A 42,319-nucleotide genomic window follows, 5' to 3' on the forward strand; every position below is an offset into this window, starting at 1 on the left:
AACTCTCCAGTTATAATCCTTTACTAAAACTTTTTAAGGTCTACACTCAAAGCTGTTAAGCTAAAGCGTATTGTCATTGACCCGCTCTTTTCTTCTTCACTGACCAATTTTCAAAGATCAAAATTCTTTTCAAGACATCAAAAGAACTTGACAAGAATATACAATAAAAAAATCTTTGTCAAATGTTTTTTTTATTTTAACTCTAAAAAAACACAAGCCTGAACTGCATCATCATCAAAACTTCTGCAACGTTGGGATTACCCCTTCAGCATGAAAACCGGCGGGGTAATCAAAAAGCCTACAAATCAATGCTCCGCAAACAAAGGATTGTGCTTAGAATGCTTCGTAGGTTACTTCACTTAATCCTTGACGCTGATTTGATCTTTATTTGCTTCAAAGGCTTTAGGTCCAACACCCTTTACCTTCATAATATCTTCTATATTTATAAAGGGCGTACTGTTACGAAATTCAATTATTCTGTCAGCAAGGGCATCGCCAACATATTTCAATGTTATCAACTGTTTTTTAGGCGCGGTATTAATGTTCACCTTCTTTGCGTCAGCCATTGCCGGCAGCGCACAGAGAGTCACCATCACACAAATCAGAATACAAAGATTTCTCTTTAATTTTGTTTCCATACATCCTCCATAATATATTGATATTAAAAGTCTGCATATTTAGATTGCAAACGCTGGACACATTTGAAAAAAGGAAGAGGGACGTTGAGCAAATCAAAAAATAGCTTGATCAATTCAGCAACAAAATAATAGTATACCATAATAAAAATTTAAAAAAATATCAATAACTTTTTTGTCTTTGTGATAGTTAAAACAGCAACAAACAGATTGTGGAACTTTGTTAGAGCGTGATGAAATAGACCGACAAATTCATTTTTTTGAGTCATGGTTGAAGTGATATTTAACAGTTCCATAGAGGTCTCTAATTGGGTCTATATTCCGGTATCATTTCCATCATGAGATTTCTAATAGCCTGCCCATCTCTGGCCTCTGCCATCGCCTTCAGCTGGTCAAGCTTCCCGTTCAAGACCCCCATGTTTACGCAGTTTGTATTCAGCACCATAATCTTCTTATGATCGGTGGAAACAACGTTCTCCAGATCCGTCATCAACTCTTCATAGAGCTTCTCCCCGGGCCGCAATCCGGTATACTCAATTTTGATATCCACATCCGGTTCAAACCCTGAAAAACGGATCAAATCCCTTGCCATATTATCAATTTTCACAGGCTTACCCATTTCAAGAATAAAAATTTCCCCGCCTTTCCCCATTGCACCCGCCTGGAGAATAAGCTGGCACGCCTCCGGTATCAGCATAAAGTATCGAATTATGTCAGGATGGGTTACGGTAACCGGTCCCCCATCCTCAATCTGTTTTTTAAACAGGGGAATAACACTGCCCACACTCCCAATTACATTCCCGAACCTTACGGTCATAAAAGCGGTTTCGCAATCTGCAGCACAGCTGTTCTCCTGAACCAGCAGCTCGGAAATCCGTTTGCTTGTTCCCATGACACTTGTCGGGTTCACCGCCTTGTCCGTGGATACAAAAACAAACTTATCGCATTTAAATGCCCGGGTGACTTCGATCAAATTTTTAGTACCGAAAACATTATTTTCCACAGCCTTCCACGGATGCCCCTCCAGCATAGGCACATGTTTATACGCGGCCGCATGGAAAACAATATCCGGCCGAACCAGATGAAACACTTTGTGAAGTTCTTTTCGATTCTGAATATCACCCAGCACAGGGACCACCTCTACATCCTGAAAATTTTTCTTCAACTCAAGGTCAATCTCATAAAGCGCACTTTCCGCCCTTTCAAAAAGAATGATCTTTTCGGGTGAGTACCTACAAATCTGCCGGCATAATTCGCTTCCTATGGACCCGCCTGCTCCGGTAACAAGCACCCGATTACCACCAATATATTTCCCGATCTGATCCTGGTCCAGTTTCACCGGCTCCCGTCCCAAAAGATCCCTGTATTCAACCTTTCGAATCGAAGTGACATCAATTTTCCCGTTGATCAACTCCCCCAGATTTGGAATGGTCTTAAAATTCACACCGGCTTTTTTACACAATTCCACAATGTGCCTCATCCGGTCCGCACTCAAACTTGGAATCGCAATAATAACATCTTCGGCCCCGGTTGATTTTATGGTATGCTCCACCCTTTCAATCACATTCAAAACCGGCACTCCATGAATCTTCCTACCAATTTTTGAACGGTCATCATCTAAAAACCCCAAAACACGGGATTTTACAGAAGGATTTTCATTGAACTCCCTGCATACTTTTTGCCCATAATCCCCGGCCCCGATGATCAACGCCCCTCTACCACTCCCGGCATTCTTGCGGAATATCTTGAAAAGGGCAAACTTCACATCTTGAAGCGTAATCTTTTCCGTAAATGCTTCAAAACATAAACGCACGAATAGGCGCAGGCCGGCAATAAACATTACCGTTAGACACCAGTCTATAACAAATACCGACCTGGAAATATGTTCGAATCTGGTCAAATATAGAACAAAGGCAATTATGATAAAAGTTGAAAAAATTGAAGCCTTTATAATATTGATTAAATCGCTAAGACTCGTATACCGCCACATGCCTTTATATAAATCAAACAAATAAAAAAATAAAATTTTACATCCCAAAACATAAGGAAGCAGGCGTAGAAAACTAGTATCAACCCATTGCTCTTTAATAAAATCGAACCGAATTAAATGCGCCAAATAAAAGGATGCACACAATAAAATAATATCAAGCAATAGAACGATGAATAAATTTTTTGATATCCTGAGTTTCACTAACTAATCCTATTAATCTAATTAATTACCCTATCTCCAGACCCCTTACCAGTTATTGTCTGTAGAATAAACATAAAATATTTTTTTTCGGACATTTGACAAATCATCTTTGCATCAGTTTCAGCAAGAAGCTCGAGCGTCGACATGTCAATCTCATTCACCTGAGCCAAACCGGTAATTCCAGGCCGCACGTCTAAAACGTTCCGCATTTCCCCTTTGAAAACATTCCACAATTGTGGCAACTCATCCAATTTTGTAACAGATGAAGATGGAACCAAATGGCTGGCCACTGAGGCAGTATCAAGTTTAATAGTACGAAATCAATACAGCATCAATAAGAATGATAATCACTAAATTCGTATATTTTGATAATTTCTGTTCCAGTCTTTTCCAGTCTATAGATTCTATCTTATAGGTCAAGACGAAAAACCTGCCCCCAATATGGTATGGATGACACGGTCTAAGTCTTGGGTGGTCATGGCCGTGCCTGAAGGCAGACACAGGCCTCGGGTGAACAGGTCTTCGCTGACCTCCCCCCCGACCACCCGGCAGGGATGGGTGTTCTGAAACACCGGCTGCAGGTGCATGGGCTTCCACACCGGCCGGGATTCAATATTTTCCGCTTCCAGAGCCAGGCGCACGGCTTCTCTGTCTGCGCTGAATAATTCCGGGGTGATGAGAATCACGGTGAGCCAACGATTGGATGTGCCATAGTCTGCTTCGGGCATGAATTCGATGCCCGACACATCCTCGAGGGCCTGGCGATAATACTCAAAAATCTCCCGCCGCCGTTGCACCCGGTCATCCAGCACAGCCAGCTGCCCCCGTCCGATCCCGGCCAGCACATTGCTCATGCGGTAGTTGAACCCGATCTCAGTATGCTCATAATGGGGGACCGGCTCCCTTGCCTGCTGGGACAAAAACCTGGCCCGGTCGATCAATGCCTTGTCGTCGGAAGCCAGCATGCCCCCGCCCGAGGTGGTCATGATCTTGTTGCCGTTAAAGGAAAACACGGCCGCCTTGGCCCCTTTGCCGGCATGCAACCCTGGTCTGCGCCCATACCTGGCCCCCATGGCTTCGGCCGCATCCACCACCACGGGCACGCCAAACCTTTCGCATACCGCAAAAATCCGGTCATAGTCCGCACACTGCCCATACAGATCCGTGGGCACCACAGCCTTGGGCAGCTGGCCCCTCTCCTTTGCCTGTTCCAGCTCCCGGGCCAGCAGATCCGGGTCCATGTTCCATGAGACACGGTCACAATCCACCAGCACCAAGTCCGCCCCCAGAAACACGGCCGGGCTGATGCTGCCCACAAAGGTCAGGGTGGACCCGATCACCTCGTCTCCCGGCCCCACTCCCAGCTCCTTCAATGCCAGGTGCATGGCCGCCGTCCCGCTGGACAGAGCCACACAGTGCCGGATACCGGTGTATTCGGAAAACTCTTTTTCAAATGCATCTACCTGGGGACCCACCGGTGCAATATAATTGCTGTTAAAAGCATCCCAGACAAACTGCTGTTCAAGCGCGCCCATATGCGGCGGAGATAAAAATATACGTTTATTCATAGAATAACTGTTTCCGTCTTTAAAATTGTCACAACCCAATTACGCGGTAATACAAAAACCCGTACATCTCACGCTGTCCTGCTTCCGTTTTCTTCATACATTCCGCCTGTGGCAGAAAATCCGTTACCGTCAAATTATTCCCTGCAGACACCTGAAAACCCACTGGATAAGGCACCCCTTATAAACCAGCCTGCACAAACAACATTTTTGCCCGGGTCATGTAATAAGCTGATGTCACCAGCAACACCCTTGCAGATGCCGGAAGCATCCGGACAACGGCCACAGCTTCTGCTGCAGTGTTCACCACATAGTCTGTCACCCGCAAGACCAGGATGCCAGCCAGACATAAAAATCGGCGCCGTAAGAAAATCTCTGCCAACACTAATGCCGTGGTCATTGCCAGTGGCATGGAAAAGAAAGGAAGGATTTTGGAGAAAATAATCACATCACCTGCCAATCGGCTTTGCAGGCATCCCCACCACAACCGAACCTGCAGCCACATCCTGATTGACAAAACTGAATGCCCCCACCACCGCATCTTCACCAACTGTCACACCCGGCATAATCACACTGTGGGTGCCGATTTTACAGTTTTTTCTGAGAATCACCGGACCGGATTTATCATCGATGGTTGACACCGAATAGATGGAACAGTGAGAACCAATTTGGACATAATCCTCGATGTTCACACCATATTTGGCATTGATATATGAAAACGCCCCAATATCCGTCCTATACCCCAGTATAAAATTCTCAGTATTTTGAACCACCCAGTTGTATTTTGTGGGCTGGCCATCCACAATTTCCGGGAATTGCCACTGGCTGAATCGATCCCTGCAATTGTTTTGGAAGTCATCGCCTTGACTTGCCAAGCTCTTTTGCCGGCACCCCCCCCATTTACCAGAACCTATTGATTTTGTTACACATGCACCAGCACCAACAACCGCATCATCACCAACAATCAAGGGATTTTCCCTGGTACCGTTAACAAATACCGCACCAGTTCCCACATATACTCTTTTTCCAAAATGGACATAGCCTGACACATGAACCCCCGGGGCCAGGGTAGTGTAATCCCCCATAACTACATCATGGCCAATGGTACAGTCTAAATTAATCTGTACCTGGTTGCCAATTGTGATGTTGGTGGTCAGGAGACAGCCAGCACAAATAACGGTACCCACTCCCTTTTCGATCCAAATCGACATTTGTGTATCCGGATGGATCAGGTCGTCTGATTTCAATCCTGCCCGGATCAATTTGTCACAAATTTTTTCCCGGGTTTGTGGAGAGCCAATGGCAACAACCACTGAAGCATCAGGAAATGATTTTACTGCATCTTCCAAAGACATCACCGGCACATCATTCATCCGGCTGCCATGCCATTTGGGATCGTCATCCACAAATCCCTTCACTTCACAATCTTTGCAGCACTGGGCAAGCCATACGATTTCCCGACCGAATCCGCCAGCACCATAAACCAGAAGCTGTTTCATTCCCATATCAGTCATGTTTTACCCCTTCAAGCACCATGAGCACTCCCTTTGAATTCCCCCATTGTCGCCTCCCCGGCAGCATTAATATCCTCGCGTTTCAGCACCTTCACAATAGTCATTAAAATAATCTTGATATCCAGCCACAAGGTGTGATGATCCACATACCATACATCCAGCTTGAACTTTTCTTCCCAGGTAATGGCATTGCGACCGTTGATCTGTGCCCAGCCCGTGACCCCTGGCCGGACTTCGTGCCGCCGGGCCTGCTCCGGCGTGTATCGGCCCAGGTATTGCGTCAGCAAGGGCCGTGGCCCAACAAGGCTCATATCCCCCTTGAGCACATTGAACAGCTCAGGTAGCTCATCCAGGGAGGTCGCCCGGAGGAAGCGGCCCAGGGACGTCAACCGGTCGCAATCGGGCAGCAGACAGCTGTTGTCATCACACGCATTGGTCATGGTGCGAAATTTATACATATAAAAGGGGGCACCATGGAGTCCGGGGCGTTTCTGTCTGAAAAACACCGGGGCCGCCATTTTCTGACGCACCAGAAGGAAAAGAAACAACAAAACCGGACTGATGACAATCAGTCCGGCTGCGGTTGCAATGAAATCAAATAATCGTTTCAGCATAGTGAATCCATAATAAGAGAATAAATGGCGTAAGAAGATAGCACAACATTTAACGCTTTAACTGCTCATTTTACCCCCAAAAAGGGGCTTCTAAGGCCAAAAAATAACTCATTCAAACAATTTTTATGTATTATGTCAATTTGTTGAACGAAGCCGCTCGCGCGGCGGAAAACCCCAAAGTTATGTATACTCCTAATTGTGGGATCAAACGGAAGATCCCAAATATCTATAATTAAAGGAGTATACCATGAATACATCCGAAGTAAATCGTTTTAACGAACTCTATGAGCGCCATTTAAAAACCCTTAAACTTCAGGGAAAGGCTCAAAAAACCATTGATGCTTATTCCAGGGCCATCCGACGGGTAAGAGATTACTTTGACTGCTGCCCGGACAAACTCGAACCCGAACAACTTGAAGATTACTTTTCCGATCTGGTTGACTCACATTCATGGAGTACAGTCAAAATTGATCGCCTTGGACTCCAGCATTTCTGGAAATATGTTTTGAAAAAAGAATGGAATTGGTTGAATATTGTCAAGCCGCCTAAGGTTAAAACCATTCCGGACATTTTGACTCCTGGTGAGGTGGAAAAGCTGATCGGTGCGACACGCAAACTGCGTTACCGGGTTTTCCTGCTGACAACTTATTCCATGGGCCTGCGTTTGGGAGAGGCATTGTCCCTGCAAGTGAGAGATGTTGATGCAGCACGAAAGCTTGTCCATATCCGGAGAGGAAAAGGCCATAAAGACCGGTTAATTCCCTTGCCGGACCGCACCTTGATCGGACTGCGGGAACTATGGAAAAGGCATCAGCACCCCAAGCTTCTTTTCCCCAATGCCAAAGGCTCACTGGAAACCATCCAAAAGGCAAAATCCCATATGGACCGGGGTGGTGTTCAAAATGCCATGAAGGTTGTCGTTGCCGAATGCGGCATTAAAAAAAAGTCTCCATACACTCTTTGCGACACAGTTTTGCCACCCATCTTCTTGAAAATGGCTTAAGCCTTCGTCACATCCAGGCCCTTCTCGGCCATGCTCGCCCTGAAACAACTGCACGTTACGCACACCTTACTGATGTCACGGAAAAGGACTGCAGGACGACCATCAATGATTTAATTAACACCATTCATGTAGATTTCTGGAAGGTGTAATCATGCGACTTTCTAATATCATTGACGAATATTATGATGCATTTCTGACTCGTTACGGGGATACGGTATTGCCGGAACAGATTAAAGCCTTAAACGCCATACTTAGTTGCCGCACACCAGACGCCGGGCAGATTTATACGGTCTGTCCAGACTGCAATCATACACAACAGCATCCACTATCCTGCGGAAACCGTAATTGTCCCCATTGTCAGAACCATGAGACAAGCCAATGGATCGACCGGCAGCAAAATAAACAGCTTCCCGTCCAATATTTCATGGTGACTTTTACCTTGCCCTGTCAGTTCAGGGATGTGGCATACCGGAATCAACGGGCAGTTTATTCCCTGATGTTTTCATGTGTATCCAGCACATTGAAAGACTTTGGGCTTAACCCCCGGCACCTTGGGGCTCAGATCGGTATGACCATGGTTCTTCACACTCATAGCAGAAGGCTGGATTTCCACCCGCATATCCACGTAGTTGTTCCAGGTGGCGGTGTTGATCCATCCAGGCGGCAATGGAAAAAGAAAAAAGGCAAGTATTTGTTTAACCAAAAAGCCCTGGCCAAGGTTTTTCGGGCACGTTTTCTGGACGGATTGAACAAAGAACATTTGACGATTCCCAAAGGTGCCCGTCCCAAATGGGTTGTCGATTGTGCCAGGGTCGGAACCGGCATCTCAGCCCTGAAGTACCTGTCCATATATTTATACCGGGGAGTGATCAGCGAACGCAATATCATTGCCAACCAGGACGGCCAGGTTACCTTCAGGTATATTGACGGCAAAACCAAGGAGGTGTGCAGTCGAACTCTTAAAGGTGAAGATTTTCTGCACCTGATCCTGCTTCATGTGTTGCCCCGGGGATTTCGTAGGGCAAGGGATTACGGCTTTCTTCACGGGAATGCCAAAAAACTGCTCTTCCTGGTACAGATGATTCTCCACGTCCGGATTATGGTAATAGTGCGTCGGCCAAGGCCTGTTTTTAAATGCCCCCATTGCGGGAAGCCTATGAAAATCCTCGGAATAAAACCTACTGGTGCAGGATAGAATAAACAAAAGGTAGAAACCAAATCTCAATTTAACTGGAGGAGAACAACACTATGAAATAATCCGTTTTTTTTAAAAAGCCCTGAAGAGGGCTACGCTATAGGTGCGTCTTATCACCGGTGCCCGCAAATCACACTCCTTTTAGATCCTTAATCCCCAAAAAGATATTTTCATATATATGGCAAGCCCGGCTCATTTGGGCCGGGCTTGTTCAACAATCGGATAAGATCGTGGTTCGTTCCTCACACGATCTATCCTTATTCGTTAGGCGGGTCTGACCCCGATAATCAGACCGATAATCAGATTATGGTAGGGTGTCGTGATAGAGTATGGGGAGGAGGCTGGAGGTTATTCCTTTAGAATATATTGCTTTTTCGAGAGGTTAACGAAAAGAGGATGGTTTTAGGTTTTAGGTTTTAGGTTTTAGGAGACTCGGCAAACAGCACAAACCCGTGACCGCGCAAGAAGAAAAAACTTAAAACGTAACCCTTAAAACGTAACACTGTCGTTAAGAGCGCAGCGGGCGTCTAAAACCTTTGTCCTTTCTTTTTAAAAACAATTAGACGCCCGTTCGCAAGCTCACTCGACACGCGCGGACAACAACGCAGACAACAACCGCAGACGACTTGATCTTCTTCCTAGCGGACAGTCGCCAGGAAGAAAGTGTCACCACTTCGTGGAATTAAAACACTGAACTCTCCCGATCACAGGGCTGCAGGAATCAAGATTATTAAAGGCAGTTGGTCCACGGAATACACGGAAAAGCACGGAAAAACCTTAACACCTAAATCTGTTTTACCCGTCTCCTGTCAGCTTTGCATAAGGTCTGCTAACCTCACTGCGTTCGCTAAGCATTCACTTGTCCCTTCTTTTCCCCGCCTTCCGATCTTCCGCAGTCATCCTTCGCGGAAAAAACAATTTCGCATCTCTGGTTTTTTGTTTTTTGCAGTTACCTAAAACCTAAATCTTAAAACCTAAAACCGCCCTTCCCCTCCCGTCTCCCTGCCTTCCCCATCACGTCATCAACAACATCACACGTCTTCCAAATCTCTTCATCTTTCAGCGTTGGGTACACCAGGAACATCAAACTCGTCTCCCCAAGTTCTCTGGCTACCGGCAACCTCTCCCCCGGCCCATAGCCCGTATCGCTAAACGCCTTTTCCCGATAAATCGCCGAACAGCTGCCTGAGTAGCAGGGTACTCCTTGGCTCGTTACCTCGTTCATGATCCGATCTCTGTCCCACCCGTCTTTTAGCTTCTGCGGACGGACAAAGACATAATATTTATAATAGGAATGAAAAATTTCATCTTTCGGCAGGGTCACGCGCAAAGCTGGGATTTTTTCAAAACATTCCGTAAGCCGCCCAGCATGTGCCCTACGTTTCGCAACCCAATCGTCCAATTTGCGCAACTGTACCCGGCCGATGGCGGCCTGCATTTCGGTCATGCGCCAGTTGGTGCCAAAGGATCCATGGAGCCAACGGAAACCCGGGGCATGGTCGCGTTCGTACACGGCGTCCCAGCTCTTGCCGTGATCCTTGAAGGCCCACGCCTTTTTCCATAGGGTTTCATCATCCAAGACCAGCATGCCGCCTTCGCAGCCTGTGGACAGGACCTTGTCCTGGCAAAAGGAAAAGGCCGCAAGATCGCCGAATGACCCCACAGGCTTACCCTTGTACCGGGCACCATGGGCCTGGGCACAGTCTTCAATAATATAGATTCCTTTTTTTCTGGCCAGTGCCATGATAGAATCCATGTCGCAGGGCCAGCCGGCCAGATGAACGCAGATAATTGCTTTGGTTTTGGGCGTGAGCACCGCACCAATGGTTGCAGCTGTTATAACCTGGGATACGGGATCAACATCCGCGATTACGGGAACGGCTCCGCGCATGACAGCGGAACTTGCAGAAGCAATAAAGGTCCTGGCCGTGGTGATGACTTCATCGCCCGGGCCGATGCCTAGAGCGCATAGGGCAAGCTCGATGGCCAGGCTCCCGTTTGCCAAAGCAATGGCATGGCTGCGGCCGGTGTAGGCGGCGTATTCTTTCTCGAAAGTACGCCCTTCCTGACCGGTCCAGTAGTTCACTTTGCCAGAAAAAAGCGGCCCCCATGGCCGCATCACGTTCGTCGGCCTCAAAGACGGGCCAGGGGGGAAATTTTGTGTTGAGCATTCTTAGGTCCTCAGAAAAAAACGAAATCGTTCCTATAAAATATTTTTAGCGCACCAAATGACCATCTAACAAATCAACAGATCCATCTTACAAGAAATATTAACCCTTTTTGCTAATTTTTCTCGCTGGAACACCAACAAATGTTCCTTCTGAATCAATATCTTTTACAACAGAAGCACCCGCTCCTATGGTCACATTCTTGCAAATTGTTATGCCTTGTATGATTGCTACATTCATTCCGACAAAACAACACGTTCCGATTTTTGCAAATCCGCCGATAGAACTATTCGGAGAAATAACACAGAAATCATTAATCAAAGAATCATGACCAATGGAACTATGTTTATTAATCAATGAAAAACTTCCAATTTTAGAATCAGGATCAGACACAACCTGAGGATAAATTACAGTCCCGCAGGCTACTTGTGAAAGATCAGGAATAATCGCAGTGGGATGAATTATGGCAGGAAAGTCAAAATTTCCCCAAGCATGGATTCTATCATAGACTTTTTTTCTGGTGCTTGGAATTCCAAAGATCAGTACGAGACTTACGTCCTTTTTTCCATGTAGCCAGTCCAGGGAATCATGAACCGGGAAGCCTAAAATTTTTTTCCCATGAAGCGCAATATCATCATCTAAAAAACCAACAATATCCCATTGATTGGTAATTTTATTAATATCAAGCAATATTTGCAGAATTGCTTTTCCTGCCCCGCCAGCTCCTAATAAAATAATCTTATTCATTTTTTGACCCTCTGAACGCGGGCATCGTTGCATGTCCTTCAGCATTTATCCCATCATGAATAAAAACCTGTTTCACGGTCAAAAATAATATTTTTATATCCAATAAAAAATTGTGATTATCAACATACCAAACATCAAATTTGAATTTATCCTCCCACGATACTGAATTTCTTCCATTGACTTGTGCCCAACCTGTAATGCCGGGTATTACATCATGCCTACGAGCCTGCTCGTCTGAATATAATTCAAGATATTTCATCCTTAACGGCCTCGGCCCTACCAAACTCATGTCGCCTTTTAAGACATTGAAGAGTTCAGGGAGTTCGTCCAGGGAAGTGGCGCGAAGGAATCTTCCTAAAGGGGTGAGGCGGTCGCAGTCGGGGAGGAGGCAGCCATTGCAATCGCACGCATTGGTCATGGTGCGGAATTTATACATGTAGAAAGGCTTGCCGTGGAGACCGGGGCGTTTTTGTTTGAAGAAGACAGGGGAACCCATATGCTTACGAACCAAATAGTATAAAACAAAAAACACCGGACTGATAAAAATCAATCCGGTTGCGATGGCACTTAAGTTTCGCTTGTTTGAATTTGGGTTTCAGTAGTTTTGGATACAATTATCCGATTTTTCACTTTGGCCAATTTTGACCAGGTTATGAAGTATCAAACAAATATTGGTGAGTGTAGCATTTTTCCGGCACATCCAGAATCGATAAAATATCTTTTTGTGTCTCGGTCAGCTTGGAGACAAAATATTGCCGGCTTCCATCATGAAGCAGTATTACGCCACATACGACAAATTCAAACATTGCCAACATGTTTTCTGTTTTAGGGTTACGCACATCCCTTTTATTGGGCATGAAATTATCCAAACCTTTATCCCGTTCGGCAATTTTTATTCTGGCCGTTCTTTCCATAAGGACCAAAATTTGAAGTGCTATTTTGAAAAGGAAAAGATAAGCTTCTATTCTATCAGGCGTTTGCAGATAAATCGGTTCGAGATTGTAACCTGACTTTGACCGTTTATAAAGATGCTCCACCTTGTACTGATTTTTATGAGCCAGCATCGCATCTTCTATTGAAAAACCAGAAGCCGGCTTGTTGGTGACGAGTGGATAATAGCCGATTTGATATTGCGCCTTGGTACAGGCGGACTCATTATAATTGAGTTCTATAGAGAAGTGATCTTGATAGACCGCAATTTTTTCTGCATTTTTGGCTGGTCGACCGGGCCGTGCATTTTTATACGTGACCACTGGATCGTTGTGGACAACAAAATCAAAAAACGCCTGTGTCTTATGTTTTTTTAGTATGGCCTGACAAGCCTGCTCAATGCTGTCCTTCGTCTTTAATTTATATGCATTTATTTTTTGGGCGAGTTCATCAAATGCGACTTGGGTTTTAGTGATTCGTTCCAGAAGAGATTTTTTACGGCGGTAAAACAAGCCCTGATCGAAAAGGATGATCATTCTGAAGGTATAACTTTTGTTCTCGTGCTCAAAAGTCAGAGGCACCTCAAACCCCCGATTCATTTGATCTTTGTAAGGAATCAGGGTCTCGTGATCGTGCTTATCCAGTGCTTTGAAAAGAGCTTCTTGATAGGAGGCGTACATGGGCAGAGGACTTAAAAAATATCCTCCGTGATCATTTATGTGCGCCATATTCCCGTGTGTAGCCACCTTGGAATCGCCGGCAAATAAAAAATTTTTCTTTCCCAGCAGGTCAATCAAATGGTGCCACTGTTCCACATAGGTTTCCACATCGGCGGTGTTGCCACTATATGTTTGTTGGAATAAGGGAAAGCTACTGTCAGAACTGGCTGTCATGGACCATACCAATTGTTTCAGGTCTTTGCGGTATTGTTTGCTGTATCCGTATGAGATCTTGATGCTCTGTTCGGATCTATTTTTATTATTCTCGCCGTAAACTTGCGCACAGGTCGTATCGTTATGACAGATTTCTGTCTGAATCTCAAAGGCTTCAATTATATGTCGGGTAATCAGCAGTTCCAGATTACCAATGCCGAATTTGTGAATAGCGTCTAAGGTATCACCCAGCCTATCGTCAAAATATTCATCCGGACTTATGTCAGGGAAAATAACATCCAGGACATTTGATTCCCTGGCAAACTTGCAAACCTTGTAAAGAGACATAACCTGAAAAAGAATGGCGGTGATCATTGCTATACTTGCCTGCCCATGAGTGAGCATTTTACGTCTTGCATCAAGAGGGACGTTCTGGTCAATAATATCAACGATGCAACATTTGTGAAAATAATGCTGCAAAATCGGGGCAAAACCAATCGGCTTTGTCTCGACATTATTATTGACGTCATTCGCCATAATATTGATTCCAATAACTCATTGGAATCATATAGTATATTGACAAAGAAAAATCTAGCTTTATTTTTATTTATTATAGTTATTTATGCCAGGTTAGAGGTGATTAATATGCTATAATTCCAATTTTTTAGATATTTTCATTGATTATCTCTGATTATATCTTGTTTTCTAATTATTGAAATTTTATTTTGAACAAGCGAAAGTAGAGATGGCAGTAAAATCAAATATTCGTTTAAGCACCTGCTTTCTTTCTCCCTTTTCCAATATTCATTCTTTTTCCGTCCTCCGGTCAGCTCTGCATAAGGTCTGCTAACCTCACTGCGTTCGCTAAGCATTCACTTTTCCCTTCTCCCTTCTTTTCCCCGCCTTCCGATCTTCCGCAGTCATCCTTCGCGGAAAAAACAGTTTCTCGTCTCTGATTTTTCGTTTTTCGCAGTTACCTAAAACCTAAATCTTAAAACCTAAAACCGTCCTTCCCCAGCCTGCCGGATGAAATGCCGTTACCGTTCTATTCCACCCTACATCTTCCCGCGGAATTCCCTTTCATCGACTGCTTCCCTTAAAACATTTTCCATATTTTTTGCCAAAGCATCGCGAGAAAATTGAGTTTCAGCAAGCCCGCGAGCGTTGAGACCGCAACTGGTCACTTTTTCATCGTCATTTAAAAAATTAACCAAAGATTGTGCAACTACGTCTACATCACGAGATAGACATAATCCCACGTTATGCTTGTCAATCAAATCAGCTTGCCAACCTCCATAATTAATTGCCACAGCGGTACCTGAAGCAAGGCCGTCAAAGAATTTATTTGCAGAATTGGCTTCCATTTCAGGAAGATCAATAAACAAAGAGCTCACCACCGAAGCTGCATTAAATGCATCCAGAAGTTTTTGTTTGGGCATTTGTGGATACATGAAGAAATTAGTATCCAAGACATCTAATTTGGATGCCAAACGATAAACAGCATCCCATTCCATTCCCGCCCCAATAACGACGAAACGACAATCAGGTCGGAGATTGCGAACTTTTGCAGCAAGTTCTGCCAAATAGCCAACGCCATTGATTTTTCCCAATGTTCCGGGATAAAGAACAATCGGCCCAGCTCCTAATTCAGGATGTTCCTGACGAAACCTTTTCCCTTTTTCATTGTCTGGCGTAAACAAATCCAAATCACAACTATTGGGAATCGTAGAAATCAAGTTAGCAGGGTAGCCAGTAGCTTCAACCCCTGCAGTCATGCCCGGAGATAACGCGATGATACGCTGTGCGTTACGGTAGGCAAAACGTTCTAATTTCTTTGCCACAAATTTGAACAAAGGATTGCGAAGTGCCCCGATAGCGATGGGAAGGTCCGGCCAAAGATCACGGACTTCGAAAACCATGGGAATTTTTTGACGTCGGGAAGCATAAACACCGGGAAGCGCAATAGTCAAAGGAGTGCTGGTCGCAAAAATGATATCTGCAGGAAGAGAAGCAGCTTTCCTTGCAGAAGCAAATGCAAATGCAAAAAAGGCCTTGATGCGCTGAGTATAGCTCAGTTTATTTGAATAAAAAACAGGCAGCCAATGGACATTGATGCCGTCTTCTGTTGTTTGAAACCAGTCTTGTTTTTTACATTCATCACGGAAAGAAGTAATCATATGAACTTCATGACCGGAAGTTACAAGGCGCTTGGCCATTTCATAGGAGCGGGTGCCGCCTGGCATGGCGGGGGTATTGAAATATTGGTGCAGGTATAGTATTTTCACTAAGTTCTCAAGTCCTGAATTAATACTGGATAGCGTTTAATAAAAATTTCATTGATGACGCCTTCAGCGCCTCAATCTTTTTATTTACAGAATCATAATCTATCGGTTCATTGACCTGCTCCTCGGTCATTTTGTCAGTAAATATTCTCTCTTCTAATCCCAATAGCGACAGAATTGTGAGAAGCCGTTCGTCTTTTCCTTTGTTTCCTGCAAGGATCGCCACAAATGGTTTATTCATAATGATTGAAAGCGCAACGCAATGAAATGAAGCAGATACGATCAAATACGCATCCCGTATAACACTTAAAAATTCAGAGAGTGACATGGTATATTTCACCCGTACTTTTGAATGAAGAAAATCTTTAATTGTTATATTGCGGGAAAGTTTATACGAAAAACTATTTTGCACATTATAGCCAGTCACAGAGAAAAAAGACTCCAACTGGCTAGGTTGATTAGTATAACTGAAAATATAGGTCTCTTTTTTCTTTTTTGAATCGGCCACTCGTTCCCACTGCTGTTTAGAGAGCAAAAAAACAGGATCAAGAACGAGAATAGCCTCTCTATCGGTAAGATTTTTCACAAGCTTTATTCCGTATTTCTCTCTTACGGATAAATGTTTGATTTTTGAAAGATAATTACGGTAAATACTTTTTTGCTCATCGGAAATTTCAGCAACACCAAAACTCGACGAATATGATATTTTCTTTGCATCGTCCTCCACAAAGCTCAACAAAAAAGCTTCATCTCTGCCATTATTGCTCCAATTCCATACTTGATCGCTCCCGATAATAAATTTAGTGTACTTATGATTCAATTCCCGTGCTTCTTCCGGTGAGGTATAAATACGGGAGGTTTGCTTCAGGTTTTTCCGATAAAAAGATCTAAACCGCGCTTTCCTCAAGATCATAAAAGGCGAACCCAATGCAAATCTGATTGCACTCTTTATGTCCCCCTTTTTCAGTGACGATAGCAAATGATAGGTCATGCTGTAACTAACACGCCGATGATTGTTTTGATAATTTATATATTCACAATCAAAACCTCTGTCGAGAAGCACTTTTTGAAGTGCAAAAATCTGTAATGCAGCTCCATAATTGGCGGCATTATGAAATGACAATAATCCTAACTTCATATAGATACAATCTCCTTATAAAGCTGTAAATAACGTATCGATATTTTTTCCCAGGAAAAATCTTCTTTCAAATTTAGTTGGGTAATATTCAACGAAAACTGAGCATAGTCATCTATAATGAATTCTATTTTTGCTGCAATATCATTAGAATCTGAAGGATTAACACCGTATCCAATATTTCCGTCATTATAATATCCATCAAATCCCTGCCCTGTTGCATAAATAACAGGTAATCCCTGTGTCAGGGCCTCCACATATACCAATCCAAATGTCTCTGGAATTGATGGCATTACAAAAATATCACTCTTTTCAAAAATCAGCTTAAGTTCTTCTTTGGGCTTACTCTCAAATATTCCTATCCAATCCCTGTTTGCTGCTAATTCGTATATTTTTTTTATGTAATCTTTATCCTCTTTTCTAAAGCTTAATCCTTTTCCAATAGCTGAAAAATGAATCCTTTGTCCTTTCTGAATAAGGTTGTCCAAGGCAAATATTACTTCTATAATATTTTTCCCTCTATTGAATGCACCGGCATATACAACACGAACAGGATCATGAATATTTTTTGCACAATCAATGCGATTCTCTAAATAAAACAAATCGATTCCATTGGGTATAATAATAGTTTTCGAATCGAGGTTTGCGATATCTTTCCCTTTGAGTACATTCAAAAAGGTCTGTTCGTATTGAGGAGAAATAAAAATAATATTCGTTGCTTTTTCGAGAATCGAATGAAAATAAGGTCTCTTCCACCACATTTTTTTGTAGTACGTATTCACATCCGTATTGCGAACGGCAACAATGTAAGGTATTGTATGCTTTTTTGATAGCTCAAATGCGGCTGCACCATCTGAACAAAAAAGACCGGCGTGAATCAAACTAATACTTTTAAGATCTACATGTTTTTCTATTTCTTTTTTTGTTGTGTCAATTTTATTCTTATACAGATATCGATGATACCACTTTAGTGCAGAGGAGTATATTATAATTGAACCTGGAACGGAAAACTTTATTAATTGCTTTCCCAACCTGTTTCGATTTTTCGCATTCAATGGGACAAAAACAGTTTGTCTTACTCCTAAACGATCCAGCGCACGGATCAAATTGGAATACACTTCTGTTCCCCCATAACTATTTGCTATATGCAATATGTGCAATGGAGTTTTATTCATTTTAAAAATCGGATTTCTGTTTTACACGAAAAGAAAAATAATTTATGAATACATTTTACTCTTTTTATTAACGTTAGAATATCCTTGGCCGAGGCGTTATCAATATTTGAAATCCAATTAGGTGTTTTTTTCGAAAAAATGGCACCACCACATCGCATTCCTTTTACCAGTCTCATGACAATAGGGTTCGCCTGGCAAAAAACCGATCCACAACTTGGCTTTGACGGATCCAAATACTTCCGGGATTGCGCAAGTCGTTCCTGAATTAATTGATCAGTCAAGGCCGGATCTTGTGATTGAAACTGAAAATACGCTTTCAAAACAACAAACTTACTTTCCTGAAAAATTGAATGACGATATGAAAAGGACTCTTCCGTCGGATATAAACTTTTAATTTCACCGGTACGCAGATCAAGATAATCCACTTTTGTTAAATAATCGGAAATAGATAGATTGTGTTTTTTCCCACGGCCGGCATTCATAAACACCGCGCCTCCTACACTGGCAGGAACTGAATATAAATATTCCAATCCCCCTAGTCTATTTTTTTTCAACTCATTGATTAGTGTTTGAATTCGCACCGAACATCCACAACTCACCTCACCGCCTGGACTTACTGAAACAGATTCATCTATCTTCATCAGATAGACAATCGACGTTTCCACCCGTTCGGCGAAAACGATATTACTACCTCCCGATACGATATAAAAAGGATCATTCTCCTTACTCAAATTTCCTACAACATCAATCAATTCATCAACCGATTCCGGAATAATCATTTTTCTACCAATCGAATGAAGACGCATGGTACTGTAAGGATATAAGTCGATATTTTCTAGTATTTTCATAATCTGTTCAACTGATGGTTATTTTATCCATTGTTTTTTGAAATTTTTACCAAACTAAAGCTTTGTACATGCCTAAGAAGTCAATCATGTGGACAAAATACCTTGGTACCAAAAATACGGTATTCTTCAATGGCTCTGGGTATTGTGTCACAAAAAAGCTACGCTGTTCAAAATCCACACGAATCGCAATGCTGAAGCATTTTATGCCTCGATCGAAAAATGGGCAGGCATCTTGGTCAGTGACAACTATACAGTCTACTGCAAATGGATAAATCTCCGTCAGACGTGCCTGGCCCATCTCATCCGGAGTGCCAAGAAATTATCAACAAACCCCGAACCGGAAATAGCCAAATTTGGAACATGGGCACAAAAAGAGCTGAAGCTCTTGGTGAGTATGGCACATGCTCCTCCTACAAATGGTCAATGGTGTGCTTTTTACGCTCGCTTATGTCGGCTCATTGCCCTGAATAAAGACCGTAAGGATCAAGCGGGGAGACGTACGCCCGGACGTTGGAGAAACTCCTCGGCAATCTTTGGATTTTCCTTGAAGTTGCTGGTGTGGATGCCACTAATAATCTGGCGGAAAGAATGCTTCGTGCCGCAGTCCTCTGGCGGGGCTTGATCATAACATCGGCCATGAGGCTTAACTTACCAGTTTCACTTTTCTTCTTGGCCTTGCAGGCAAAGGCATTTTTTCGACAAGCCATTCGAACATATTGATCGGGTTGTTCTCAAAAAACGTTCTGCTGCTGTTGTTCCATCAGATCTTTTTAGATGAAAATTATGAATTACCGTCAAACTTTTCAATTTTCGATCACTCAGTCTATGCATGCCGTGATGATGAAGAGATAGTTGAGCATTACGGCCTTCTACACATGAACTTGATCTTTGAAAAAGCCCTGCGCATTGCCTGGCCATTCTTGCCATGCGGTCGATTTCACTAATATCCGATCCAGAAAACGGCCCGCTTCTATTCTGCAATACAGAAAGCAACTCCTGAGATTTCTGTCGAATTTTCTCTTTTTGCTCCTGATCCTTTTCCTTCTGGGATACCTTTTGAAGATAAAAACCAGGAATCAACCGACTGATCATCAGGTCCCGCTTGTCGTCAGACAAATCCATATCGCCAACAAGAGATTCAACCATGCAAAAATAAAATGCGAGGGTGGCTATCATCTTTTTGGTTACACGCCAGGCCTTCTCGATTCGATCTTTGCACCGTTCCGGTAGGAGATCGGTTGCCTCCCGGATTTCATCAAAACTTTTTTTCAGTTGAATACCGGCATTGACGGAATCCTGCTTTATTCCGGTGAGAAGATCATAGGGGTGATAGGCTTTGCTGATTTGCTTTCTCGCATTTTTGACCGTTTCAAAGTTTTCCTTTGCCTGGTTCAGAGACGCTTTTGCCTCTTGCTTTTTTTCTGGCAACAGGCAATTCTTTTATCGAAATCAAGAGGTCTGCCCACAGGTTTATTTTCAAGGTCTTCATACTTTTTCTTGCGTTTCACTGCATCATTAACAGATTTTTCACTGTTTTCATGGTCTTTTTCAGCTTTGCGTATTTTTGCAGACAGTGGGGCTCCGGTCCCTCTGCTGATTTCGTACATCACATGAAATAAATCCGGAGAATGGTGGGCGTTCAAGCTTTTAGTCACATGATGGATCAATCCCTTGCCTTCATCACTGGTGCCTTGGATAACCTTGACGGGAAGATGTGCAAGAACACCATTCACGGCCTTGTTCCAGGTACCTCCAGAACGGTCATTGGCATATTTTTCAAGGATAATATAGTTGGAGTCCGGTTCAATGCTAACAAGGCAGACTTGAGGATGAAAAGTTTCGTCTTCGCAAAGGGTTATCAATTTCTCAGGCATTTGCAATGCAAGACGTACCTGTTCCATATCACCAAATTGGCCTATCATGGAGTCCATTTGATTCGAAATCTTTTGATGGGTGCCATAGGATGCCGCCACAAAATTTGATAACCGGGTTAAGTGTAGAAAATTACTTATATTATGGATATTGGCACAGCCGACCTTGGTAAATTCAAAATGGAGACCTATAATTAAGGTGTGTAAAAAAATTACCCCAACCGGACTCTCAAAAAAAGAAACCAGAGCCGGCCCCTCCATGCGCGTGAGCCAACTTTGGAGAGTCGTGCGGGGAACTCCGGCTTGTTTGGCAAATTCACGCTGGCTGAATGCTTTCTTACATTCCTTGAAATCTATAATCTTCGTAGATACTTCATCTCTGGACCATTTTTTTTTGGCCTTTGCATTTTGAGAATATTCAGCGTATGTAGATGTCATGCCCGGTGTCTTTATCCTTTCTGTGAATGGTTTTTGTTTGGTCACAATATCTATTCACAGACCGGGCAAATTTTATCTACAGTTTTTTAAAAAAACTTCCCAGATGGACACCTCGTGGCCGATGTTATGATCAAGCCCCGCTTTTTTTTAGTACTCCGTTTTTTTAGGGGGGGGGGGATTATTACTAACCCGAATATTTACCATTTTTATTGGTGCAAATGTGGATGTTTTTTTAAAATTAATATTGAGTATCAATCCTATAAAAATCCAAAATTTAATATCAATTAAATATGAACTGCTCACCATTAAATGAACAAAACCCAAACACAGCCACATGATTATTAAATTACATTTAGCTTCATCTTGAGTAAATAATGATTTGATGATAAGTAGTATTATACCGAGATTAAGAACAAAACCAATAACCAAACCAAAATTTTCGAAAACCTCAATAAAAAAATTATGAACATAATTTCCAACAATTCTTCTGTCAGCAAATATTCCAATTCCAAGCAGTGGGCTTTTAAGTATTTCTGTTATTACCTTTTCATAAAATATATCTCTGCCACTTAAATGAATTTCGTTTTGGCGAAACAACATAATGCTGCGACTATTGATTCCAAAATTTAACATTAAAATATATATTGATTCCAAAATTTTATTTAAAAACACCAAAAATATAGCACCAATACCCAATAGGCTAAAACGAAAAAATAATCGTCGCGATGTCATTTTTGCATTGTCTCTGAAAAATCTTAGCAAACCTCTGAAAAATCTTAGCAAACCATATATTCCAATGCATAAAACAGGACCTCTTCCACCTAATGCTAAAATAATTAAGAAAGAAATTAACGCCATAACTAGAGCTATTCCTGAAAATTTTTCCAGAAAACAATCTAAAAATACAATTGTGGACAAAAGCATATAATATGATAAAGATATACTATAGCGACCAAAAGAGACTTTCCCTGTGAATACAAATACGCTTAGAATCAGAGATATTGCAAATATAATATAGGCTGAGCTCCTAACCGTTTCTTTAAACGCTGCAAGATTTCGAATAGTCAGTGTATAAATAAATGTAGGTAAACTTATAAAGAAAAAAGGAAATAACAAATCAATAATATATTCTCTATTTTCAAAAAATATTGCATAATTAATTAAAACAATAAAAAATGCAAAAAAATAAATACAGAAAAATTTAGTTTTATTTCTTTTTAAAACGACAGGTAACGCATAAAGATAAGCCAAGCCAACTATAATTTTTGATAACAATTGAATACCAGCTGCTGCATTTGATTGTAATAAGTTAAAATAAACTAGAATAAAATACTGCGCTGTTAATAGAACAAAAGAAGACATCAAAGACGTGCTTATTTTTTTATCTTCTATATATTGAGTTATATCTTTATTATTAATCATGATGGTTCCTCGCTGTTTCAAGTGGGTAGGCTAAACTGAAGCCGTCCCCCAATGAGATAAATCATAGCAATAAGATTGCGAGGCGAACGGTAGCCGCGAGCTCTTGATTTGGCTGATTGAACCAATCTGTTTATCCCTTCTAAAATGCCGTTGCTAACAGAGGATGTGAACGGGGGTCATCCGCTAGTGTCGGGAGCCTACTTGACAAGTGATAATTGGACATTTTGGGGTCTGCATTTTAGATCTTCTTCGCTGCTATAATTTTTCTTTTTTTACAAAGGTCCAGAGCTCATCAAGTTGAGTATCAGTCAATCCCAACAGTCGAGCCGTCGCTCTTACTCCTACACTTTCTGCTGCATGATGAATGATTTGTCGAATTGTATCGGGCGAGAGATGTAGTCCAAACAACGTACTTCCTCGAGTCGAAGCAAAACGCTGGCCGCAGGTACGACAATAAAGCAAAATACGGCTTTTATTTTTGCCATATCTTCCACGAATTGAAATGTTTCCTTGATTACGCAGCCCAAATTTTTCACATTTTTAGTTGGGACAGAAATGTTGTTCAAGCTTAATCATCGATTACCCCCAAATTAGAATGGACTCTTTAGGAGTAATCACAGTGCGGCTCAAACTGCACGTCAACAGCATAGGTACATCATCGGCAATAATGAATTAGAAATATATTCACTAAATCGTGTTAACCAGACCTACTTTGAGATCCATAGTTTTTGATCTTAACAGCTTAAGAGCTCATCAGCTCATGAGCTCTTAAGCTGTTGAGCAAAAAATTCTTTGTTCAGTCCATCACAAAAACTCACGTTTTCTATCTGGGTCTGGTTTACCTGTTAACACTTTTTGCAGCGGCATCTAACTATCGAACTCTAATTCGGATAGATACGTGTATGTTCTGGAAAAAAAGGCTTTAACCTCGGCATCACAATCTGTATTCAAATGTTTTTCAATATCATTTTTTCTTAATATATTTTTTTTAATAAAATTTACTCTTTGACCACTCAAACCAATTTTCCTTCTAAAATCTGAAGTTGCCAAAGCGGAACAAGTTATGATTCGATTCATATAACAATTTTTTAAAATATATGATTTATTCACTAATTTATTTTTTACAGAAGAATTTCCATCTAGACTTAAAAAATTAAATAACCTTTTGTAAAAGGTACTTGGATCTTTTTTAAAATTTTCATATTTACCAATAAAAATATTATTTCGACCTACGAAATCAATTATATATGGAACATATCTTTCGTACGAATAAAGCAAATCATATCGAAACAAAAATTTGTTTCGACACTTTTTGGGATAACATGTTCCATTTGATCTACCTTTTAAATACTCCCAACATTCACAAAAATCTTCTGACAGTTCTCTCATACCTTCTCTTGTATATTTTAACCTTTGCTTTTGCATAGACTTAGATGCTGACAAAGGCTCTCGTAACATAAGAATAAATTTTGATTTCGGCGAGAGAAGTAATATATCCTTGATAGATTCAAGGCTATACATATTAAAAACGCTAGCATCTAAACGATACAAAATACTACTAGATTGATTTGTTGAATATAAATTAAGATAATGATCAATACTTTTAATGGGGTAATCTTCCTCGAAATCATAAAAAGTACGTGCATCAAAATATTTTGGCTCTTTCTTATAGGGCATAAAAATTCTCGAATGCTGTTGCAAACCTTCTGCTAAAGCGCTTGTTCCTGCCTTGGGAGCACCAATTAAAAACAAGTTTGGAATATTATATTTCATGTCAGCTCCAACACTTATCAAACAATGGAAAGTAACCTATTGTTCGACCATACTTTTGTTTTATATAAACCAATAAAGACGTATTCCACAGTACATAACAAAACATGGCTGTTAAGGCGGCCCCTTTAATACCTAGCCATGGGATCAAAAAAATATTTAAAGAAACATTAACTAACGCGGTTATAACCATAACATTTTTAAATACATGTTGATTCCCGGTCATATTCATAAAATATCCTGTCGAACCAGAAATCGAATTCGCAAATTGTCCTAGCGTCAAAAAAACCATAGGCCAGTATGCGACAGAAAATTCTGAACCATAAAACAAAGTAAGGGCTGGTTTGCCTATCAATATTAAGAAAAAAAGTATTGGGGATGTAACCCAAAAAATAAGTTTAGTAGATTTTTTTGCCACATAAAAAAGTTCGTCTATTTTTTGGTTATGGTACAATTCTGCAAACTTTGGCGCTGACATGGTATTAATGGCAGCAAGGAGAAAGGCGGTCAAAGAAGCTAGATGGACTGCTATTGAATAATAACCAACATCGGCCGCCGGTCTGAACATCCCCAACATAATCACACCGGTCTGGCCTATGACGAAACTCATAGTTGCAGTCATAAGCATGGGCAGGGAGATGGATAAAATTTTCTTTACAGACAGGGGAGAAACTGCATCGTCCGATTTCATTTTTTGCTTAAACATCCTGTCCATAATCCAAGCGCCTACCAAGGCAGTAACGGCTATCGCTACAAATGTCGCATAGATGGGATTGTCCTTGTGGTAGAAAAATATGGTCAGTGGAACGAGAATAACCAACGTTCCGACGGCCGGCATAATCTGCATAAAGGCAAAAACCCGAATCAAACGAAGCCCTCGAATCGCCGCAGTGTTCAACCTCATCAATGATTGAAAAATAATAAAACAGGCGGCTAGGGCAAAATAAAACCGTAAATGGGGCTTAAAAAAAATGCTGTCAGCGATAAAGCCTGAAGCAAAATACAGCCCCCCCCCGGTAATCATGGACACCCCGACTACAACAAACTGTGTTTTTCGATAGACCCTGAAGGCCGAGGTTGGTGAATATTTGGACAGGTGCTCCGGAATCAGACGCAGAATGGAGGTGTTTGTGCCTAGGACGGTGAAAATTGTTATCAAAACGAGAAAGGAATTCAAAATTGCAATAATTCCTAGGATATCAGACCCATAAATACGAGCCACTACAATACTGGTTATCAGACTGATCCCCGTCCCGACAACCCTAGCCCCCAAAGCCCAAGCAGAACCGGTCAGGATCTCGGAAAATTTCTTGTCCGAGATGAGGTTGTGAAATTTTTGTTTTATAAATGAAACCATTCGGACAACCTTTATTATCCCCTGTATTTTCATGGCCACGAGCCATGGGGTCTGAACTATCTAACCCAACTTTCAGTTTTTTTGCAAGCCGCGGGTTCAAGCCGCGGGGTCTGACCCCGCTAAACATATAATATTCCAATCTTTTCTTTTCAAAAACAGCCGTTTTTTGACCCAAGTGAAATATGAAGGCACAAATGCATTTCACCAGGCATGCTTAGAATCAACCGGGTCCAGCCCAAACGCAATCAACCATACGAAATAACAAAAAATTTACTACAATTCGGACTCATCAAAAATCTCCCATTCCAGGGAATTCTCAAAAATCTGCTCAACTGAGCCATAGGTCGCCGGGTCTTCCGTCACATTCATCTTACTAACAAAACGACCAACACCTTTCCTGATCCTCTCGACAAATCCCTCGTCTCCAACGGCAAGATTTATGGTCCAGATGTCATCTCTTGATAGGCACCCCTTCCGCAGAGCATCCTTGATCCGAGCGGAAAAACAGTTTTAGGATTTAGGTTTTAGGTAACAACTTCAAGACAGTGATTTTATTAATGCATGGAGTTGCTTAGAAATTACTTTCAATTCTTCGATCAATTCGTGTTCCAGATCCTTATCGATAACACCAATACGGTTGGCTATATACACTTGAGTTCGAAGTTCTGCGGCTGATCCTTTGGCAATGCGTAGAAACAGTTTTAGGTTTTAAGATTTAGATTGCCTGGGTCTCTGAGACGAGCAAGCACCTGATTTTACTTATTTTCACCCTTAAAAACAGCCCTTTTTCGGCGTTAGAATGCACCCACCCCGCCCAAAACGACCCTTTTTCACATCTATCTTACCGTCATCACACATAAAAACTCAAAAAATGACATCCAATTCTTCAACATCCCATTCCAACATATTTTGGAACGGTTTTAGGATTTAGGTGTTAAGTTTTAGGAAAAAAACAACAAAATATGGGGCGGTATGGATTGCTAAAACTGCTAACGGGAGAAAGAAAAGCGGAGGCTGACCCAGTTAAGTGGTTGGTATTAATGCGTTATGGGTCCAAAAACGGGGGTTTTTGCACTTAAAGCACACTTTTTGGGGTCAAAAACAGCTATTTAAGGATTTTGGGGTTGGTTCCGGTTGTTGGTGTTGCGTGCTGGTTATCGGCCTTTCGGACAGGGCTCTGGTCTTTTTTCACTGCGACTGCGCCGCCGTCAATACAAATCTGGTGTGGGGCCAGATTGGTGTGGGGTCAGATCTTCAATTTTATGCACAAAAAATTTTTCAGTCCACAGACGCAGGCCATGCTGCTCCGACGGTCTAAGAAATGGTTGCACATCGGCTGCAGCAGACTGCCATTCAATGCTGGATGCTTTTTGGATCAACTCACGCTTCAGCCATTGCAGATTTAGATCTATTTTCTGGTTCGCCCATGGTCCCCATTGGACAAGCGCTGCGCGCAAATGTGGTAGATTTACCTGGGCACCTTGCGTTACATACCAGCTGAAATCAAACCAGTCTCTGCCTTTCAAATACGGCCTGCAAAGCAGTGCATGTATTTTTAATGAAAAATTACTGCTCAAATCCTGATGGCAGACTTCAAAATCCAGAGGAAAATCCAGGTAAGTATATTCAAAATTGGAACCGGCTGGAGGATCTACATCAATTTTCAATTTAATTTTTTCTTTAATTGCATGCGCTTCTTCCACCTGATTTGCAGCATCATACTCAGCCAGTCTTTTTTGAATAAGGTCAATCAAGGGGCAACTCCCTGCGGAGAGAAGAGAGATACGATTTTACCCGCTTATGTTTGTAAATCAATTCCAGTATTTTAATCTCGTCTTCGGTAATGGTGCTTAATGAATCTCTGTCAATGCGCAACCCTTCCAAAAGCCAGCCCATTCCTTCCCAGGAAAGCTTTCTCAGACAGACCAGATCCATCAATGCTCTGCACGGTTTTGCAACCAGCATGGTCTGACCATTTGTCTGTTATCTGTTCACCAGCTCCAGGAAATATTGTCGATGAATGGCAAGTGAATGAAAGCTGAAATTCATCTTTTTGTCATATTCATATTGTCGGAATTTCCGACCTGATACTGCACTTGCCGTTGTAAACACCGCCTCGGGAATCCACCCGTGCCATGCCAATGCTGTCTCAAATGAAATGTAGCTACCGGGAGCAAAGGCCTGGGCCAGGACAAACGGGTGACAGGTATAGTCTCGGAAGCGCTCATCAAGCATATACAGACCACGCTGAAAGCGAACCAGTTCTTTCGCTTTTATTGCACGGTTAACCAGGTTGTAACGGGACTGTGGGCTTCCACTCACCAGTCGCTTCAATTGAGAGGCTCTGAAAATTGTGTTCGTAAATCCCTTTTCAATAATTTTATTCGTCAGGGTATGCATATTTTACAAAACACCACATACTTTCAAAAAATGAAAGTATGTGGTATTTATTCATAAAATCTGACTCTGTTAAGGTGTTATTAATTTGGGGGGCTTTTTTTTATTTTGGGGCTTTTTTGCGCTTAGATGTGGCAAATGAGCATTGGGTACTACTTTTCATCCAAAAAAATAATACCCTCCTGTTTTGGGTGGGCCTTGAAATTTTATTTTCTTTTGTTCGCGCAGCTCTTTTAACCAGCGTTCTAATGTTCGTTGCGGCAGATTCAGGGCGGCTTTAATCTCTTTAGATTTTTTGCCGGGGTTGGCTTTTATGAAGTCTAAAAGATTGTTTACTCCGCCACCTGATGTTTCGCCCATTGGAAACAATGTGACTTTAAAATTATCGGCAATTATTTCAAAAACAGGCGCAGGTGATCCTGCATCTGCCATCGATTGGATCACCCGTTTAATTCCGGAACCATACTTTTCAATGATGCCTGCCTCTTTGAATATCGAAGCAATCTGTTTGTTTCTGGGATTGGATGCCAGCCTTCCGGAAAGGATATCCTGCATTTTCATTCCTTTGGGAAGCGGACCCGGGTTGAAGAATTCCATTCAATGCCTTCTATCACTCACCCTTTTCCATTTGCTTTACCTTCCCAACGATCTCAAGTAAAAATGCCAAAAATACAGCTACCATAAAACTGGCAACAAAGGTCAAGACAACGATCAGTTTTTTATTTGGCTTAATATGTTTTTCCGGGATGGTCGGTTCTTTGATGATGACGGTACTTTTGATATTTTCAAGTTCAAGGCGAAGATTTTCAAGTGTCAGGCTCGTTTTCTGATACCTTTGCTCCAATTCAGCCACTTTGTCATTCAAATTATTCAAATAGACTTGTCCGTTCCGGATCTCGTTGGTATACAGAAAAACTGTCAACGCATCCCTATTGCGGGTATTCAGCGCCTCAAGCTTCTTTTTTTCCAGATCATCTATTTTGGCTTTGCTCTCCGCAGCCTGTTTTTTTGTTTGAATGACGTTTTCTTTTAACATATTGCGGTCAAGCATGACTTTTTTTATCTGAATTTTAGTCTTTTGAACCAAAATCGCCTGTTTCTCTTGAATCACAGCAGAAATTTTATTCAGCAACTCACTTATGATTTTTTTGGCCAATTGCGGATCGGAAGATTCCAATGAAATATTCACCATATCGGTTAATTTGGGAATAGACGCGTTCACCTTAGGCATTTGGTCACCCGGAATAGCAAGTGCTTTGAGAATATTTCTGTCATAGGCCCCACTATTAATTATCTCGGCAATCTCTTGCGGAGGTGTAACCAGATTACCATCAGCATTCCTGCCTGACTCTATAATGGCATTGACGTAATAAATTTTCGGCAGCATAAAGCTGATGATAACAACAGCCACAGTTGTAACAATGGTGATAGCAAATATTATCCATTTACGCTTCCATAGAACTAAAAACAGGTCAGCAAGTTCAATTTCATCATTGTCACACTGGCGCTGGTCAAAGTCGATTTGGTTTTGCATGTGAGCCCTCTTCATGGGTATAGTATTTTGGGCGCGCAATCTGGTGGTCACGCCGACATTAATTATTTGCAGACCGAATACATCAAAGTATACAGCCGACCGGGTACCGCCCTCCTGCTATATAATTAGCCCCTTACGTAATGAAACCGCCTTTAAATTTTTGTATAGCTCCGCTCTGTCGGTTACTTTTCATAAGTACCAACTAAATAAACGCGGATAATGATAAATCAGTTGCTGATTTAAAGAATATTCCTCAGTTGAATCAACAACGTTGGATCTTCACACAACTGGACGTCCAAGTTCTGTACCTGCTGGTATAAATTTTTAATCTGCGCTTTTATCTGGTCATACTCATCTATTTTAATTTTAAGAAACTTTAAGGATAGACTTGTAAACGCTTTAAGTCCAGATGGCGTGATATGGTAAAAATATGCTGTTTTATTAGAATTATTTTTAAACCGTTCCACGCGGATCTGGCCTTTCTCAACAAGGGCAGATACACAATAATTAACCTTTCCCAGGCTGACACCTGTTTGCTGCATCATTTCTCTTTGGGTGAGGCTGGAATCGTCTTTCAAAATGGACAGAATTTTATATCTGATTTCTTCATCCATTGATGCGTTCATGACGTGAACACTTATGGCAAATCAGCAGGAAGGTCAAGCTTTTTTTACGAAATTGGGGGGGGGCTTTTGCATTCGCGAAGTAGTCGTTAGGCATCAATTAGCTGACAATAAGAATAATATTATAATCCATTACAGGACATTAAAAAAACCTGTAATGGATTATCTGTTTTATAATTTAACCACTAAACACAACCATGAGTTGTGCACGGCGCTGGAAGATTTTCTTTGATGACTGTATTTTGGCTGCAAACCGGTACTCTCCTGTTGAACCGATTTTAAAAATATCCGGCTTCAGGCCGTTTTTCACCATTTCATGAACAACGTTGGCGGCCCGGGATGCGCCTAACTCCAGATTGGATGGATATTTTGGGGTATGGATGGGATCCGAATCTGCATATCCGTTGACATAAACTTTAACATCATAGGGTTTAAGGAATAGCGCCAGTTTCTTTAAAAAGGATTGGTATTCTTTGGCCAGGGCAGCGCTGCCGGAAGAAAAGAGGATTGGCAGGGTATTGTTAATTTTTGCGCACCTGCCGTCTGCCGCCATAATCTCTATCCAGTCTTCAAGGCCGGCCTTTTTAACAGCCTGTTCAATATCCGGAAATTTTGCCGGCACATTTAATTTACCAGATCCTTTTACACTATTCTTCCTATCCGTATCCGGTGTGGGCGAAACCCGAATCTGTGTTGTCTTATTTTCCGGGGTTTTTTTTATGTCATAAATGTTCTGGTATTTTGCAACTGCACCGGCAAGACGTTTTTTTTGCGCCTCGAGCTGATAAATTTTTTTCTCTTTCACTTCAACAGAGTCATGAAGTAACTTTGGAATGTTTCTTCCGGAATCAGATATACGGTTTATTTTGAGTATAAGCCAGTCAAGGTCTTTCTGAGTATCATGGATTTGTTCATTCAAAACGCCCACCTGGGTCCGGTAGTCTCCAAGGATTCCCTCAAGTTCTATAATTGAATAGGTTTCCGGATCAAGTTGAAGTGTTTGGTAGGCGCTATTTGTAATATTGACACAATAAAAAAGTATTATGTACAAAGATATCAGGACAAACACCACCCTGCCCGGGAATGTTGATGTCAAAGGATAAGATCCCATGTGTCCCCCTGTTAGGATTCTGTTAATTTAAATAAACGTTTTGTTTCAGATATATAACACCTGGAACGTGCTTAGGAATGAGTTCGAAATAACTTAACCTGGCAGCGCGGGCGTCTCGCCCGCATCTTTACAATACCTGCGAACATGCGGGCGAGACGCCCGCGCTCCCGGATATAACAAAATGGGCTAATTATTTAAGACCCGTTCCTTAGCATCATCCATTACCTGCAATACCTACAGGCCACCAGACCATACCTTTTTTCGAAAAATTAATTCTCAATCTTAACCGGGCCAAGGTGATGCCATATTCTCCCTGGGTAATATCCATCACTTCCGTTCCCCTTAACCAGGATTGCGTATGCACCTGGACTTCATCCTGGTTTACCGAACCCCGGCCCGCTTTCATGTAAGCATCCACATAAACGCCACGAACTGTTTCGACCAGTTGCCGATATCCATCGGCAACAGCAGCACGCTCCGCCATGAGTATTGCTTCCCCTTTTGTTAATGCATTTTCAGGCTCAAGCCCTTTGCCAGTCACCTGAAACGTGACAACTTTTTGATTGGCAGCATTGCCTGCAGAAGAATCCAGAACGCCTCCCGGCCCTCCCCTGCTACAGCCCCATAAGGATAAAGCAATTAAACATGCAGACAAAGCCAATAGTTTCTTCATAGCACCTCTCTCCCTTCCGCAGTTGGCAATTTCAAAATCAAATGCGTCGGTCATTGATTCATATATCGTATTCATGTTAAAGACGAATCGTCAGTTAGGGCTTTGAACTTTAGAAACATTGATTTTTCAATATTTACAGTTAAAATAAAGCCGACACCCCACGGTTAAAACGGACAACGAAATGCAATCCAGTTTGAACTATTATAACAACCATACAAAATTTGTACCTTATTTCATAAAAAAAACTGGCCGGGTGTTTACCACAGGTATACTTTTGGTTTTAATATGTTTAAAACCTTTGGCTGCCGGGCATCTTAAAGAAATTGCCACCTATTACATTCGATTTGATCTTAAAAGTTCAAGCCAGCGGATCACCGACGGAAAACTGACAATGCTGCCGGCACATGAGGAGTTCAGGGCGGCAAATTTTTCTTATTTTCCGATATCCGGCATTATCCCGGCCCTGCCCCAGGAAATGGCCCAGACCATTGAGGCCAAAGCAAAACAGAATGCATTTATTCAATTGCTGGAACAAAAGGGACTAAAATCAGTAACAACCCGCAATTATGATACCGTTATCAGCTATGAAGGCTGTGTCCAGATGCCTGTTGCCCTATTTATTTCGTCGTATGACGATACAAATAAAGGATTTCCTTATACTGCCCGGGTTCTTTTCAGCCCGTTAAGCTTTCCGGATGAGTGGGAATCATTGCATCGCCAGTTTAAAATTAAAGAACTTCTTGACAATTTTCTCCTTTTATTCCAATAGCCTTTTTAAATAAACCATGAAAAATAAAATTCAATTATATGTTTTCCTGACTATTTTGGGTCTTTTTCTGACCATTTTCACATCTTTGCATGTTTGGGCCCAAACATCTGGCATTATTTTGTCCGATGATCAGGGCAAAACAATTTATGCAAAAAATCAGAATCAACCTTTAATTCCTGCATCAACCTTGAAAATACTGACCAGCCTTGCGGTAATCAGAACGTTAGGTCCGAATTTCCATTTCCAGACATGGGCCTATTACGACAAAACAACATGTGACCTCTACCTGAAAGGATTTGGAGATCCTTTATTTGTCTCCGAGGAAATAACCAAATTTGCGCATCAAATATCAGGCCATATTTTTAAACAGGTATCTGAAGGCCAAATCTCATCTGCGGTTATCCGAAATATTATTGTGGACCAGACCTATTTTACGCCCCAGATTACAATTCCCGGCGCCGGATCCTCCACCAATCCCTATGACGCCACAAACGGATCGCTGTGTGCCAATTTTAACACAATTTTTTTAAAATGGGACAGTCGGAGCAGGCAATATATTTCTGCTGAAAAGCAAACCCCCTTTCCAGACATTCTGGCACAGCAGATTGCTCCCGGATCAAAAGGAACAGACAGAATTCTTCTATCCTATGATCTTCGGCAAAATTATCCGGGCATACTGATGCACTATTTTTTAAAGACGTCGGGGGTAAACATAACAGGCACTGTCCAGAAAGGCATTTTTGCAGGATCTAATAAAAACTGCATTGTACACACATCCTCCTTTAGTCTGGCAGACATTGTTCAAAAGTTGCTGCAATTTTCAAACAACTTTATTGCAAATCAGCTCATGCTGACCATGGGAGCCCGCACATCCGGTCCGCCGGCTACCCTTGAAAAAGGAACTGCTGTCCTGGATAAATTTGCAGAAGAAACGCTGGGTTTAAGGGGCGTCTCAATTATTGAGGGCTCCGGCTTGTCCCGGCGCAACCGAATAACGCCTGCTCAAATGAGGGATATACTTATTGCATTTATGCCCTGGTATGAATTTTTAAGAAGAGATGGAAATGAATTTTATAAAACCGGTACGCTGTCGGATGTCAGAAGCCGTGCAGGCTTTATTCGTGGGAAAGATAACCGGCTTTACCCTTTTGTGATCATGCTGAATCAAACCAGCACCGGATATGACGCCATCAGGCGTATGCTTAAAGAAAAGGTTGATCTCCAATAATCTTTATTGTTTAATCCACCATGAAGGACATGAAGAATGGCTTTATTCATGTCCTTCATGCTAAAACATCAAGCCCAGTACAGTTTATACTTTAATTAAATTTTAAATTGCTGCTTCTTTGGTTGTGAGGATTGCAAAATTTTCTGAAACCCCGCAGATGGGTGGCGTTTCATTCAAACACCAACCTAATCCCTTGAATGTTCTATATAGGCATAGGCGCTGTGATTGTGAATAGATTCAAAATTCTCTGCGCTCACGGAAAACCAGGTGATGTTGGAATCTTCGATAAGTACCTTGGCCACATCCCTTACAATATCTTCGACAAATTTTGGGTTATTGTACGCTTTTTCCGTGACATATTTTTCATCTGCACGTTTCAGCACGGAATAAATATCACAGGATGCAGCCTGTTCAACCAGATTGACAATCTCTTCAATCCAGATAAATTTATGAAACCGGGCCGCAACAAGCACCTCTCCCCTCTGATTATGGGCGCCATAGTCCGAAATTTCCTTAGAGCAGGGACATACTGAGGTGACAGGCACCGCAACCTTTAACACGATGTCTGCTTTTTTCCGACCATTGGAAGAACCAATGATCGTGCAATTATAGTCCATCAGCCCCTTGGATTGGGTGCAAGGAGATGTTTTTTCGATGAAATAAGGAAAGGATATATCAATATGTGCAGACTTTGCCCCAAGAGAGGCCTTCATATCTTCGAGAATGCTGGTCAGAGAATCAAGTGACACTGGCGTATTAACGGTATGAAGCAATTCAACAAAGCGACTCATATGAGTCCCTTTGCACTGATGGGGTAAATCCACATACATATTGACTTCAGCAACTGTAGACTGGGAGCCGTTTGCTTTATCCCGGACAATCACCGGGTGCTTAAGCCCCTTAATGCCGACTTTATCAATGGGGATATTCCGAAAATCCGGCTGATTCTGTATATCAATCATCATGACATCTCTAAAAGATAATCAGCGGCGATGTTACCCATTGCCCTGAATATATTCCCTTTTATATGTTTATTTTGCTGGTACATCCTTTCAAGCATATCTGCAACATCCTGCCTTTTCGTGTAACCAGCACTTGGGCATGTATTAACAAATTCCGGCAGATCACAAACGTTTGCAAAACTGTCAATCTCATGTTTCTCAACATAGGACAAAGGCCTGATGATATCAAAGCGTCCATCGAAAAATGACTGATTAGGCTTCATTGTTCCTATTTTACCGGCGTAAAAAATATTAATGAACAATGTCTCAATCAAATCATCTTTGTTGTGCCCTAATGCAAGTTTTTTACACCCATGCTCCCGGGCAAGTTCAAACAGGCGGTTACGCCGCAGCTTGCTGCATAAAAAACAGGGATTTTTCTTGTTTTTATCAGAATGAGCAACTCTGCCGTAATTGGTTTTCTCCACCACCATCCCCGGATGAAACTCCTTATATCTTTCATTTATATAAGAATCCAATTTTTTAACAAAAGAATTGTCAAACCCCGGATCTAAATAAACAGGAATCAATTCAAATGCTACAGGGGCTTTTCTTTTTAAAGAAACAAGAAGATGAAAAAGGACCAAACTGTCTTTTCCGCCGGATATCCCCACCAGTATCCGGTCGTTATTTTCGATCATCCGCCAATCGTAAACCGCCTTGCCAAGCAGATGCATCAAACGCTTTGTCAGCCCTTTAGCCAAAACAGATTATTTGGCATCAGACCCAGAATCTTTTTTAACAACGATCCGGCCCGCGGCAATTTCACGCAGGACAGTTACAACATCCTCGTTTCTATAGGATGGTACAAGGAAATCAGCTCCTTCTCTAACCTGGCGGATTCGTTTGGCTGCCAGATGTACAAGCGTGAAGCGATTATCTACATTTTTTAAACAATCTTCTATAGTTACACGTGCCACAGCACTTTCCTTTCTATAATTTTATTGTAATCTCAAGGGACTTGCAAAAAAATCAAATTGAAAAACAATAAATCAAAGGATATTAACAACCTCATAAACCCGTTTTCCGCCCGGTGCCTGAACAACAGCCTCGTCGCCCAATTCTTTTCCGATCAAGGCCGAACCAAGGGGGGAAGAGACAGAAATTTTACCTTTTTTAATATCAGCCTCATCCTCACCGACAATCATGTATTCCTGTTCTTCTTCGGTATCCAGGTTCTCCACAAGAACGCGGCTGGCAAACCGGATCACGTCCTTACCCACAGAGGCAGGATCGATTACTTTGGCGCTTCCGATCTTATAGGAAAGCTCACCGATCCTGCCTTCAATAAAAGACTGGCGTTCTTTTGCAGCATGGTATTCGGCATTTTCAGACAGGTCTCCATGTGCCCTGGCCACTTCAATGGCTTTGATTATCTCAGGACGATCCACGGTTTTTAATTTTTCCAGTTCTTTTTTCAAGGCTGCAAAACCTTGTTTTGTTACAGGTATCTGGTCCAAAATTTAAAATTTACTCCATAGTTATTTAATTGACAACACAGCGCATCGGCGCCTTGTCGTTTTTAATCAGCACATCCTGCCAATAATAGTACTTCCGGCACTTGTTTTATCACCGGGGCTAACACGTATGTCAAAGCCCATGGGTAGATAAAGATCCAAACGGGATCCGAACTGAATCATACCGTACCGGTCGCCTTTGTGAACTTGCTCGCGGATTTTCACGCAGTTAACAATACGCCGGGCAATCAGCCCTGCGATCTGAACACATACATAACGACGGCCATCGTCCGTTCTTATTACCAGCGCATTGCGCTCATTGTGAACACTTGCTTTATCAAAAGATGCATTTACAAACTTACCCGGATGATATTGAACCTTTTCAATCATTCCGCTAAACGGGATACGATTGACATGAACATTGAATACATTCATGAAAATACTGACCTTCCAGCAGGGTTCATCCATGTATTCACACCGGGCAATGCGTTCTACAACAATTACCCTCCCGTCTGCCGGTGAGACCAGAAGATCTTTGCCTTCCGGCACCCGACGTTCAGGGTCCCTGAAAAACCAAGTAATAAATAACGTAATCAGCAGTGCAAGCCCACCTGTTTTCAGGTATCCAAAATAAAAAAACATCCCCGTAACAAGGATGGCTGCAACAACGTATTTGACGCCTGGCATGGCAATGGGAAGCACTGCCTTTGCCGGCCATTTAGATTTGTCCATATCCCCTTACCTAATAGTTCCCGTCTACAAATAGCCAGAACCCAATAGTTATATCAAGTATATCAATATATTGTCAAGCACCTGTTTTTTCTTCAAAATGGATCTGCGCATCGGATTTTCTAAGATAAACCGGGTTCAGGGGGTGATTTTTAAAATCGAACACACCTTCATCAGACAACGCAGAAAGCACAAGAGCACAGGCACTTACCCCGTCCATGGACGGGGTAGAGAGCACGCCCTTGTCATGGGTCCGGCTGTAAATTGTTTCCCGGTATACCTTTGACCCTGAGCCGACAAACAGAGCCTCGGAACCGGCCTGGTCAATGGCGGTCTCCGGGGAACATACCATTTCCGGACCTTTTTGAAGAAGCCTGCCACGGTGGAACTGATATATGGCAGAATACACCTCTTTGCGCTTGGCATCCATCATCACGCACACAGGCTTTTGTGAATAACAAAATCTAAACGCAATACCGTCAAGACTGGAAACCCCGGCACATGGTTTTGATACAGCCCTGGCCAGCCCCTTAACCATGCTGATGCCGATGCGAAGCCCGGTAAAGCTACCCGGCCCCCTGGCTGCAATGAATCCGTCTATCCGGTCGACCGTCATCCCTTCCCTGCTTTCAACGGCTTGCTCAATCATGGGCAAAAGCCCCTTTGAATGAGTCTGCCGGCTAAACAGCCTGGACTCAAAAACAAGGGTGTTCTCTTCAAACAGAGCCATGCTTGCGCCCTGCTCTGCCGTGCTCAGGGCAAAAAGATACATTATTCCTTTTCCAGGGCGATATCCAGAACCTCCCTGACATCCTTCACACAGATGAACGTCAGCTTGGATTTCACAGATTTTGGGATATCATGAAGGTCTTTTTTATTTTTCTCCGGAATGATCACTGTCTTAATGCCGGCCCTTAAAGCCCCTAATGACTTCTCCTTTAGGCCGCCTATGGGCAGCACCCGACCCCGCAAAGAAATCTCACCGGTCATGCCTACCTTGTTGTTCACCTTTTTGCCGGTAAAAGCCGACACAAGGGCCGTAGCAATGGCAATCCCGGCCGAAGGCCCATCCTTGGGAATGGCGCCGGCGGGAACATGGATATGGATGTCGTTGGAATCAAAGGCGTCCTTGTCTATACCCAGAACTTCCTGATTGGCTTTGGTGTAAGTTAATGCGGCCCTCGCAGATTCCTGCATAACCTCACCGATCTGTCCGGTGAGTTGCAACTCTCCTTTACCCGGAAATAACGACGTTTCAATATACAAATGCTCACCACCCACTTCGGTCCATGCAAGTCCTGTGGCCAAGCCGACCTGGCTGTCTTCCTGATCCATTTCATTAATATAGTGAGGCGGGCCAAGATACTTGGTTAAATTCTGACAGGTAACGGCAAACTGCCCCTTTTGACCTTCCGCTATTTGACGGGCAATTTTTCTGCACACCGAGTCCAGTTTTCGCTCAAGCCCCCTGAGACCTGCTTCCAGGGTATATTCTGAAACAATGGACTCTATGGCGTTGGGACTGAAATGAATGGCACGACGGATCAAGCCATTATCTTTGAGCTTTCTTGGCAAAAGATGCTGTTTTGCAATGACCACCTTTTCCTGGCGGGTATATCCGGTAAGATGGATCAACTCCATCCTGTCAAGCAGGGCCGAAGGAATGGTGTCGGCCATATTCGCTGTTAGAACAAACAATACATCTGACAGATCAAAGGGCATATTCAGGTAATGGTCGGAGAACTCGCTATTTTGTTCAGGATCCAATGCCTCCAGAAGTGCAGATGACGGATCCCCTCTGAAATCATTTCCTAATTTGTCAATTTCATCCAGCATAAAAACCGGATTTCTAGTACCGCATTGGCGAAGCCCCTGTAAAATTCTTCCAGGCATGGCACCAATGTATGTTCTGCGGTGCCCCCTGATCTCGGCCTCATCACGAATACCGCCCAAAGAGACCCGATGAAACTTGCGCTTCATGGCCTTGGCAATGGCCCGACCAAGAGAGGTTTTACCCACCCCCGGAGGACCAACAAAGCAAATAATCTGCCCCTTTTTCTTTGGATTGAGTTTACGCACGCTCAAGTATTCAAGAATTCGTTCCTTGGCCTTGTCCAGTCCATAATGATTCTGGTCTAAAACCTCCTGGGCCTTTTTTATGTCTAAAAAATCCTTGGTGGTTTTGCTCCAGGGCAATTCAACAATACAATCCAAATAAGTTCTGACTACAGAGGCTTCGGAAGAATCAAAATGCATCTGTTCTAGACGAGTCAACTGTTTTAAAGCCTCTTTTTCACACGCTTCCGGCAGCTTGCATTTTTTTATTTTCTGTTTGAATTCAACGATCTCGGCAATCTTATCATCGTTTTCCCCGAGTTCTCTATGGATGGCCTTAACCTGTTCACGAAGGTAATAATCCCTCTGGTTTTTTGAGATTTCGTCTTTAACATGAGTCTGAATTTTAGCCTGAACTGTTGACAAATCCAGCTCCCTGGCTAAAAGATCATTAACACGGGTTAAGCGCTCAACAGCATCCGTGGTTTCCAGAAGGGCCTGGGCATCTTCCACCTTAAGGTTGAGGTTAGAGGCAACCAGGTCTGCAAGTTTACCCGGGGAGTCAATATGAGATAAAAGATCGCCCACATCACCTGAGAACTCGCCCTTAAGAGCTAACAGCTTTTCGCTGTTCTCCTTTACGTTGCGCATCAGGGCTTCAATCTCTATATCAAGAGAATCAGGTTCGACATCAGAAACCGTCTCCACTCGGACTTTAAAAAAAGATCGCTTTTGAACGAATTCAATAATTTTTGCTTTAGAAATCCCCTGAACCAAAGCTTTGATCCTGCCGTCAGGCATTTTAATCATCTTCTGGACCCGGGCAATAGTCCCGACATCATAGACATCTGATGGCCCCGGCTTTTCCATATCTGAATCTTTTTGGACCGACAAAAAAACATACCGGTCAAATTCCACAGACTCTTCAATGGCTTTAATGGACTTTTCCCGTCCCACAAACAAGGGAAGCAGCATATCTGTAAAGACCACCACATCCCTGACCGGCATCATGGGAATCACCTTTGGGATTTCTTCGATATTACCTTCTTTTTCAATTATTTCAATCAGATCATCTATATCTGCTTCTGCCATTTATGCTCCTTGATTACATACCGGCCATGGGCCGCGCCTGCATTTTACTACCGGGTGTATCCCCGGCACATGGTGAAAGAATATCAGACCCTTTCATAAAAAAACAGGACCAGACCGAAATCCACTTAACTTCATGTAATTTTTCGGGTTGGCCCTCACATACGGGCTTTGGTGTACCTACGCTTTAAGTTATATTTACAATATATCAGAAAAATATTTTTACAATATCCTTGAAAAAATATTTTTATCATTGGATAGTTCATTTAACTATATCAGAAAACCGTCAAACATCCCAGGTGCTTTAAAATTATATTGATCATTATCCAAGGAGTGTCATGTTCCCGCTATCCGTTTTCATTGCTGTTATGTTCTTTATTTTTGGTGCCTGTATCGGCAGTTTCCTCAACGTGGTAATTTGCCGGATGCCGGAAGGCAAATCCATTGTATCACCGCCGTCTCACTGCCCGACCTGCAACCATACGATTCCATTTTATTTCAATCTCCCGATACTAAGCTTTCTTCTACTCAAAGGGAAATGCGGCTTCTGCAACGCCCCCATTTCCATACGTTATCCTTTGGTGGAGTTTATCACCGGCTTATTGGCCCTGGGGCTTTTTCTAAAATTCGGGATGACGCCGGCTGCAATTTTTTATTTTATATTCAGCGCTGTGCTTATTGCCGTTTCTTTTATTGACCTGGATCACCAAATCATTCCGGACAAATTGTCCCTTCCCGGAATTCTCATTTTTTCCACATCCTGTCTTTTTGTGCCTCAAATGCGCTTTGTTTCAGTGATTTGGGGCATTCTGGCAGGCGGCGGCATTTTATATCTTGTGGCCCTTTGCTACTATCACATCCGCAGGCACCAGGGTATGGGGGGCGGAGACATCAAACTATTAGCCATGATTGGTGCAGCCACAGGCATAAAAGGTGTCTTTTTCACATTGTTTACAGGCTCAGTCTTCGGTACCTTTGGCGGAATGATTGCCATGGCAAGGGCAGGAAAATCCCAAAAAAGACAGACAAAAATCCCCTTCGGACCCTTTCTTTCCCTTGGCGCCATTCTCTACATTTTCTGGGGGGAGTCCATAATTCGGTGGTATATCAATTTCCTTAAATAATGTTTAAACAGCTCAACAAAGGTGCACACGTCCACAAAGTCGCCCATCTGCACCTTGCATCTGGGCGACTTTTTATTCAGACACGGTTTTTATATTCAGACACTGACAAATATTTTTACAGGCTGATAACCGTCGCATCACAGGACAAGTTGATAAATTCGGCAGCCGAGGCCATACGCGCACCCTCAATAAGATCATCATCTTTAATCTGCCGGGCCTTGGCGCAGGGCGTGCAGACTAAAATCGGCACATCATGCGCCTGAAGATATGCCAGAAGATCATCTGCCACATCACCGGTGGCCGCCCGGACATGGGTAATGATACCCTCTTTAGCCAAATACACCCCTTCATCCAGCAGGAAAAGGTTGGTATTTTTTTCTTCCTTGTGCGCTATGGTTGCAAGATGAATCGCCCGGGTGGCCCGGTTGGTGTCATTGGTGCCGCAGGATAACGCAATTACCACGTTGTTTGTCATGATTTCCTCCTAAATTGAAAAATTTTTGAAAATTTTAATAGTCTATGGAAAATGGTTGAAATACCCATGTCACACTAATATTTTTAAATTCCTTTTGAATGTCGACATACGAATTAAGCAAAAACCTCGCCCAAGGAAACCCAAATATGACAGAAAACATTAAATTCATGGATATATGCCCGCCGGCGCCTTAAATATAAAACTTAATATTCATGACAAGATAGAAGGTGACACACAAATGCTTTGTTAGGTGTCTCAAAACATTTGTGTATAGATACACATTTGCTTCGAAATCATGTAGTTAAGAATCACGGCAATCATA

44 protein-coding genes, 1 rRNA gene and 2 pseudogenes (1 of these 47 cut by a window edge) are annotated in these 42,319 nt (G+C 42.4%); 7 read left to right on the forward strand and 40 right to left on the reverse strand.

Annotated features, from left to right (window positions below; genetic code table 11):
* The 8 genes and pseudogenes from EYB58_RS22515 to EYB58_RS22550 form a co-directional block, all read right to left on the reverse strand.
* A 16S ribosomal RNA gene (locus EYB58_RS22515) occupies positions 1 to 13 on the reverse strand; it reaches 1,547 nt to the left of the window's first position.
* Positions 14 to 359: 346 nt separating this feature from the next.
* Positions 360 to 638: a ComEA family DNA-binding protein gene (locus tag EYB58_RS22520; RefSeq protein ID WP_111960719.1), complete on the reverse strand. Its 279-nt coding sequence runs from the start codon at positions 636 to 638 to the stop codon at positions 360 to 362.
* A 301-nt stretch (positions 639 to 939) separates the two neighbouring features.
* Positions 940 to 2,826 carry a polysaccharide biosynthesis protein gene (locus EYB58_RS22525; protein WP_111960721.1) on the reverse strand — a complete coding sequence of 629 codons (1,887 nt, stop codon included), beginning with the start codon at positions 2,824 to 2,826 and terminating at the stop codon, positions 940 to 942.
* A gap of 155 nt (positions 2,827 to 2,981) precedes the next feature.
* Positions 2,982 to 3,077, reverse strand: a pseudogene (locus EYB58_RS25050) (lipid carrier--UDP-N-acetylgalactosaminyltransferase); the annotation flags it as partial.
* 165 nt (positions 3,078 to 3,242) lie between these two features.
* A complete protein-coding gene (locus EYB58_RS22535) occupies positions 3,243 to 4,394 on the reverse strand; it encodes a DegT/DnrJ/EryC1/StrS family aminotransferase (RefSeq protein WP_111960725.1) in 1,152 nt (383 codons plus the stop codon).
* A gap of 178 nt (positions 4,395 to 4,572) precedes the next feature.
* Positions 4,573 to 4,839 (reverse strand): ElyC/SanA/YdcF family protein, encoded by a 267-nt coding sequence (locus EYB58_RS22540; RefSeq protein ID WP_163354672.1) that lies wholly within the window; start codon positions 4,837 to 4,839, stop codon positions 4,573 to 4,575.
* Between the two features lies 1 nt (position 4,840).
* Complete coding sequence (locus tag EYB58_RS22545; RefSeq protein ID WP_111960729.1) at positions 4,841 to 5,905, reverse strand: NeuD/PglB/VioB family sugar acetyltransferase; 1,065 nt, start codon at positions 5,903 to 5,905, stop codon at positions 4,841 to 4,843.
* Between the two features lie 11 nt (positions 5,906 to 5,916).
* Positions 5,917 to 6,519, reverse strand: coding sequence for a sugar transferase (locus EYB58_RS22550; RefSeq protein ID WP_111960731.1), 603 nt, complete (start codon positions 6,517 to 6,519; stop codon positions 5,917 to 5,919).
* Between the two features lie 247 nt (positions 6,520 to 6,766).
* Between EYB58_RS22550 and EYB58_RS22555 the strand changes: the two genes are divergently transcribed.
* The 3 genes from EYB58_RS22555 to EYB58_RS22560 are packed head-to-tail and all read left to right on the forward strand — an operon-like array spanning position 6,767 to position 8,717.
* Positions 6,767 to 7,522 carry a tyrosine-type recombinase/integrase gene (locus tag EYB58_RS22555; protein ID WP_207309108.1) on the forward strand — a complete coding sequence of 252 codons (756 nt, stop codon included), beginning with the start codon at positions 6,767 to 6,769 and terminating at the stop codon, positions 7,520 to 7,522.
* Positions 7,480 to 7,671: a tyrosine-type recombinase/integrase gene (locus tag EYB58_RS24980; protein ID WP_207309109.1), complete on the forward strand. Its 192-nt coding sequence runs from the start codon at positions 7,480 to 7,482 to the stop codon at positions 7,669 to 7,671. Before EYB58_RS22555 ends, EYB58_RS24980 begins: the two co-directional genes overlap by 43 nt.
* A gap of 2 nt (positions 7,672 to 7,673) precedes the next feature.
* Positions 7,674 to 8,717, forward strand: a complete 1,044-nt coding sequence (locus tag EYB58_RS22560) for an IS91 family transposase (RefSeq protein WP_131072137.1) — start codon at positions 7,674 to 7,676, stop codon at positions 8,715 to 8,717.
* Between the two features lie 967 nt (positions 8,718 to 9,684).
* Here the strand turns inward: EYB58_RS22560 and EYB58_RS22565 are convergent.
* From EYB58_RS22565 to murB, 9 genes are all read right to left on the reverse strand, one after another.
* The gene (locus EYB58_RS22565; protein ID WP_242637675.1) at positions 9,685 to 10,836 is read right to left on the reverse strand and encodes a DegT/DnrJ/EryC1/StrS family aminotransferase; all 1,152 of its coding nucleotides are present in this window, start codon (positions 10,834 to 10,836) and stop codon (positions 9,685 to 9,687) included.
* Between the two features lie 151 nt (positions 10,837 to 10,987).
* The gene (locus EYB58_RS22570) at positions 10,988 to 11,632 is read right to left on the reverse strand and encodes an acetyltransferase (protein WP_163354680.1); all 645 of its coding nucleotides are present in this window, start codon (positions 11,630 to 11,632) and stop codon (positions 10,988 to 10,990) included.
* A complete protein-coding gene (locus EYB58_RS22575) occupies positions 11,625 to 12,182 on the reverse strand; it encodes a sugar transferase (protein ID WP_170299862.1) in 558 nt (185 codons plus the stop codon). The genes EYB58_RS22570 and EYB58_RS22575 overlap by 8 nt, the downstream gene beginning before the upstream one ends.
* Before the next feature lie 100 nt (positions 12,183 to 12,282).
* Positions 12,283 to 13,971 carry an IS1634 family transposase gene (locus EYB58_RS22580; protein ID WP_131072138.1) on the reverse strand — a complete coding sequence of 563 codons (1,689 nt, stop codon included), beginning with the start codon at positions 13,969 to 13,971 and terminating at the stop codon, positions 12,283 to 12,285.
* Between the two features lie 137 nt (positions 13,972 to 14,108).
* The gene (locus tag EYB58_RS22585; protein ID WP_111956501.1) at positions 14,109 to 14,306 is read right to left on the reverse strand and encodes a hypothetical protein; all 198 of its coding nucleotides are present in this window, start codon (positions 14,304 to 14,306) and stop codon (positions 14,109 to 14,111) included.
* Positions 14,307 to 14,489: 183 nt separating this feature from the next.
* Positions 14,490 to 15,719: a glycosyltransferase family 4 protein gene (locus tag EYB58_RS22590; RefSeq protein WP_111956503.1), complete on the reverse strand. Its 1,230-nt coding sequence runs from the start codon at positions 15,717 to 15,719 to the stop codon at positions 14,490 to 14,492.
* Between the two features lie 19 nt (positions 15,720 to 15,738).
* Positions 15,739 to 16,854: a polysaccharide pyruvyl transferase family protein gene (locus EYB58_RS22595; RefSeq protein WP_111956505.1), complete on the reverse strand. Its 1,116-nt coding sequence runs from the start codon at positions 16,852 to 16,854 to the stop codon at positions 15,739 to 15,741.
* The gene (locus tag EYB58_RS22600; protein ID WP_111956507.1) at positions 16,851 to 18,026 is read right to left on the reverse strand and encodes a glycosyltransferase; all 1,176 of its coding nucleotides are present in this window, start codon (positions 18,024 to 18,026) and stop codon (positions 16,851 to 16,853) included. Before EYB58_RS22600 ends, EYB58_RS22595 begins: the two co-directional genes overlap by 4 nt.
* The gene (gene murB, locus EYB58_RS22605) at positions 18,023 to 18,874 is read right to left on the reverse strand and encodes a UDP-N-acetylmuramate dehydrogenase (RefSeq protein WP_111956509.1); all 852 of its coding nucleotides are present in this window, start codon (positions 18,872 to 18,874) and stop codon (positions 18,023 to 18,025) included. Before murB ends, EYB58_RS22600 begins: the two co-directional genes overlap by 4 nt.
* An 88-nt stretch (positions 18,875 to 18,962) precedes the next feature.
* Here murB and EYB58_RS22610 point away from each other — a divergent pair, with 88 nt between their 5' ends.
* A complete protein-coding gene (locus EYB58_RS22610) occupies positions 18,963 to 19,496 on the forward strand; it encodes an IS66 family transposase (RefSeq protein WP_111956511.1) in 534 nt (177 codons plus the stop codon).
* A 35-nt stretch (positions 19,497 to 19,531) separates the two neighbouring features.
* Here the strand turns inward: EYB58_RS22610 and EYB58_RS22615 are convergent, their stop codons facing one another.
* The 15 genes and pseudogenes from EYB58_RS22615 to EYB58_RS22685 form a co-directional block, all read right to left on the reverse strand.
* A complete protein-coding gene (locus EYB58_RS22615) occupies positions 19,532 to 20,302 on the reverse strand; it encodes a DUF6399 domain-containing protein (protein ID WP_111956513.1) in 771 nt (256 codons plus the stop codon).
* A complete protein-coding gene (locus EYB58_RS22620) occupies positions 20,266 to 21,183 on the reverse strand; it encodes a hypothetical protein (RefSeq protein ID WP_111956515.1) in 918 nt (305 codons plus the stop codon). Before EYB58_RS22620 ends, EYB58_RS22615 begins: the two co-directional genes overlap by 37 nt.
* Positions 21,184 to 21,330: 147 nt before the next feature.
* Positions 21,331 to 22,605, reverse strand: a complete 1,275-nt coding sequence (locus tag EYB58_RS22625) for a hypothetical protein (RefSeq protein ID WP_111956517.1) — start codon at positions 22,603 to 22,605, stop codon at positions 21,331 to 21,333.
* A 17-nt stretch (positions 22,606 to 22,622) separates the two neighbouring features.
* Positions 22,623 to 22,775 (reverse strand): annotated as a pseudogene (locus EYB58_RS22630) (transposase); the annotation flags it as partial.
* Between the two features lie 697 nt (positions 22,776 to 23,472).
* Positions 23,473 to 24,378 carry a sulfotransferase domain-containing protein gene (locus tag EYB58_RS22635; protein WP_111956521.1) on the reverse strand — a complete coding sequence of 302 codons (906 nt, stop codon included), beginning with the start codon at positions 24,376 to 24,378 and terminating at the stop codon, positions 23,473 to 23,475.
* Between the two features lies 1 nt (position 24,379).
* Positions 24,380 to 25,732, reverse strand: a complete 1,353-nt coding sequence (locus EYB58_RS22640) for a flippase (RefSeq protein WP_111956669.1) — start codon at positions 25,730 to 25,732, stop codon at positions 24,380 to 24,382.
* Between the two features lie 537 nt (positions 25,733 to 26,269).
* Positions 26,270 to 26,431, reverse strand: coding sequence for a four helix bundle protein (locus EYB58_RS24985; RefSeq protein ID WP_111956523.1), 162 nt, complete (start codon positions 26,429 to 26,431; stop codon positions 26,270 to 26,272).
* A 509-nt stretch (positions 26,432 to 26,940) separates the two neighbouring features.
* On the reverse strand, positions 26,941 to 27,486 hold the full coding sequence (locus EYB58_RS22650; RefSeq protein WP_170299778.1) for a nucleotidyl transferase AbiEii/AbiGii toxin family protein: 546 nt from the start codon (positions 27,484 to 27,486) through the stop codon (positions 26,941 to 26,943).
* Complete coding sequence (locus tag EYB58_RS22655) at positions 27,479 to 27,697, reverse strand: hypothetical protein (protein ID WP_111956527.1); 219 nt, start codon at positions 27,695 to 27,697, stop codon at positions 27,479 to 27,481. Before EYB58_RS22655 ends, EYB58_RS22650 begins: the two co-directional genes overlap by 8 nt.
* An 18-nt stretch (positions 27,698 to 27,715) precedes the next feature.
* The gene (locus tag EYB58_RS22660) at positions 27,716 to 28,132 is read right to left on the reverse strand and encodes a type IV toxin-antitoxin system AbiEi family antitoxin domain-containing protein (RefSeq protein WP_111956529.1); all 417 of its coding nucleotides are present in this window, start codon (positions 28,130 to 28,132) and stop codon (positions 27,716 to 27,718) included.
* A 156-nt stretch (positions 28,133 to 28,288) separates the two neighbouring features.
* Positions 28,289 to 28,726 carry an ATP-binding protein gene (locus EYB58_RS22665; protein WP_278186295.1) on the reverse strand — a complete coding sequence of 146 codons (438 nt, stop codon included), beginning with the start codon at positions 28,724 to 28,726 and terminating at the stop codon, positions 28,289 to 28,291.
* A gap of 13 nt (positions 28,727 to 28,739) precedes the next feature.
* Positions 28,740 to 29,663: a Wzz/FepE/Etk N-terminal domain-containing protein gene (locus EYB58_RS22670; protein WP_163354386.1), complete on the reverse strand. Its 924-nt coding sequence runs from the start codon at positions 29,661 to 29,663 to the stop codon at positions 28,740 to 28,742.
* 239 nt (positions 29,664 to 29,902) lie between these two features.
* Positions 29,903 to 30,289 carry a MarR family EPS-associated transcriptional regulator gene (locus tag EYB58_RS22675; protein WP_111956533.1) on the reverse strand — a complete coding sequence of 129 codons (387 nt, stop codon included), beginning with the start codon at positions 30,287 to 30,289 and terminating at the stop codon, positions 29,903 to 29,905.
* 175 nt (positions 30,290 to 30,464) lie between these two features.
* Positions 30,465 to 31,397 (reverse strand): OmpA/MotB family protein, encoded by a 933-nt coding sequence (locus tag EYB58_RS22680; RefSeq protein ID WP_111956535.1) that lies wholly within the window; start codon positions 31,395 to 31,397, stop codon positions 30,465 to 30,467.
* Positions 31,398 to 31,611: 214 nt separating this feature from the next.
* Complete coding sequence (locus EYB58_RS22685) at positions 31,612 to 32,070, reverse strand: LPP20 family lipoprotein (RefSeq protein ID WP_111956671.1); 459 nt, start codon at positions 32,068 to 32,070, stop codon at positions 31,612 to 31,614.
* Positions 32,071 to 32,344: 274 nt separating this feature from the next.
* Between EYB58_RS22685 and EYB58_RS22690 the strand changes: the two genes are divergently transcribed.
* Both EYB58_RS22690 and EYB58_RS22695 read left to right on the forward strand, forming a co-directional pair.
* Entirely contained in the window at positions 32,345 to 32,839 is a 495-nt protein-coding gene (locus EYB58_RS22690; RefSeq protein ID WP_242637490.1) for a hypothetical protein, read from the forward strand.
* A 16-nt stretch (positions 32,840 to 32,855) separates the two neighbouring features.
* Positions 32,856 to 34,067 carry a D-alanyl-D-alanine carboxypeptidase/D-alanyl-D-alanine-endopeptidase gene (locus tag EYB58_RS22695; protein ID WP_111956539.1) on the forward strand — a complete coding sequence of 404 codons (1,212 nt, stop codon included), beginning with the start codon at positions 32,856 to 32,858 and terminating at the stop codon, positions 34,065 to 34,067.
* Between the two features lie 185 nt (positions 34,068 to 34,252).
* On the opposite strand, the gene folE2 is transcribed toward EYB58_RS22695, so the two are convergent.
* The 7 genes from folE2 to lon all read right to left on the reverse strand — a co-directional run bounded on the left by folE2 (position 34,253) and on the right by lon (position 40,401).
* Positions 34,253 to 35,032 carry a GTP cyclohydrolase FolE2 gene (gene folE2, locus EYB58_RS22700; protein WP_111956541.1) on the reverse strand — a complete coding sequence of 260 codons (780 nt, stop codon included), beginning with the start codon at positions 35,030 to 35,032 and terminating at the stop codon, positions 34,253 to 34,255.
* A complete protein-coding gene (locus EYB58_RS22705; protein WP_278186296.1) occupies positions 35,029 to 35,709 on the reverse strand; it encodes a PP-loop family protein in 681 nt (226 codons plus the stop codon). The genes folE2 and EYB58_RS22705 overlap by 4 nt, the downstream gene beginning before the upstream one ends.
* 69 nt (positions 35,710 to 35,778) lie before the next feature.
* Complete coding sequence (rpoZ, locus tag EYB58_RS22710) at positions 35,779 to 35,988, reverse strand: DNA-directed RNA polymerase subunit omega (protein WP_111956545.1); 210 nt, start codon at positions 35,986 to 35,988, stop codon at positions 35,779 to 35,781.
* A 72-nt stretch (positions 35,989 to 36,060) separates the two neighbouring features.
* A complete protein-coding gene (gene greA / locus EYB58_RS22715) occupies positions 36,061 to 36,528 on the reverse strand; it encodes a transcription elongation factor GreA (RefSeq protein ID WP_111956547.1) in 468 nt (155 codons plus the stop codon).
* A 66-nt stretch (positions 36,529 to 36,594) separates the two neighbouring features.
* Positions 36,595 to 37,257 (reverse strand): phosphatidylserine decarboxylase family protein, encoded by a 663-nt coding sequence (locus EYB58_RS22720; protein ID WP_111956549.1) that lies wholly within the window; start codon positions 37,255 to 37,257, stop codon positions 36,595 to 36,597.
* Between the two features lie 73 nt (positions 37,258 to 37,330).
* Positions 37,331 to 38,026, reverse strand: coding sequence for a tRNA (adenosine(37)-N6)-threonylcarbamoyltransferase complex dimerization subunit type 1 TsaB (gene tsaB / locus EYB58_RS22725; protein WP_111956551.1), 696 nt, complete (start codon positions 38,024 to 38,026; stop codon positions 37,331 to 37,333).
* Positions 38,026 to 40,401 carry an endopeptidase La gene (gene lon / locus EYB58_RS22730; RefSeq protein ID WP_111956553.1) on the reverse strand — a complete coding sequence of 792 codons (2,376 nt, stop codon included), beginning with the start codon at positions 40,399 to 40,401 and terminating at the stop codon, positions 38,026 to 38,028. Before lon ends, tsaB begins: the two co-directional genes overlap by 1 nt.
* 335 nt (positions 40,402 to 40,736) lie before the next feature.
* On the opposite strand from lon, the gene EYB58_RS22735 reads away from it, so the two are divergent.
* Complete coding sequence (locus EYB58_RS22735) at positions 40,737 to 41,522, forward strand: prepilin peptidase (protein WP_111956555.1); 786 nt, start codon at positions 40,737 to 40,739, stop codon at positions 41,520 to 41,522.
* A gap of 115 nt (positions 41,523 to 41,637) precedes the next feature.
* Here EYB58_RS22735 and EYB58_RS22740 read toward each other — a convergent pair whose 3' ends face one another.
* Positions 41,638 to 41,997, reverse strand: a complete 360-nt coding sequence (locus tag EYB58_RS22740) for a DsrE family protein (protein WP_111956557.1) — start codon at positions 41,995 to 41,997, stop codon at positions 41,638 to 41,640.
* Positions 41,998 to 42,319: the final 322 nt, after the last annotated feature.

Origin of the sequence: Desulfobacter hydrogenophilus (assembly GCF_004319545.1) — a bacterium.
In the GTDB taxonomy this organism is placed as follows: Bacteria; Desulfobacterota; Desulfobacteria; order Desulfobacterales; family Desulfobacteraceae; genus Desulfobacter; species Desulfobacter hydrogenophilus.

Bases quoted from the DNA above. Each gene is read 5' to 3' on its own strand.
- EYB58_RS22520 (WP_111960719.1), bottom strand. From the start codon at position 638: ATGGAAACAAAATTAAAGAGAAATCTTTGTATTCTGATTTGTGTGATG.
- EYB58_RS22535 (WP_111960725.1), bottom strand. From the start codon at position 4,394: ATGAATAAACGTATATTTTTATCTCCGCCGCATATGGGCGCGCTTGAA.
- EYB58_RS22545 (WP_111960729.1), bottom strand. From the start codon at position 5,905: ATGACTGATATGGGAATGAAACAGCTTCTGGTTTATGGTGCTGGCGGA.
- EYB58_RS22550 (WP_111960731.1), bottom strand. From the start codon at position 6,519: ATGCTGAAACGATTATTTGATTTCATTGCAACCGCAGCCGGACTGATT.
- EYB58_RS22555 (WP_207309108.1), top strand. From the start codon at position 6,767: ATGAATACATCCGAAGTAAATCGTTTTAACGAACTCTATGAGCGCCAT.
- EYB58_RS22560 (WP_131072137.1), top strand. From the start codon at position 7,674: ATGCGACTTTCTAATATCATTGACGAATATTATGATGCATTTCTGACT.
- EYB58_RS22565 (WP_242637675.1), bottom strand. From the start codon at position 10,836: ATGCGGCCATGGGGGCCGCTTTTTTCTGGCAAAGTGAACTACTGGACC.
- EYB58_RS22570 (WP_163354680.1), bottom strand. From the start codon at position 11,632: ATGAATAAGATTATTTTATTAGGAGCTGGCGGGGCAGGAAAAGCAATT.
- EYB58_RS22580 (WP_131072138.1), bottom strand. From the start codon at position 13,971: ATGGCGAATGACGTCAATAATAATGTCGAGACAAAGCCGATTGGTTTT.
- EYB58_RS22585 (WP_111956501.1), bottom strand. From the start codon at position 14,306: ATGCTTAGCGAACGCAGTGAGGTTAGCAGACCTTATGCAGAGCTGACC.
- EYB58_RS22595 (WP_111956505.1), bottom strand. From the start codon at position 16,854: ATGAAGTTAGGATTATTGTCATTTCATAATGCCGCCAATTATGGAGCT.
- EYB58_RS22600 (WP_111956507.1), bottom strand. From the start codon at position 18,026: ATGAATAAAACTCCATTGCACATATTGCATATAGCAAATAGTTATGGG.
- murB (WP_111956509.1), bottom strand. From the start codon at position 18,874: ATGAAAATACTAGAAAATATCGACTTATATCCTTACAGTACCATGCGT.
- EYB58_RS22620 (WP_111956515.1), bottom strand. From the start codon at position 21,183: ATGACATCTACATACGCTGAATATTCTCAAAATGCAAAGGCCAAAAAA.
- EYB58_RS22625 (WP_111956517.1), bottom strand. From the start codon at position 22,605: ATGATTAATAATAAAGATATAACTCAATATATAGAAGATAAAAAAATA.
- EYB58_RS22635 (WP_111956521.1), bottom strand. From the start codon at position 24,378: ATGAAATATAATATTCCAAACTTGTTTTTAATTGGTGCTCCCAAGGCA.
- EYB58_RS22640 (WP_111956669.1), bottom strand. From the start codon at position 25,732: ATGGTTTCATTTATAAAACAAAAATTTCACAACCTCATCTCGGACAAG.
- EYB58_RS22655 (WP_111956527.1), bottom strand. From the start codon at position 27,697: ATGCTGGTTGCAAAACCGTGCAGAGCATTGATGGATCTGGTCTGTCTG.
- EYB58_RS22660 (WP_111956529.1), bottom strand. From the start codon at position 28,132: ATGCATACCCTGACGAATAAAATTATTGAAAAGGGATTTACGAACACA.
- EYB58_RS22665 (WP_278186295.1), bottom strand. From the start codon at position 28,726: ATGGAATTCTTCAACCCGGGTCCGCTTCCCAAAGGAATGAAAATGCAG.
- EYB58_RS22670 (WP_163354386.1), bottom strand. From the start codon at position 29,663: ATGCAAAACCAAATCGACTTTGACCAGCGCCAGTGTGACAATGATGAA.
- EYB58_RS22675 (WP_111956533.1), bottom strand. From the start codon at position 30,289: ATGAACGCATCAATGGATGAAGAAATCAGATATAAAATTCTGTCCATT.
- EYB58_RS22680 (WP_111956535.1), bottom strand. From the start codon at position 31,397: ATGGGATCTTATCCTTTGACATCAACATTCCCGGGCAGGGTGGTGTTT.
- EYB58_RS22685 (WP_111956671.1), bottom strand. From the start codon at position 32,070: ATGAAGAAACTATTGGCTTTGTCTGCATGTTTAATTGCTTTATCCTTA.
- EYB58_RS22695 (WP_111956539.1), top strand. From the start codon at position 32,856: ATGAAAAATAAAATTCAATTATATGTTTTCCTGACTATTTTGGGTCTT.
- folE2 (WP_111956541.1), bottom strand. From the start codon at position 35,032: ATGATGATTGATATACAGAATCAGCCGGATTTTCGGAATATCCCCATT.
- EYB58_RS22705 (WP_278186296.1), bottom strand. From the start codon at position 35,709: ATGATCGAAAATAACGACCGGATACTGGTGGGGATATCCGGCGGAAAA.
- EYB58_RS22720 (WP_111956549.1), bottom strand. From the start codon at position 37,257: ATGGACAAATCTAAATGGCCGGCAAAGGCAGTGCTTCCCATTGCCATG.
- tsaB (WP_111956551.1), bottom strand. From the start codon at position 38,026: ATGTATCTTTTTGCCCTGAGCACGGCAGAGCAGGGCGCAAGCATGGCT.
- lon (WP_111956553.1), bottom strand. From the start codon at position 40,401: ATGGCAGAAGCAGATATAGATGATCTGATTGAAATAATTGAAAAAGAA.
- EYB58_RS22735 (WP_111956555.1), top strand. From the start codon at position 40,737: ATGTTCCCGCTATCCGTTTTCATTGCTGTTATGTTCTTTATTTTTGGT.
- EYB58_RS22740 (WP_111956557.1), bottom strand. From the start codon at position 41,997: ATGACAAACAACGTGGTAATTGCGTTATCCTGCGGCACCAATGACACC.